We start from the raw sequence: 57,091 nt of genomic DNA on the forward strand, positions 1-57,091 counted from the left end.
GCGCAGGCGCTGCTGGCGACGTACGGGCGTGAGCGGGCCGGTGAGCCGCTGCGGCTGGGCTCGGTGAAGTCGAACATCGGTCACACCCAGGCGGCGGCGGGTGTGGCGGGTGTGATCAAGATGGTGATGGCGATGCGGCACGGGGTGCTGCCGAAGTCGTTGCACGTGGACGCGCCGTCGCCGCACGTGGACTGGTCGGCGGGCGCGGTCGAGCTGCTGACCGAGGCGGTGGAGTGGCCGGAGACGGGCCGGCCGCGCCGCGTCGGCGTGTCCTCGTTCGGGATCAGCGGCACCAACGCGCACGTGATCCTCGAACAGGCCCCGGAACCGGCGGAGCCGTTGCCGGAGCCGCCCTCCGGGGCCGGGGTGGGCGGACTCGTTCCGTGGGTGCTGTCGGCCCGGACCCCCGAGGCGCTGCGGGCCCAGGCGGCCCGGCTGCGCGACTGGGTCGGCGAGCACCCGGAGGCCCGGCCCGCCGATGTCGCCTGGTCCGCCGTCACCGGCCGGGCCCTGCTGGAGCAGCGCGCCGTGCTGCTCGGCCGCGACCTCACCGAGTTGACGGCCGGACTGACGGCGCTCGCCGACGGCGTGCCCCGGCCGGCCGGGACCCCGGCCGTGGTGACCGGGGTGGTGCCGCGCGGTGCGGGGGCGGTCGGCAAGCATGCCGTGGTCTTCACGGGTCAGGGTGTGCGGTGTGCGGGTGTGGGGCGGGAGTTGTACGACTCGTTCCCGGTGTTCGCGGCGGCGGTGGATGAGGTGTGTGGGGCGTTCGAGGGGGTGGTGCCGTTCTCGGTGCGGGGGGTGTTGCTGGGGGAGCCGGGGGAGGTGGTTGGGGACGGTACGGCTGTGGTGCAGCCGGTGCTGTTCGCGTTCGAGGTGGCGTTGTACCGGTTGTGGCGTTCGTGGGTTGCGGTGCCGGAGGTGGTGCTGGGGCATTCGCTGGGTGGGATCGTGGCGGCGTATGTGGCGGGGGTGTTCTCGTTGGAGGGTGCGGTTGCTCTGGTGGCGGCGCGGGCCCGGTTGATGGGTGAGCTGCCGTTGGGTGGGGCGATGTTGGCGGTGGGGGCGAGTGAGGCGCAGGTGGTGGCGCTGCTGGCTGAGGGTCGTGTGGGTGTGGTGGGGATCGCGGCGGTGAACGGTCCGGCGTCGGTGGTGGTCTCGGGTGAGGCCGGGGCGGTGGAGGCGGTTCGGGTGTTGTGCGGGGAGCGGGGGTGGCGGTCCTCGCGGCTGGCGGTGTCGCACGCGTTCCATTCGGTGCTGATGGAGCCGGTTCTGGGGCGGCTGCGGGAGGTGGTGGCGGGTATTGAGCTGAGGGAGCCGTTGATCCCGCTGGCGTCGGATGTGACGGGTCGTATCGCGACGGCGGCGGAGGTGTGTGACCCGGAGTACTGGGTGCGGCAGGTGTGTGAGCCGGTGCGTTTCGCGGACGCGGTGGCCTCGGCCCGGGGTGTGGGTGCCTCGGTGTTCGTCGAGCTGGGTCCGGAGGCGGCGCTGACGCCGATGGTGGCGGAGTGCACGGCCGGCACGGACACCGCCACCGTCCCCGCCCAGCGCCGGGGACGCGACCCGAGGGAGACCCTGGCGGCGGGACTCGCCACCGCCTTCGTCCGCGGCACCCCGGTCGACTGGGCCGCGGCCGTGACCGGCGCCCGCCGGGTGGACCTGCCGACCTACCCCTTCCAGGGCCGCCCCTACTGGCTCGCCCACGAGTCGCCCGCCGCGGAACCGGCCCCGCAGCCCGCCGCCGACCCCGCGGACGGCGGGTTCTGGGAGGCCGTCGAGCAGGCCGACCTCGACCGGCTCACCGCGCTGCTGGACGTCCCCGCGGACGCGCCGCTGGGCGATCTGCTGCCCGCGCTCTCCGCCTGGCGCACCGAGGACCGCGCCGCGCGGACCGCCCGGTCCTGGCGCCACGAGCTGCGCTGGGAGCCGTGGACGCCCGCCGCGTCCGACGCCGCGCCCACCGGGCGCTGGCTCCTCGTCCACTCCGCCGCCGAAGGCGACATCGCCGCCGCGGTGGGGGCGGCGCTCACCGCGGGCGGTGCCCGGGTCCTGTACCGCGAGCTCGACGCCAAGGCCGCCGACCGCGCCGAACTCGCCTCCTGGCTCCGCGAGTCGGCCGCGGAGCCGGACCTCGCCGGGGTCGTCTCGCTGCTCGGGGCGGTGGAGGAGGACGCGGGCGACGGCGCAGCGCGCCTGGTCCGCGCCGTGACGGCCACCGTCACCCTGGTCCAGGCGCTGGCGGACGCGGACATCGCCGCCCCGCTCTGGTGCCTGACGGCCGGCGCCGTCTCGGTACTGGGCGAGGACGTGGTCTGCGCGACGGGCGCCGGGATCTGGGGTCTGGGTGGCGTGGTCGGCCTCGAACGCCCGCTCAGCTGGGGCGGGTTGGCCGACCTGCCAGCCACTCCCGACGAGCGGTCCCTGGCCACCCTGCTCGCCGTCCTGGCCGACGCGGGGGGAGAGGACCAGTTCGCGATCCGCCCGCTCGGCACCTTCGGCCGCCGGCTGTCCCGCCCCGCCGGCGTGGACGGCCCCGCCCGCCCCGCCCGCCGCTGGCGGACCGGCGGCACCGCGCTGATCACCGGCGGCACCGGAGCCCTGGGCGGGCACGCGGCCCGCTGGCTCGCCGCCCGCGGGGCCGAGCGGGTGCTGGTGCTGGGCCGCCGGGGCCCCGACACCCCCGGCCTCGACGAGCTGCGGGCCGACCTCAAGGCCGGCGGCGCCGACCTGGTGCCGATCGCCTGCGACCTCACCGCCCCGGACGCCGCCGACCGGCTCCGCGAGGCCCTGGGCGAGGAACTCCCGCGCATCCGCACGGTGGTGCACGCCGCCGGTGTCGCCGGCCCGGCCCGGCTGCTCGACACCGACCCGGCCGGGATCGCCGACACCGTCACCGGCAAGGCCGCCGGGGCGCTGGCGCTGGACGAGCTGTTCGCCACGGCCGAGCTGGACGCCTTCGTGCTCTTCTCCTCCGGCGCCGGGGTCTGGGGCGGCGCCGCGCAGGGCGCCTACGCGGCCGCCAACGCCCACCTGGACGCCCTCGCCCTGCGCCGCCGGCAGCGCGGGGTCACCGCCACCGCCGTCGCCTGGGGCCCCTGGGCCGCCGGCGGCATGGCCGACGGCGAGGCCGGACGTCACCTCGGCCGGCTCGGGGTGCGGCCGATGGACCCGGCCACCGCCCTGACGGCCCTCGGCCAGGCGCTGGACGAGGACCTGACCTGCGTGACGGTCGCCGACGTGGACTGGACCCGGCTCGCGCACAGCTACGCCGCCGCCCGCCCCCGGCCGCTGATCGCCGACCTCGTGGCGGCCGGCCCGGAACGCCCGGCGAGCCCGGCGCCCGAAACCGAGCCGCACGAAACCGAGCCGCACCCGCTCCGGGACCGCTCCGCCGAGCGTTCCCCGGCCCGGCTCGCCGCCGAACTGCTCGACCTGGTCCGCACCGAGACGGCCGCCCAGCTCGGCCACGCCGACGCCGGCGCCGTCGATCCGGACCAGCCCTTCCGCGGGATGGGCTTCGACTCGCTGGCCACCGTCGGGCTCGCCCGGCGGCTCGGCGAGGCCACCGGCCTCGACCTCCCCAGCACCCTGGTCTACGACCACACCAGCCCGGCGGCGCTCGCCGCGCACCTGGCCCGCGCCCTGGAGGACGGGAGCGCCGCGCGCCACGTGCCGCGGCCGGGCGCGGAGGAGTCCAACGAACTGCTCGGCTCCGTCTACCGTCAGCTGGCCCTGCGCGGGCAGATGGACGACGCGGAGGCGCTGCTGGTCGGCGCGTCCGGCCTGCGCGAGGTCAGCGCGGACCTCGCGCAGCTGGCCGGCCTGGCCGGCCACGTGCGGATGTCGCAGGGCGGCGAGCACCCGAGGCTGATCTGCTTCCCGCCGTTCGCCCCGGTCGACGGCACCATCCAGTTCGGCCGGCTGGCCACCGCCTTCGACGGATTCTGCGGCACCGCCGTGCTGACCGTCCCCGGCTTCCGCCCCGGCGAGCCGCTCGCGGCCTCCCGCGACGTCCTGCTGGACCTGCTCACCGACGCGACCCTGCGCTGCGCCGAGGGCGAGCCGTTCGTGCTGCTCGGCTACTCCTCCAGCGGCTGGCTCGCCCACGGCGTCACCAGCCGGCTCCAGGCGGCCGGCACCGCGCCGGCCGGCCAGGTGCTGCTGGACACCTACCTGCCGGCCACCATGTCACGCCGCATGCGCAAGGCGATGAACTACGAGGTGATCGTGCGCCGGCAGGCGTTCACCGCGCTCGGCTACACCGGACTCACCGCGATCGGCAGCTACCGGCGGATGTTCCGCGGCTGGGAGCCCGAGCCGGCCACGGTGCCGACGCTGTTCGTCCGGCCGTCGCGCTGCGTCCCGGGCTCGCCCGAGGAGCCGATGACCGGTGAGGACTGGCGCTCCTCCTGGCCCCACGAGCACACCGCCGTGGAGGTCGAGGGCGACCACTGCACCATGATCGGCGAACACGCGGACCGGACCGGCGCCGCGGTGCGCACCTGGATCGAGGGGCTGGTCCGGCCCGCCCCGTGACCCCGCCCGGACCTCCGGCCCCGGGCCGGCCGACGACCGCACGACCGCACGACGACACGACGACACGACCGACGAAGGGACCATCACCCATGCCCCCGACCACCCCCGCGACGCCCGCCCCGCTGCTTCCGGCCCCCGGCTCGACCGGCCACCTCGACGCGGCGTTCCTCGCCGACCGGGCCGCCATCCAGGACGTCATCGCCGCCTACAGCCTGTACTACGACTCCGGCGACTTCGACGCGCTCGGCGACCTCTTCACCGAGGACGCGAGCTTCACCTTCACCCCGGCTCCCGAGGGCTTCCCGCCCTCGGTGACCACCCGCGAGCGGATCGTCTTCGCGATGGCCGCGCTGTACCGCCACCACACCGAGACGCGCGGCGCCCACCAGCGCCACCTCACCGGCAACACGGTCGTCGTCCGCCTGGACGGGAACACCGCCGAGGCACGCTCGCTGCTCTCCGTCACCTTCGCCCTCGACGACGGCAGCCACGAGATCGGCCGCAGCGGCTCGTACGTCGACCTGCTGGAGAAGGACGGGGACCGCTGGCGCATCGCGAGCCGCCACCTGTGGCTCCGGGACCTCCCCCGGATCACCGCCACCCCGGACGGACCGGAGGGACAGGCGTGATCCCCGTCCTGGACCTCGTCCAGATCTCCTCCCTGCCCGACGCGGAACGCGAGCTCGGGCAGCTGGCCCGCCGTCACCCGGTGATCCGCACCCGGCAGGCCGACGGCACCGAGGCGTGGACCGTCCTCGGCTCCGAACCCTCCCGGCGGCTGCTCGGCGACGCCCGGCTCTCCAGCGACCTCCACCGGCACGCGCCGCAGGCCGCGCAGATCCCGGACAGCCCGATCGTCCTCTTCGAGCAGGACAATCCGGAGCACGCGCGCTACCGCCGGCTGGTCAGCGCCGCCTTCGCCTCCCGCGCGGTGCGCTCGCTGGAACCCCGCCTCACCGAGATCGCCCGCGGCCTGCTGGACGGCCTTCCCGCCGAGGGGGAGGCCGACTTCGTGACCGCCTTCGCCAACCCCTTCCCGCTGGAGGTGATCTGCGAGCTGCTCGGCGTGCCGCGGGAGGACCGCGAGGTGTTCCACACCCGGGTCACGAACATGGACTCGCCCTCGGCACCGGTCCGCCAGGCCGCGACGGACGCCTTCGCCGCCTACTGCACCAATCTGGTCGAGGCGAAGCGCCGGCAGCCGACCGAGGACCTGCTGAGCGAGCTCGTCGGCGCCCGGCTGGACGACGGACAGGCCCTCACCCGGGAGGAACTCGTCGGTTTCTGCTCCGTCCTGCTGTTCGCCGGACACGTCACCACCGCCTACGTCATCGCCAGCGCGCTGCTCGAACTCCTCAACCACCCGGACCAGTTGGCCGCGCTCCGGGCCGACCCGGAGCTGGTGGCGAGCGCCGGCGAGGAGGCGCTGCGCTACCGGGGCTCCCTGCTGTCGACCACCAACCGGGTCGCGCTCGACGACATCGAGATCGAGGGCGTGGTCGTCCGCAAGGGCGAGCTGGTCCGCTTCCTGCCGTCGGCCGCCAACCGGGACCCGGCCGTCCGCGCCGACCCGCACGCCTTCGACCTGCTGCGCCCGACCACCGGGCACCTCGCCTTCGGCCACGGCCCGCACTTCTGCCTCGGCCACCAGCTGGCCAGGCAGGAGATCAGGGTCGCGCTGACCGAGACCCTGGCCCGCTTCCCCGTGCTGGAACTCGCCGTCCCGCCCGGTCGCTTGACCTGGCGTCCCTCGGATTTCCTGCGCGGGCTCGCCGAACTGCCGCTACGCTTCGCCCGCTGACCGGCCGTACCGGCCCACCACGAGAAACGGATTCCCCTGATGTCCGACCCCGTCCTCCAGGAGCTGAGCGGGCGCTGGCTCCGGCAGTACCGCCCGGCCCCCGACGCCGCCGTCACCCTGGTCGCCTTCCCGCACGCCGGCGGCTCCGCCAGCTACTTCCAGCCGCTGTCCGCCGCGCTCGGACCGCAGACGGAGGTGCTCTGCCTGCAGTACCCGGGCCGCCAGGACCGCCGCCACGAACCCTGCCTGGACACCGTCGAGGCGTTCGCCGACGCCATCTGCACGGTGCTGCGCCCCCGCACCGAACGCCCCCTGGTGTTCTTCGGGCACAGCATGGGCGCCGTCCTCGGTTACGAGACGGCCCGCCGGCTGGAGGCCGAGGGCTCCGTCGACCTGCTCGGCCTGATCGTCTCGGGCCGCCGCTCGCCGACCACCACGCGGCACGAGACCGTGCACCTGCGCGACGACGCCGGCGTCCTCGCCGAGGTCCAGCGGCTGAACGGCACCGACAGCGCCCTCCTGGAGGACGAGGACATCCGGCGGATGATCCTGCCGTGCCTGCGCGCCGACTACACGGCCGTCGAGACGTACGTCCACCGCGCCGGCCCGCCGCTGCGCTCCCCGATCACCGTACTGACCGGCGACGCCGATCCCCAGGTGACCCGGCAGGAGGCCGAGCGCTGGGCGGAGGTCACCTCCGGCGGCTTCCGCCTCCACGCCTTCCCCGGCGGCCACTTCTACCTCAACACCCAACAGGGCCCGGTGACCAGGGCCCTCACCGACTCCCTCGCCTCCTTCCGCACCGCCGCGACCTCCCCGCGGCCCTGACCCGCCCGCCGCCCGTGCCCCGACACCCCGCCGGGGCACGCGCGGTCGCGAGGCCCTCCGGCCGTTCCCCGCCGCCGGCGGCGGGAACCCGTTCGCCGCCACCCTCGACCACCGCGGCATGCCCGGCGCGTCCACCGCGCGCATCACCGGCGACACCGTCTCCATGACCTGGATCGGCCTCGCGGCCGCGCACCCGGTGCCCGGCCGCCGGGACCGGCTCCTCGGGCTGTACGCGGTGATGATCGTCCGGGAGGACTCGTGCACCGACGCGCTGCCGGCGTCGGCGCTCACCGTCGCCGTGTCCCTCACGGGGCTGCGGCTGCAACGGAAGCAGCCGCAGCCCCGGGCCCGGACGAGGGGTCAGCGGGCCGGGGTGGTCAGGAGGACCGCCGTGCTGTCGCGGATCGTGTGGCCGTCCAACTCGACGGCGATGCTGTAGACCGCACCGGTCGAGGTCGGCCCCTGCGGGACCGCGACCGCCGGTGCCCGGCCCGTGGTTCCGCAGGTGCCCGGTGCGTCGAACACGTCGCCGACCATGAACGTGCCCTGGTCGAGCCGGGGGAGCAGACCGGCGTCCAGGCCGTTCGCGGTCAGCTGGGCGCTCATCGCCTGCCGGGTGCTGCGGAACGCCACGATCAGCTTCGGCTCCCCGTCCGGCGGATGGGCGCGGGCGGTGTAGTGCACGTCCGTCGCGCCCGGGGGCAGGGTGATGCCCCGGGCCTGCAGGGCCCGCTCCAGCGGTACGTCGGTCCCCGCGCAGGCGCGCTCGTCGCCGAACGGGTGCCCGTAGCCGTCGGTGAGCCACCGGTACCCGGCCACCCCCACGACCGCCAGGGCGGCGGCCAGCGCGGTGGCCACCGCCGCCCCCGCCCACCGTCGGGATCTCCTCATGCGAATCATCCCCCTCGGCCGGGCACGCTAGCACGGCGCAACAGGGCGGCCCGGGGGCGGCCTCCCCCCGCCCTTGGCCCTCGGCCGGAGGTGACGGTGGTTCCGCCGGGTGCCGTGCCGGTCGCCTCGGCGGAGTCGGCGACGCCGGCCCCGGCTCGGAGCGCCGGTACGGCGACGGCGACGGCCGAACGAGGCTCCGGAGCGAGGACCCTCGCCGTGCCCCTGTGCACGGGGCGGATCCTCGTGCGGATGAGTCGGACGGAGGACCCGGCCACCGCCGCCCGGGGTTCGGGCCTGCGGTCGGTTCGCCGCGGACGCGGTCACCCGCCGGGGCCCACGGCCCGGCCTGCGGCCGCCTGCCCCACCTCGGCGGCGATCAGGCGGTGCGGGCGGCGGCGCGCGGGGACAGGGCCGCGTACTCCAGGGGGGCGGAGGGGTCGATCGAGAGGTCCATCGGGGAGGGCTCGGCGCCGGAGCGCACGAGCAGGTCGCCGATGGCGGCGATCATGGCGCCGTTGTCGGTGCACAGCCGCAGCGCGGGGACCCGCAGGGTGATGCCGGCGGCGGCGCAGCGCTGCTCGGTGAGGGCGCGGATGCGGGAGTTCGCGGCGACGCCGCCGACCACCACGAGGGTGTCGATGCCGTGGTCGGTGCAGGCGCGGACGGCCTTGCGGGTGAGGGTGTCGGCGATCGCCTCCTGGAGGGAGGCGGCGGCGTCGGGGACGTGCGGTTCGGTGCCGGCCGCCCGCTGGGCCTCGACCCAGCGGGCGGCGGCGGTCTTGAGGCCGGAGAAGGAGAAGGCGTACCGGGGGTCGCCGGGGCCGCTCAGCGGGCGGGGGAGGCGGACGGCGCGCGGGTCGCCGTCGCGGGCGGCGCGGTCGATGGCGGGCCCGCCGGGGTAGGGCAGGCGCAGGATGCGGGCGACCTTGTCGAAGCACTCGCCGGCCGCGTCGTCGAGGGTGTCGCCGAGGTGGACGATCGGGTCGCGGGCGAGGTCGCGGACCAGGAGCAGTGAGGTGTGCCCGCCGGAGACGATGAGGACGACGCAGGGGTTCGGCAGCGGTCCGCCGTCGAGCGTCGCGGCGGCCACGTGCCCGGCCAGGTGGTGCACGCCGTAGAGCGGGACCCCGAGCGAGAAGGCGTAGGACTTCGCCGCCGCCACGCCGACCTGCAGCGCGCCGGAGAGCCCGGGGCCGGCGGTCACCGCGACGGCGCCGACGTCGGCGAGGGTGAGCCCGGCGTGGCCGAGTGCCTCGCGCACCACCGGGGCCATCGCGTGCACGTGGGCCCGGGCGGCGATCTCCGGCACCACGCCGCCGTAGCGGGCGTGCTCGTCCATCGACGAGGCCACCGCGTGCCCGAGCAGCACGCCCTCGCGCACCAGGCCCGCGCCGGTCTCGTCGCAGGACGACTCGATGCCCAGCACCACCGGCGATCCCGCCATCGGTCACAGCTCCTTCTCGCTGGCTATATGCAGGTGCATTGTATGTGCAACAAGGAGCGGAGGTTGCGGCCGCTCAGCGGCGGCCGGTGAGGTGGCGGAGCTTCTCGGCGGTGTCGGTGCCGGGGAGCGGGTTGTAGAGGACGACGGTGAGGTCGGGGCGGGCGGGCAGTACGAGCTGGCTGCTCTCGAAGGCGAGGGTGCCGGCGACCGGGTGCTCGGCCTCCTTCACCAGCACGCCCGCGGTGGCGACGTCCCGCCGCGCCCAGAGCGCGCGGAACTCCTCGCTGCCACCGGAGAGCTCGTCGATCACCTCGCGGAAGCCCGGGTTCTCCGGGTACCGCCAGGCGGCGGCCCGGAAGCCCGCCACCACGGTGGGGGCGATCCGCTCCCAGGCGGCCTCGCGGCTGCGGTAGGCCGGGTCGCGGAAGAACGCCACCAGGCAGTTCCGCTCGGCCGTCCCCGCCCGCAGGGCGAGCCGGGCGGCCTCGTTGCCCGCGACGTAGTTCCAGCTCTCGTCCAGCAGGGTCGCGGGGTTGGGCCCCCAGGACTCGATCAGGCGCTGCAGTTCGTCGCAGTACGTCCGCGGCGCGGCGGCGGCCGGTCCGGGCGGCGGGTTGAGCCCGGCCAGGGTGTACAGGTGGCGCTGCTCGGCGCCGTCCAGCCGCAGGACGTCCGAGACGGCGTCGAGCACCTTCGCCGAGACCGTGATGTCCCGGCCCTGTTCGAGCCACTGGTACCAGGAGGGGCTGACCCCGGCGAGGACGGCCACCTCCTCCCGGCGCAGGCCGGGGGTGCGCCGCCGGTCGGTGCCCGCCGGCAGGCCGACCAGGGCGGGGCTTATCCGCTGCCGCCGACTGGTCAGGAACGCCTGGAGTTCCTTGCGGCGGGCCCGTCCGAGGGTGTCCACAGTGTCGAGTCCTTCCCGGTGGTCCCGTAGCTGGTGGTGCGGCCACCAGGATAGGCACTGGCTCCCCAACCCCGCGCCGGTGCAACCAGACTGACGCCATGACGACCACGCCCGACTTCCCGGCGACACCCGGCACCAAGGGCGCGGCGAGCCCTCCCGACGCGGCGGGGGCGGTCCTGACCGCCCGAGCCAAGCTGGTCCTGATCGTGCTCTGCGGCGCCCAGTTCATCATCGCCCTCGACTTCTCCATCCTGAACGTGGCCCTGCCGGTGCTCGGCCGCGACCTGGACATGGGGCAGAGCGACCTGCAGTGGGCCGTGACGGCCTTCGCCCTGCCCTCCGGCGGCTTCCTGCTGTTCTTCGGCCGCGCCGCCGACGTGTACGGCCGGCGCTGGCTGTTCCTGTCCGGGCTGGCCGTGTTCACGGCCTCCTCGCTGCTCGCGGCGTTCGGCTGGAACCAGCAGTCCTTCCTGGCCGCGCGGGCCCTGCAGGGGCTCGGGGCGGCGGTGGTCGTCCCGGTCGGCATGTCGCTGCTGACCACGATCTTCCCGGAGGGCCCGCAGCGGAACCGGGCGCTCGCGGTCAACGGGGCCCTGCTGTCCCTCGGTTACACCGTCGGCATGGTGCTCGGCGGTACGATGACCGACCTGCTCGGCTGGCGCTCCACGATGGGGATGCTCGCCGCGGCGGGCGCGCTGGCGGCGGTGGCCGCGATGGCCCTGCTGGGGGCGGACGTCCGCCCGGAGCGGCGCCCGCGGCTGGACGTGCCGGGCGCGGTGACGGTGACCGGCGGCCTGCTCGCGCTGATCTACGGCGCCTCGGTGTCCGCCGACCCGGCCACCCCGGCCGTCGAGGTGGCGGTGGCGCTGGTGCTGGCGGCCGTCCTGCTGACGGCGTTCGTGCTGATCGAGCGGCGGACCGCGGAGCCGCTGGTGTCGCTGACCATGCTGCGGCTGCGCACGGTGGCCTGCGGCAACCTCGGCGGGCTGACGACCTTCGCGATGATGAGCTCGCTGATCTTCCTGCTGACCCTCTACCTCCAGCAGGCGGTGGGCCTGTCGACCTTCGAGACCGGGCTGTTCTTCGGTGCCCAGGGCCTGGTGCTGGCGGCGACCGGCATGTCCGCGTCCCGGCTGATCGGCCGGCTGGGCGCCCGCACGACGCTGGTCGCGGGGCTGTCGGTGCAGGCGGCGGGCACCCTCGGGCTGATCGCGCTCGGGGTGCGGACGCCGGTCTGGCTGACGCTGGCGATCCTGCTGTTCGCCTCGGTCGGCCACATGTCCGCGGTGGTCTCGTACGGGGTCAACGCGAGCGCCGGCCTGCCGGACGAGCAGCAGGGCCTGGCGGGCGGTCTGATCACCAGCGCCCAGCAGATCGGCATCACGGTGGGCATCCCGATCCTCAGCGCGGTGGCGACCGGCGGGCTGGCCGACCGGGACGAGGCCGGCGACGGCTTCGCGGCGGCCCTGACGGACGGGGTGCGCTTCGGGATCGTCTGCGACGCCGTCGTGGTGGTCGCGGTGGCCGTGACGGTCGCCGTCGGGCTGACGAGCCGTCGGGGTGACAGTACGTCAGTAATGCTCTGAACAGCATGGATTGAACGCTTGATCGATTTCCGTCCCTCCTGGTGGACACCTGGGATGCGGTGGCGGACAAGTCTGTATGGTGAGGCGCTATGCGCGATTCCTCCACGCGGGTCCTCCTCCTTAGCCGCCGCGACGAGAGCCTCTGACGGCCGGTCTCCTCGTCGCGGCGTGCAGGCCCGAACCGGCCTCAGACGACCGAAACAAGTCCTGGAGGACACCCTTCGATGCACCCGATGACCCCTCAGAACCACGACGTCCCGGCGCGGCCCGACTTCCCGGTCCAGCTCCCCTCGGGGATGCCGTTCCAGCGGTACACGCCGTTCCGGCCGATCGACCTGCCGGACCGCAGCTGGCCCGCCAAGTCCGTCACCCGGGCCCCGCAGTGGTGCGCGGTGGACCTGCGGGACGGCAACCAGGCGCTGATCGACCCGATGGGCCCCGGCCGCAAGCTGCGGATGTTCGAGCTGCTGGTGGCCATGGGCTACAAGGAGATCGAGGTCGGCTTCCCGTCCGCCAGCCAGACCGACTTCGACTTCTGCCGGCAGATCATCGAGGAGGACCGGATCCCCGACGACGTGGCGATCCAGGTGCTCACCCCGGCCCGCGGCCCGCTGATCGAGCGGACCTTCGAGGCGGTGCGCGGGGCCGGCCGGGCGATCGTCCACCTGTACAACTCCACGTCCACCCTGCAGCGCCGGGTGGTGTTCGGGATGGACCGGTCCGAGATCACCGCGCTGGCCGTCAACGGCGCGCGGATCTGCGCGGACCTGGCCGAGCGGATGCCGGACACCGGCATCAGCCTGCAGTACTCCCCGGAGTCGTACAGCGGCACCGAGCTGGAGTTCGCCGCCGACATCTGCAACGCCGTCACCGCGGTCTGGCAGCCCACCCCGGACCGCCGCGCCATCGTGAACCTGCCGGCCACCGTCGAGATGGCCATGCCGAACGTCTACGCCGACTCCATCGAATGGATGAGCCGGCACCTGGACCGGCGCGACTCGGTGGTGCTGTCGGTGCACCCGCACAACGACCGGGGTACGGCGGTCGCGGCGGCCGAACTCGGCTACCTGGCGGGCGCCGACCGGATCGAGGGCTGTCTGTTCGGCAACGGCGAGCGCACCGGCAACGTCTGCCTGGTGACCCTGGGCCTGAACCTGTTCAGCCAGGGCATCGACCCGATGATCGACTTCTCGGACATCGACCGCATCCGCAGCTCGGTCGAGTACTGCAACCAGCTCCCGGTGCACCCCCGCCACCCCTACGGCGGCAGCCTGGTCTACACCGCGTTCTCCGGGTCGCACCAGGACGCGATCAAGAAGGGCTTCGACTGGCTGCAGCGCGACGCCCGGGCGGCCGGCGTCCCGGTCGACGCGTTCACCTGGGGCGTGCCCTACCTGCCGATCGACCCGAAGGACGTCGGGCGCACCTACGAGGCGGTCATCCGGGTCAACTCGCAGTCCGGCAAGGGCGGGGTGGCGCACCTGCTGCGCACCGAGCACCAGCTGGACCTGCCGCGCGGGCTGCAGATCGAGTTCTCCCGGGTGGTCCAGGCCCGCACCGACGCGGACGGCGGCGAGGTCACGCCGGCCGAGCTGTGGGCGATGTTCGCCGAGGAGTACCTGCCGGCCGGGGCGCCGGAGGCGGGGGAGGCCGGCCGCGACGTGCCCGCCTGGGGCCGGCTGAACCTGGTCTCGCACCGGACCTCCACCGTGGTGGACGAGAAGGACACGCTGGTCGTGGACGTCCGGCTGGACGGTTCCGAGCGGCGGCTGGAGGCGGTCGGCAGCGGTCCGATCGACGCCTTCGTGGCGGCGCTGGCCGGCCTGGGGATCGACGTCCAGGTCCGCGACTACGCCGAGCACGCGCTCGCCCAGGGCGGCGACGCGCGGGCGGCCGCGTACGTGGAGTGCGCGGTGAACGACCGGGTCTTCTGGGGCGTGGGCATCGACTCCAGCATCGTGTCGGCGTCGCTGAAGGCCGTGGTCTCGGCCGTCAACCGGGGCTTCCGGGACTGATCCCGGCGCACCCCGCCCGTTCCGCGGCCGGCTCCCCTCGTGGGGGCCGGCCGCTGCCGCGTCCGGCGCGTCCGGCGGGGGGCACCGCCGGCGAATACTTGTCCGGACTCTGAGACAAAAAGCCGAATGGGTAGCTGATGTCATCTGGGGTGTGCAAGATGACATGAAGGTGACAACCTGTGGTCCGCAGCTGCGCCGCCGCACCCCGAGGCGGGCGCCGGCGTGCGCCCGGCTCGTTCACCCACCCGTGTCTGCACCCGCGCAACTCCCCGGATCGATTGGCCCGTGACGGAGGCAAGCACCCGTGTCCGCCCGCGCATTGGTACACCCCGGAACGCCACCCCCGCAGCCGCCCGCCGGCGCATTGCCGGCAGCGGACCGGACGTGACGGAATGCCGACCGACATCGATTTCCACTTACCCTTTCCGGCCCCCCGCACCGATCCCGGCCGGTATGAACGGGCGGCCCGCCGAGGCGTGTCCTGGGCGCGGGAATTCGGCCTCCTGGAACCGTCCGAGAAAGCCCTCCGGTACTTTCTCGGCCTGAGGCTCGCGGACGTCGCCACCGGGTTCGCCCCGGACGCCCGCGGCGCCGACCTCGACGTCATGACGGACCTCATCACCTGGACCGCCGTCTGCGACGACTTCTTCGACGGCGCGGCCGGGGACGACCCGGACCTCGCCGGCCGCGCCGTCGCCGCCCTCGCCGAGGTCACCCGCGGCGGCCGGCCCGCCACCGCTCCGGCGGCCCTCCCCGCCGCCCTCCGGCCACTGCGGGCCGCCACCGCCGACCTGTGGAGCCGCTCGGCCGCCCCGATGTCGGAGCCCTGGCGGGCCCGGGCCGGCCACGGCTGGCGCCGCTTCCTGCGCTCCTTCCTCGCCGAGGCCGAGGCCCGCGGGCAGGGCCGGATCCCCGGCCTCGCCGACTACCTGGCGCTGCGCCGCGAGACGATGGCGATGTACGTCTACCTCGACGCCGTCGAACGGGCCGACCGCTTCGAACTGCCCGCACGCCTCCTCGCCGACCGCTACCTGCGCCGGATGGCCGAGCTCCAGATCGACATCCTGGCGCACTGCAACGACGTCCACTCGGTCGAGCACGAGGAGGCCCGCGGCGACACCCACAACCTCGTGCTGGTCCTGGAGCACCGCCGCGGCAGCCCCCGGGCCGAGGTGATCCGGGAGATCCAGCAGCGGGTCCGGCTGCTCTCCGAGGAGTTCCTGGCCGGCGCCGCCGGCCTCGACGCCCACGGCGCCCGGCTCGGCTGCACCGCGGCCGAACGCGCCGACCTGCGCCGCTACGTCGCCGCCATGGTCCGCCAACTGCGCGTCACCTACGACTGGTCCCTGGCGACCGTGCGCTACACCGCGGGCCGGGACCGGGACCTGCGGCCCGTCTACCTGAGCCCCGCCGACCCACTGCCGGCCCGGACCTGAGCAGGAGCCCGCCATGCCCCTCACCCCAGCGGTCCGCCCCTATCCCGGCGCGCTGCCGCTGCTCGGCCACGCCCTCCACCTGGCCCGCGACCCGCTCGGTTTCGTCGAACGGCTGCGCGACCACGGCCCCGTCACCGAGTTCCGGCTCGGCACCCGCCCCGCCTACATGGTGGGCACCGGCGAACTGCTGAAGGACCTGCTGATCACCCGGCAGACCGCCTTCGAGAAGGGCGGACCGCTCTTCGACCAGGCCGTCAAACTGCTCGGCAACGGCCTGGCCGCCGCCAACGGCGAGCTGCACCTGCGCCAGCGCCGACTGCTGCAGCCCGCCTTCCACCACGGCCGGATGGCCCGCTACGCCGAGGCCGCGTCCGCCTCCGCCGAGGCGCTGTCGGCCCGCTGGCGGCCCGGCGCCGTCGCCGACGTCGGGCACGACCTGCACGACATGACCATGGACGTCCTCACCCGCACCGTCTTCTCGGCCGTCACCCCCGAGACCGCCGCCGAGATCCGCCGCTGCATCCCCGCCCTGGTGGCCGGCGTCGCCCGGCGGGCCTTCGTCCCGGTCGACTTCGTCCACCGGCTGCCCCTGCCGGTCAACCGGCGCGAGGCCGAGCGCCTGGACCGCCTCTACCAGGTCGTCGACGGCCTGATCACCGACTACCGGGCGCGGCCGCCGGAGCAGGAGGACATGCTCGCGCTGCTGCTCGCCGCCCGTGACGAGACCACCGGCGAGCCGCTGGCCGACCGGCAGATCCACGACGAGATCCGCTCCATGATGGTGGCCGGCACGGAGACCTCGGCCACCGCCCTGCACTGGTCCTTCCAGGTCCTCGCCGCCCGGCCCGACGTCGAGCGCCGCCTGCACCGGGAACTCGACGAGGTGCTCGGCGGCCGGCCGGTGGCGTACCCGGACCTGCCGAAGCTGGAGTACCTCGGCCGGTTCGTCCAGGAGATCCTGCGGATGTTCCCGACCGGCTGGCTGCTCACCCGCCGCGCCGCCGCCGAGGTCGACCTCGGCGGCCACCTGATCCCCGCCGGCGCCGACGTCTTCTTCAGCCCCTACGCCCTGCACCGCGATCCGGCGGTCTTCGCCGACCCCCACCGCTTCGACCCGGACCGCTGGCTGCCCGAGCGGGCCGCCGCCGTGCCCCGCCACGCCTACCTGCCGTTCGGTGCCGGCGTGCGCAAGTGCATCGGCGAGTCGTTCGCCTGGACCGAGATCGGCATCGCCCTCGCCACCCTGGCCGCGCGCTGGCGGCTGCGGTCGACCGCCGCCCGACCGCCCCGGGCGGTGGCGGGATCGACGCTGAGGCCCGGCAGGTCCGTCCTGCGGACAGAGGCCCGCACCGGCTGAATCCATCCCCCCACAGGAGGACTGCATCATGGCCGCGCCACCTGCCCCCCTGCCGTCCGAGCTGGACGACGGATCCGACCTCCGCTCCCTGCTGGAGCGGGTCGAGGAGGGGCTCACCGCCTTCCTCGCCCGCGAACGGGGCCGCCAGGAGGCCGTCACCCCGCACGAGGCCGACCCGGCCCGCGCCGTCGCCGAACTCGTCCGCTCCGGCGGCAAGCGGATCAGACCCCGCTTCCTGCTCAGCGGCTACCTCGCCGCCGGCGGCACCCCGGGAGAACGCCCGGTCCGGGCCGCGATGGCCCTCGAACTGCTCCACACCGCCGCCCTGCTGCACGACGACGTCATGGACGACGCCGCGCTGCGCCGCTCGGTGCGCACCGCCCACACCTGGCACGCCGACCTGCACCGTGCCCGGGGCTGGCGCGGCGAGCCCCGCCGGTACGGCGAGTCGATGGCCGTCCTCGCGGGCGACCTGGCCTGGGCGTACGCCGACCACCTGATCGCGGACCTCTCGCCCGAGGTGAGCCGGGAGTGGTTCGAGCTGAAGACCGAGCTGATCGCCGGCCAGGCGATGGACGTCGCGGCCTCGGCCGCCGCCCTCGCCGACGCGGAACTCGCCCGGCGCATCGCCGTCCTGAAGTCCGGGCGCTACACCGTCCACCGGCCGCTGGTGCTCGGCGCCCTGCTGGCCGGCCGGGCCGACCTCGCCTCCGGCTTCGCCGGCTACGGCGACGCGCTCGGCGAGGCCTTCCAGCTGCGGGACGACCTCATCGACGCGTTCGGCGACCCCGAGGCCGCCGGGAAGCCCACCGGCGCGGACGCCCGGGCCGGCCGGACAACCCTGCTGACGGCCCTCGCGGTGCGCCGCGAGCCCCGGAGCCCGGGCTGGGTGAGCGCCGCGCGCACCGCGCCCCCGGACCGGGGCCGGGCCGGCGCGACCGCGCACGCCGCGGTCGAGGCCAGGATCGCCGCCCTGCTGGCGCGCGCCCGGCAGTGCCTGGCGGACGCCCCGCTGAGCCCCGAATGGCGGCGCAGGCTCGCCGTGACCGCCGCCGCGGCGGTGTACCGGGACCGCTGATTCCCTTTTCCGAAACACCGCGTGTCATTTCATTGTCCCGGCGCCACCGGCGCCATTCCGGTGCTCGGCGTGCCCGAATTCGGTCCGGATTCCCGGGGGAATGCACCCTTGATTTCCGGCCGACCGGCGTACATTCTGATTGCGGCTCACGACCCTGCCCCTGCAGAATCCACCGGAGTTCCTCATGCGGGAAATCGACATGTTCACCCCGGGGCCCGCACAGATACCCGTCGGCGTGCGGCTGGCCTCCGTGTCCGCGCTCGTGCACCACCGGTCCGCGGAATTCCGCGAGTTGTACGCCCGCATTCAGGGCGGCATGCAGCGGCTGTTCCGCACGGCCGGCGAGATCCTGCTCCTGCCGGCCTCCGGCAGCGGCGCGATGGAGGCCACCGTACTGAACACGGTCGTCCCGGGGGACGACGTCCTGGTCCTGGCCGCCGGCAAGTACGGCCGCCGCTGGGCCGAGCTGTGCCGCACCTACGGCGCGAAGGTGCACCTCCACGAGGCCCCGGACGGCCACACCTTCGACCCCGCGCTGGTCGAGCGCGACCTCGCCCGGTACCGCCCGCGGCACCTGTTCCTGACGCACTGCGAGACCTCGACCGGCGTCGGCCACGACGTCGAACGGCTGGCGGCCCTCGGCCGGGCGGCCGGCGCCACCGTCGTCGCCGACACCATGACGACCATCGGCGTGCAGCCCTTCGAGCAGGACGCCTGGGGGGTCGACCTCGCGGTCACCGCCTCCCACAAGGGCCTGATGAGCCCGCCCGGAGCGGCGTTCGTCGCCGTCCGCCCGGAGGCCTGGAGCCGGGTGCGCACCGACCTCGGCTACTCCTACTGGAACCTGCGCCACCTGCGGGAGAGCGGCCTGGACCGCACGGTGCCCAACACCCCGCCGGTGGCGGCGCTGCTGGGGGTCGCCGCCGGGCTCGACCTGATCGAGGCGGAGGGCCTGGAGCGGGTGTGGCAGCGGCACGCCCAGGCGTCCGCGGTCTGCCGCGCCGGGCTCGTCGCGATGGGCCTGCCGCTCTACCCGCGCGCCGACCCGGCCGCCGCGCTGTCGGTCGCCCGGCTGCCCGACGACCCGCGCGCCCGCGGCCTGCTGGAGGAACTGCCCGAGCGCTTCCGGCTGCGGATCGCCGCCGGGCAGGGCGACCTGAAGGGCCGCATCCTGCGGATCGGCCACATCGGCGCGGTCGGCCCGCTGGACCTGCTGCCGGTCCTGACCGCCCTGGAGATCCTCCTCCTGGAGCGCGGCCTGGTCGACGAACCGGGCCGGGCCGCCCAGGCGATGGCGCAGAGCCTCTGGCACCTGACGGCCCCGGAGGCCGGCGCCCGCCAGCCGGTCGGCAGCGCGCGCTGAGGCGCCGCCACCCCTCCGGACCGGCACAGCCCCCCACAACTCCGCCGCACCACGACCCCCTTGGGAGAGAGTGCCCATGCTGAGTACCGACACGCTCCGCTTCACCGGCGCGTACACCACCCTGCTGACGCCCTTCGGGCCGTCCGGCGAGCTCGACGAGGCCGCGCTGCGCCGCCTGGTCGACTTCCAGATCGACAACGGCGTCACCCGGCTGTGCCCCAACGGCGTGACCGGAGAGGCCGCCGCGCTCACCGACCGGGAGAAGGTGCGGATCACCGAGATCGTCGTCGAGCAGGCCGCCGGCCGCGCCCTGGTGCTGCCCGACATGGGCACCGAGAACCTCACCCGCACGCTCGAACTCGCCAAGGAGGCCGAGCGGCTGGGGGCCGACGCGGTGCTCGCCTTCACCCCCTACCTCGACCCGCCGACCGACCGGGGCCTGGTCGCCTACTACCGCACCCTGGCCGACGCGATCTCGGTGCCGCTGCTGATGCACAACCTCCCCGGCCGCACCACCGTCGACATCAGCCCCGCCCAGGTCGCCGAACTCGCCCAGCACCCCAACATCGCGGGCATCAAGGAGGGCAACCAGGACATCGTCCGGATGCGCCGGATGCTCCACCTCGTCCGGGACTCCGACTTCGTGGTGCTCTGCGGCAACGACTTCACCGCGCTGCCCACCCTGCTGCTCGGCGGCCACGGCCACATCTCGGTGGCCGCCAACGTGATGCCCCGCCAGAGCCGGTCCATCGTGGACGCCGCCCTCGCCGGCGACTTCACCACCGCCCGCGACCTCTACCTGAAGTTCGCCGAGTTCTACCGCGCGATCTACTTCGCGACCAACCCGATCGCCCTCAAGAAGGCGTTCTCGATCGCCCACTTCGACGTCGGCGACCCGCGCCTGCCGCTCACCCCGCTGGCCGAGGACAAGGTCGGCGAACTCGAACAGATCATGAAGACCTGCGAGCTGATCTGACGACCGGAACCGAGGAGAGTCCGATGGATCCCATGATCGACGTCGCGGCGGTCACCCAGCCGGTCTACGGCGGTGACGTCGTCAGGTCGCTGCTCTTCGCCGCGGCCGACCACCCCGACCAGCGCGTCGTCCGGGTCGCGATGGCCAGCGCCGAACCCGGCCGCGGCGGCCAGCTGCACCACCACCCGGAGACCGACGAGTACTACTTCATCATCGCCGGCCGGGCCCGCCTGCACCTCGACGGCCAGGAGTACGGGCTCGAACCCGAGCACTGCGTCCGCATCCCGCGCGGCTCGAAGCACCGCATCGAGTCGGTCGGCACCGAGCGGCTGCGCTACCTCGCGTTCCACGTCGGCGCCGCCGACAACGACCGCCCGGTCGAGCACGTGAAGGCCGGGTAGCGCCGATGGACATCGTCGTCGTCGGCGCCGGCAAGGCGGGCTCGCTGCACTACCGGGCCTACTCCCGGCTCGCCCGCGCCGGCCGGCTCGACCTGGCACGCATCCAGTTCGTCGACCGCACCGGCCTGCCCGGCGCCGAACTCGACCGGCTGCTGCGGGCGGACGGGCTGACCGCGCCGATCGCCCGCGAACGGGCCCTCGCCGTCCCGACCGCGCCCGCGGACACCATCGTCGACCTGTGCCTGCCGAGCCGCAGCCTGGCCCCCGAGCTGATCGAGTGGTGGCAGGCCGGCTACCGCCGGTTCGTCGTGGAGAAGCCCTTCCTGGTCGCCCCCGAGCTGCGCGAGGAGGTCGGCCGGGTGCTCGCCGGCTCCCGGGTCGTCCTGGTGCGCAACTACCTGCACTCCAAGGTGCACCGCACCGTGCGCCAACTCGTCGAGCAGTACGAGCTGGACCCCTCGCTGTGCGTCACCAACTTCTCCAAGGACCGCCGGGCGGACAGCCTGCGCGGCCGGGGCGCCTCCGGGACCACCTCGCCGACCGTGTTCGAGGTCGAGCTGCCGCACCAGCTGTACATCGGCGCCGACCTGCTCGGCGAGCCGGTCTCCGTCGAGCACGCCGAGGACCTCGACCCGATGGGGAGCGGCGAGCACCCGATGCGCCTCGGCGAGGGCGTGGTCGTGGGCCGGGCGGCGGGCGGCGCCGCCTTCGTCCACTACTCCGACCTCCAGCACCCGACGACGGTGCGCACCCTCGACCTGCTCTGCCGCGAGCGGCTCTCCGTGCACGCCACCTACGCCCCGATCTGCGAGGAACTCACCGACATCAAGGCCGGGGTGTTCCTCTGCCGGGGCGAGACCGTCCTCGCCAAGAGCCTGTTCACGGTGGACGACAACATGCTGGCGATGATCTCGGCGGCGCACGCCGCGCTCACCTCGGACACCCCGGGGCCGCAGTCGCGGGTCGACCTGGACGAGGTGCTCCGGCCCTCGGAGCTGATCCACGCGGCGATCGCCGGACGCGCCGGCACCGCCCCGCCGGCGGCCCGTCCCGGCACGGTGCGCAGCGACATCCTCCAGGAGTGGGTGGTCGACGCGTTCCGCCAGGGCCTCGCCACCGGCGCCGGCCGGGCCTTCCTGGCCTTCCTCGAACAGCGCCGGCGCGACCGGATGACCCGGCTGCTGCCCGCGCTCGACCCGGCCTTCGACGCGCTCGCCCGGGCCGGAGCCACCGGAGAGGCGGTGGCGGTCTGATGGCGATCCGCACCGAAGCCCTGCTGCACGTCGCCGTCGTCACCCGGGACGTCGAACGCCTGTCCGCCTTCTACCAGGAGGTCCTCGGCGCCCAGCTGCTCAAGCGGCTGGAACTGCGCTCGCCCCGGTTCGCGGCCGGCGTGGGCGTCCCGGGCGCCGAGGCCGTCACCGTCCACCTGCGCGTCCCCGGCGCGGACACGGTCGTCGAGCTGACCGAGTACCGCCGGGGCGAGGACGGCACGCCGAAGGCGCCGGCCAACGCCGAGGGATGGCGCCACATCGCCTTCCGGGTGCCCGACCTGGCCGCCGCCGCCGAGGAACTGCGCCGGCTGGGCCTGCCGATCGAGGGTGAGGGCCCGGTCGTGGTCGACCTGCCCGTCGAGGCCGCCGGCACCGGCTTCCTGTACTTCCGCGACCCGGACGGCAACATCATCGAGCTCATCGAGCCGCCGGGGCCGGGCACCTCCCGCACACCACCGCCACCGCACGCAGAAGGAGTTCACGCATGAGGCTCGGAAACGTCGAGCGCGTCACCACCGACGGCTCGGTGGAGCTGTCCGTCACCGTGACGAGCGAGGACGGCGCGTCGGCCGACCGCCTCTGGTACCGCTTCCCGCAGCGGTTCACCGACCGGGTGACCGACGTCCTCGACCCGTTCGTCATCGCCGCCCTGTTCGCCTCGATCCGCCGCGGCGAGGACCTGCACGCCGCCGGGCCGGTCTCCGCCACCCTGCTGGACAACCTGGAGGAGTTCCAGGCGGCCTGGGCCCAGTGGCGGCCGGGCCGCTACGCCCCGATCCGGGTCACCGCCGACGAGGAGGTGCCCGACCGCGAGGGCCCCGACGACCGCTCGGCGATCCAGACCTTCTCCGGCGGTGTCGACAGCGCCTTCACCACCGTGCGCCACGCCCGCCGCACGGCCGGCCGCTCCGCCCTGAACCTGACCGGCGCGGTCATGGTGCACGGCTTCGACATCCCGCTCGCCGACACCGAGGCGTACGACTCGCTGCAGCGCCGCAGCACCCCGCTGCTGGCCACGGTCGGCGTCGACCTGATCCCGGTGGCCACCAACTTCCGCGAGCTGTGGCACAGCGACCTCGCCGACTGGGAGGACGCCTTCGGCACCGGCATGGTCTCGGTGCTCACCCTGTTCAGCGGCTGGTACCGGCACGGCCTGATCGCCAGCTCGGAGCCGTACGGCTCGCTGCTGCTGCCCTGGGGCTCCAACCCGATGTCCGACTGGATGCTCTCCGGCGGGCGGCTGCGGGTGCACCACGACGCGGCCGGCGTGGACCGCAGCGACAAGGTCGCCGGGCTGTCCGTGGCCTGGCCGGAGGGCGCCGACAACCTGCGGGTCTGCTGGCAGGGCGAGCACAAGGACCGCAACTGCGGGCGCTGCGAGAAGTGCATCCGGACGATCCTCAACTTCCGGGTGGCCGGCCGGCCGCTGCCCAGGGCGTTCGGCCAGGACGTGACCGACGAGCAGATCCGCAGCCTGCGCGGCCTGTCCGAGGCGCACATCAACCCGCTGCGCCAGATCCTCGCCACCGCCCGGGAGAAGGGCGTCAAGGAGGACTGGACTCTCGCCCTGGAGGAGGCCGTCCGGGCGAACGAGGACGAGCTGGCCCGGGGCGTCTCCTACGCGGGCGGGTTCCCCCAGCTCGCGACCGGCCCCACCGCCGCGTAACCCGCCCCGCGACCGAGGAGGACGACCGTGTACGCAGTCGTGGCCCGCTTCGACCTGACGCCGGAGGGCGTGGAGGGGTTCGACGCCCTCGCCGCCTGGCGGATCTCGGAGGCCGCGCACGAGCCTGGCCTGGTCGGCTACGCGGTGCACCGCGTGGACGACGAGCCGCTGGCCCGGGTCTTCTACGAGATCTACCGCGACCGGGCGGCGTTCCTGGAGCACCGGGCGACCGCCCAGACCGCGGAGTTCGGCGCCCGCTACGGCCGGTACGCCCAGGGCCCGCCGCGCATCGAGTTCCTGGACGTCCTCCACTCCGCCGCCGGCCTCTCCGCCCCCGGGGCGGCCGGCGGCCCCGCCCAGCCCACCACCCTCCCGGGAGATGACCGATGACCATCAGGTTCGTTCCGCACCACACCGCGCTGACCGTCGGGGACCTCGACGCGTCGAAGTCCTTCTACGGCTGGTTCGGCTTCCGGCTGATCGCCGAGTGGACGAAGGCCGACAAGTCGCTGACCATCGCGCACCTGCAGCTCGACGAGGGCTGGGTGCTGGAGCTGTTCCACTACGCCGGCGACGGCAGCCAGGAGCCGCCGACCTTCACCCCCGGCAACAACCTGCCCGTCACGGGCGTCAAGCACATCGCCTTCACCGTGGACGACCTCGCGGCGGCCCGCGCCGAGATCGTCGCGGCCGGCATCGGCGAGGTGACCGAGATCGCCCGCGGGCGCACCCTGGTCGACTACTTCTTCGTCCGCGACCCCGACGGCATGTACGTCGAGTTCGTCAACGACGCCCGGGGCGCCGACGCGGACAACCCGCTGATCCTCAACGAAGCCGGCTAGGAAGGCCCGTACCGATGCCCGTCTCCTCCCACATGGTGCCGATCGGCACCCCCGCCCCCGAGTTCGCGCTGCCGTCGGTGGACGGCAAGACCGTGCGCACCGGCGACTTCGCCGCCGCGCCCGCGCTGCTGGTGGCCTTCCTGTCCAACCACTGCCCGTTCGTCCGGCACATCGAGGCCGGCATCGGGGAGCTCGCCCGGGACCTCCCGCGGCTGGCCGTGGTCGCCGTCTGCAGCAACGACACCGGCGTCGCCCCGGACGACGGCCTCGACGGCCTGCGCGGCCAGCTCGACCGCACCGGCTGGACGTTCCCGTACCTGGTGGACGCCGACCAGTCGGTGGCCCGGGCCTACCGGGCGGCCTGCACCCCGGACTTCTTCCTCTACGACGCGCAGCGCCGGCTCGCCTACCGGGGGGCCCTGGACGCCTCCCGGCCGGGCAACGAGGAGCCGGTGGACGGCGCGCTGCTGCGCGCCGCGGTGGCCGAGGTGCTGGCCGGCCGGCCCGTCCCCGAGCCGCACCGCGCCAGCATCGGCTGCTCGATCAAGTGGGCGCCCGGTACCGAGTAGGGCTTGTCCCGGACAAGCCCCGGCCCGCGCCGCGGACCGGATCCCCGAGGAGTCAACCCGTGACCCTGACCGGCTCGATCCAGGACGCGCAGAGCGAGATCGCCGAGCGCATGAACCGCCTCCCGCTGACCCGCACGCACCGCCGCGTGGTCCTGGTCGTGGGTGTCGCGCTGTTCTTCGACATGTTCGAGATCTTCATGTCGGGGGTGCTCGGCACCGTCATGCGGGAGGAGTACCACCTCAGCCGCACCGAGGTGTCGGCGGTCATCGCCTCGGTGTTCGTCGGCATGTTCATCGGCGTGCTGGCGATGGGCCGGCTCGCCGACCGGCTGGGCCGCCGCCGGGCCCTGATGGTGTCCGTCGCCGTGTACACGGTGTTCTCCGCGCTGGGCGGGCTGAGCCAGGGGATGGCCATGCTGGTGGCGACCCGGCTGCTGGCGGGGCTGGGCATCGGCCCGGTGCTGCCGCTGGCCGACGCCTACCTCAGCGACCTGCTGCCCGCCCGGCTGCGGGGCCGCTGGACGGCGGTGGCGTACACCATCGCCTTCCTCGGGGTGCCCGCGGTCGGTCTGACGGCGCGCTGGCTGGTGCCGCTCAGTCCGCTCGGGGTGGACGGCTGGCGCTGGCTGTTCCTGACCGGCGCGGTGGGCGGCTGCGGGGTCCTGATGGCCCGCCGCCTGTTCATCGAGTCGCCGCGCTGGCTGGAGTCGGCGGGGCGGACGGCCGAGGCGGACGCGATCCTCGCCCGGCTGGAGCGGGAGGCCGGCCAGGCCGCCCCGACGGCCGCCCCGGCGGCCTCCGCACGGATCCCGGAGCCCGCCGGGGCGCCGGAGCCGGGCGGCGGCGGGCACGTCGAGGCCGGTCACGGCGGCACCGGTCACGGCGACCCGGAGGCCGGCCGCGCCAGACCGTCCCTGGGGGCGGTGCACCGAAGACGCGTCACGATGATGACGATCTTCCACCTGCTGCAGGCCTTCGGCGGCTACGGCTTCGGCACGATGGCACCGCTGGTGCTCTCGGCCAAGGGCTACTCGGTGGTCAACTCGCTGCTCTTCAGCGCGGTCTCGTTCGCCGGCTATCCGCTCGGCTCGCTGTTCTCCGTGCCGCTCATCGAACGAGTGGAACGCAAGTACCTGATCGTCGGCTCCTCGCTGGCGATGGCCTCCTTCGGGCTGCTCTTCGGCTACGCCTCCGACAACACCGCGATCGTGCTGGCCGGCGTCGCCTACACGGCCGTCAGCAACGTCTTCTCCAACGCCTACCACGTGTACCAGGTCGAGATCTTCCCGACCACGCACCGGGTGGCGGCGGTGAGCTGGACGTACTCGCTGTCCCGGATCGCCACCGCCGCCATGCCCTTCGTCCTGGTCCCGCTGCTCTCCCGGTACGGCCCCAACGCGCTGTTCGCCGTGGTGGCGGCGACGCTGGTGGCCATCGCCGTGGACATCGGGGTGCTCGGCCCGCGTTCCAACGGCTCGACGCTGGAGGACCTCAACGAGCGGCTCGCGCCGGTCAGGAGGCCAGGTTGAGCCAGCGCAGCAGGGCCGCGACCGCCGCCGCGCCGAGCACCACGACCAGGAACGGCGCCCGCACCCGCAGCAGGACGGCCGCCGCCAGCAGTCCGGCCAACCGGGCGTCGACGACCACCCGGTGGTCGCTGACGAAGGTCTGGGTGGCGATCAGCGCCGCCAGCAGCGCCACCGGGATGGCGTCCGACACCCGGGCGACCGCCGGGGCGGCCAGCACCCGGGCGGGAATGAGCAGACCGGCCAGCTTCAGCACGAAGCAGGCCGCGGCCGCGAGGAAGATCCAGGTCCAGCTCACTGGTGCTCTCCTTGCTTCTCGCTACGGACGGACCGCTGCCCGGTCCGCTCGGGTCGGCCCCCGGCCGTGTCGTCCTGGTGGTCCGGACCGGGTGGGGCGGCCCGGCCGCGCCCGGTGGGCAGGAACAGCACCCCGAGCGCGGTCAGCCCGGCCAGGACGACCGGCAGTCCGGAGCCGGCCACCACCGAGCAGCCCACGGCGACCAGACCGGCCGCCAGGAACACCGCCTGGTTGCCGCGCTCGCGCAGCCGCGGGGCGACCAGGGCGAGGAACGCCGCGGACGAGGCCGCGTCCAGGCCGAGCGCGGCCGGATCGTCCAGCACGGAGCCGACCAGGGCCCCGATCAGGGTCGCGGCGTTCCAGCAGAGGAACACCGCCACCCCGGTCGCCCAGTAGGCGTAGCGGGCCGTCTCCGGTGTGCGGCGGCCGGTCGCCATGGCCGCGCTCTCGTCGCTCATCAGGTGGGCCATCGGCAGCAGCGCCCGGCGCCGGGGGCGCAGCATCCTGGCCATGCTGACGCCGTAGAAGAGATTGCGGACGCCGAGCAGCGCGGCGGTGGTCCCGGCGGCCGCGCCGGTACCGCCGGAGGCGAGCACCCCGACCAGCGCGAGCTGGGAGGACCCGCCGTACATCAGCAGGGACAGCGCCTGGGCCTGCCAGACGGAGAGCCCCGCCGCGGTGGCGAGGGCGCCGTAGGACAGGCCGTAGGCGCCGACGGCCAGCGCTATGCCGCCGGCGGCCCGGAGCACGGCCGGCCTGTCCTCCTCTGCGGTTGCTCGTGGTGACGGACTGTCAGTGGCCATGGCTGGATTCCACCCTTCCCGGAGCAGGTGCGGGGACCACATGGCGAGATGCCCTTGCCATGTCAATTGGAACGCCTAAGATGCTAGTCGTAAGTCAACTAAGGGAGTCAAGATGACAAGCTCAGAGACCTACAAGGACCTCCAGTACGGCTGGGAGAAGGCCTACCAGGAGCAGAGCGAGGGCCCGCTCTGGCAGGAGGACCCGATCCCCGTCATCCCCGCCGCCGTCGAGGCGCTGCGCAAGCGGGAGATCGGCACCGTGGTCGACCTCGGCTGCGGCGACGGACGCAACCTCGCGGCGCTCGCCGCGGCCGGCTTCAACGCCCTCGGCGTGGACATCGCGCCGACCGGTCTCGCCCACGCCCGCCGGATCATCGAGCGCCGCTCGTTCCTGCTGCGCGCCGACGCCACCACCCTCCCGCTGATCGACTCCTCGGTCGACGCGGTCACCTGCTTCGACGTCTTCGGGCAGATCCAGGACCCGACCGACCTCGTCGCCGAGGCCCGGCGGATCGTCACTCCGGGCGGGCTCTTCGTCACCAACGCCTTCACCACCACCGACGGCACTTACGGCGAGGGCGAGGAGATCGGCAAGCACACCTTCGCCTACAAGGACACCCTCTTCCGCTACTACGAGGAGGACGACATCCGGGCCCTGTTCACGGACTGGACGATCCTCGAACTGGACCGCGTCTCCTGGGACGACCCGCCGCACGGCGACTTCCGTCCCTACCCGCACACCCACGACAACTGGGTCGTGTACGCCACCGTCGACAAGTCTGCGTGACGGCGTCCCCGTGAGACCGTGATGGAACGCACCGGGAGTACCCCTGCGATGCTCTTCCGACAACACCTCGACCGCTTCCAGACGTTACTCGGACTCACCCCGGTCAAGACGGTGACCATCGAGGTCGACGGCCGGCCCCGGAGGATCCACCTCAAGCTGGAGGGCCACAACCTCACCGGCTCCGTCAAGGCCCGTACCGCGTACGGCCTGGTGCGCGGGCTGGCCGAGGAGGGCCGGCTCCGGCCCGGGGTGGAACTCCTGGAGTCGACGTCCGGGAACCTCGGGGTGGCACTCGCGAGCATGGCGCGCTACCTGGGCGTCGGCTTCTCGGCCGTGGTCGATCCCATGATCACGGCCGAGTGCCGGGACCGGCTCGCCGAACTCGGGGCCACCGTCATCGAGGTCGACCGGCCGGACCCGGTCGGCGGCTACCTGCTCTCCCGGCTCGCCCGGGTCGAGGAGCTCCTGGCCGGCGACGACCGCTACGTCTGGGCCAACCAGTACGAGAACCGGCGCAACCCGGAGATCCACCGGACCATGACGGGCCCGGAGATCCTCGGCCAGTTCGGCGCCAACCCGCCCGACGCGCTGTTCGCCGCCGTCTCCACCGGCGGCACCTTCGCCGGCCTCGCCGAGTGCTTCCGCGAGCACAGTCCGAGGACCAGCCTGGTGGCCGTCGACATCAAGGGATCGGTCGCCCTCGGCGGCACACCCGGCACCCGGCACCTGTCGGGCATCGGTGCCAGCCGCCACACGTCCTTCGTGGAACCGCACATGATCGACCACGTGACGTACGCCGACATCGGCGAGGCGGCCTACTACTGCCGGCTCGTGCTGCGCGAGGCGGGCATCCACCTCGGCGGCTCCTCCGGCGCGGTGGTCGCCGCCTGCGTGCGGCACCTCGCCGAACACCCCGAAATCACCGACCCGTTGTGCATCTGCGCCGACGGCGGGGAGAAGTACCAGAGCACCATCTACAACGACGCATGGCTCGACTCCATCGGCGAATCGGTCACGCCGCTGAGCGTGTGCCGGCCGTACTGCACGGCCGGTATGGGATAGACAGTGGTCGGCCTCCCCGCAGGAGGACCGGAACCAGCCGATGAGGAAGACCAGATGCACGTACTGCCCGAGATCTACCGAGCGCTCGAAGCCTACGCCGACGGCAACGGTCCCCGCCCCGCCCTGGACGAGCTCGGCCGCCTGTCCGGCCCGGGGCTCGTCCAGTCGGACGAGCACGCGGTGGCCCGCACCCTGCTGCTGGCGGCCCTGTGCGGCCGGCTCGACGGCAACGGCTCGGTCGCCGACGGGTTGCTCAACGTGGCCCGGACCTACGAGGAGAACTCCTTCCTCCACACCGGCCGGATCATGCCGCGGTTCAAGGAGCTGATCGGGCTCCTCGACCGCGCCGTGGACGACCGCGATCCGCGGACGCTCGTGGAGGTCGCGGACCACCTCAGCCAGGGGTGGTCCGCCTACCCCGCTTCGGTGTTCCCCGCGGCCCTCGCCCGGCTGGCGGCCGAACTCGGCTTCGCCGGCGGCGAGGAGCCGTTCACCACGAGCTCCTTCAGCGTCTGGTGCGAGGCCCTCGACACGGCCGCCGACGACCGGGCCGAGCAGGCCGAGCCGCTGTTCCGGGACTCCCTCGCCCGCTACCGCGCCTACCGCTACCACGCCGACGCCGCCTGGCTGTTCACCGACATCGTGATAGTCCAGCTGACCCTGGGTCGGGACGACGAGGCAGCCGCGACCGTCGAGGAGCAGCGCCAGTACATCACCGAGGTGCTCGCGCGGTACCCGGTGGCCGAGGACGGCGAACCGGTGTTCCAGCTCGGCGACGTCCAGAGCGGCGTCTACAGCACCTTCGTCGAGTCGGTCACGCTCTGGCCGAAGGCCCTCGCCGAGCAGGACCGCACGATACTCCAGCGCTACCTGCGCACCAGCGAACTGCTGCTCTCCGCCTGCAAGTACCGCGCCCGGCGGGACTTCGTCGCCGCGCTGGACCTCTTCTCCTTTGGCTGGATGTCCTTCCCCGCCTCGCCCTACCCGTACATCTTCCAGCTGCTCGCCCGCCGCCTCGGCAGCCTGTCCCGCGACTGGAACGCCCAGCTCACCGCGTACGCCGGCTGGCACCGGATGCTGCGCGCCAGCCCGGTCGGCCCCACCTCGCAGCACCTCATCGGCGCCGCGCTGGACCTGCACGACCGGCTCGGGCACTCCGGCCTCGGCCGGCAGGGCGACATCGCGCTGCTGGACGCCGCGATCATCCACGCCCGGCTGCACGGCAGGGCCGCGACGGTGGAGTGGATCGGCCGCTACACCAAGCAGTTGCGCAGCAAGGTCCCCGACCTCCTGAGGGCCGCGGTGGACTGCCTGCAGAGCGGCGGCGACGAACCGGCGCCGGCCGACGAGGCGGCGCGCCGCGCGCTCGCCCACTACATGGGTCTGCGTTCGCGCTACGCGGTGCCCGCGCCGATCCTGGAGCGCCCGCTCGCGAAGCTGCCGGACCAGCCCGTCCATGTCGAAGTGGCGCTCTACGGAAGGCTGCTGTCGATCGAGGGGATCACCGTCTACGAGCAGACGCCCGATCCGCTGACCGACATCCTGGACGTCCTGGGCGAGGAGTTCACCCGCTGCCGGACCGAGGGCCGCGACGTGCCGCTGCTGTCCGCGGCCGAGCTGTCCGCGCGCACCGGGCGGACCTCGGCCGCCCTGGCGCAGAGCGTGCGGCGCTTCCGGGGCGTCGCCCAGGAGCGCTTCCGGCAGGCCACCACGTTCACCTTCGACCCCAGCACGGTCATCCAGGGCCGGCCCGGCTACCGGATCAACCCGGCGGCCGTGGAGTCCTTCCTGCGCTACCCGGCGGCCCGTTGACCGACCGTCCCCGTCCTTCCTGTCCCACCCGTACCACCGATAGAGAAAGCGCACCGTCATGCACCAGCTCGACTCCCTCCTCGTGGACCCCTCCGCGGTCGACACCCGCTACAAGTTCGTGGTCGCGCTCAAGGCCAAGCTGCCCCCGGGCGTCGCCGCCAACGCCGCCTCGCACATGTGCCTGGCGCTCGCCGCCCGGGCCGCCGCCGAACGGCCGGAGCTGCTCGCCGACATGTCGTTCCTCGCCTACACCGACGGCGACGGCGGCCGGCACGCGCCGGTCTCCGGACTGTCCCTGGTGGTCCTGGAGGGGCGGCCCGCCTGGCTGCGGAAGCTGCGCGAGGAGTCCGCCGCGGCCGGGCTGCTGCACACCGACTTCACCGGCGAGATGACCGGTGGCGACTTCGCCGACCAGCTGGAGCGCATGAAGGCCACCCCCGAGGAGTCGCTCGACTACTACGGGGTCGCGCTGTTCGGGCCGCGCGAGCTGATCGACCCGCTGACCAAGAAGTTCTCGCTGCTGCGCTGATCCGCCCCCGGGCCGGCCGGTGACCACCGGCCGGCCCGTCCCCGCACGTCACCGCCCCCGTCCGTCCGCCGTCACCGAGGAGCACCGTTGAACGCCATACCGCCGAACGCCGAGCCGGACCCCGCCCACGAGCTGAGCGTGCTGCCGCGTGCCGTGGTGGACGCCGCGCTCGCCGGCCTCGCCCGGGAGTCCCGGGCCGTGGTCGAGCAGGTGTACGTCCACGCCGCCGAGGGGCGGCTGGTCAACCCGGACAGCCTCTTCCTGCGCCCCGACCCGGACCCGGCGCGCCGCGAGCGGATCATCGCGCTGCCCGCGTACGTCCCGGGGGAGAACCCGGCGATGGGCATCAAGTGGATCTCCAGCTTCCCCGGCAACCACGACCTCGGCCTGCCCCGGGCCTCCGCGCTGATCGTGCTCAACGACCTGCGCACCGGCTTCCCGACCGCCGTCATCGAGGGTGCCCGGATCAGCGGCTACCGCACGGCGCTGTCCGCGGTGGTCGGTGCGCACGCGCTGACCGGTGGTGAGCGCACGGCCGGGCGGCTCGCGGTGGTCGGCACCGGCTACATCGCCGAGACCACGGTGCGGGAACTGCTCGCCGACGGCTGGAAGTTCGACTCGATCGCGGTCCACGACCTGCTCCCCGAGCGGGCCGCCTCGTTCGCCGCCGCCTTCGCCGACCGGGCCGGCGAGGTGCTCGCCGTCGACAGCACCCGCGAGGCGCTGGCCGGCGCCGACCTCGTCCTGCTCGCCACCACGGCCGTGCAGCCGCACCTCGCCGATCCGGCCTGGTTCACCCCCGGCGCGGTGGTGCTCCACATGTCGCTGCGCGACCTGACCGCCGAGGCGATGGCGGGCGCCGTGCACGTCGTCGACGAGGTGTCGCACGCGCTGCGCGAGCGGACCTCGCTGGGCCTGGCCGTCGACGCGGGCCTGGTGGAACGCGCGGAGATCCGCCCGGTCGGCGACTACCTGCTCGGCCGGGCCCGGCCGGACCGCGGCCGGATCGCCGTCTACTCGCCCTTCGGCCTCGGCTCGCTGGACATCGCCGTCGCCCGCCTGGTCCTGGACCGCACCCGGGGCGGGGAGGGCGTCACCGTCGTCCCCGGCTTCACCGGCTGACGGCGGGCAGGCGGCGCGCTCCAGGGTGACCCGGACGCCTCCGTGGTGCGACCCGTGTCGCAGACAGGCCTCCTGACCTGCGACGATTGCTCCACCCAACCGCACCGCCACGTGTGAACGTGGAACGGAAGGAAGTCCCATGATCTTCATCACGGTCAAGTTCGCCGTCCGCCCCGAGCGCGCCGACGACTGGCTCGCCCTCGTCGACGACTTCACCCAGGCCACCCGCAACGAGCCCGGCAACCTCTTCTTCGAGTGGTCCCGCAGCGTCGAGGATCCCCACGAGTTCGTCCTGGTCGAGGCGTTCCGGGACGGCGACGCGGGCAAGGAGCACGTGGAGTCCGCGCACTTCGTGAAGGCCATGGACGACCTGTCCTACGCGGTGGCCGCCAAGCCGCGGATCGTCTCGATCGAGATCCCCGGCATGGACGGCTGGGGCGAGATGGGCGAGATCACCCCCCGCTGACCTCGGCGTCACCGGAGCACGGCCGGCAGGTCCACGGGACCCGCCGGCCGTTCCCGTTCCCGGGGCGCCCGGCGCCCGCTCCCGGCAGCAGCGGCTCAAACCGGTCACATCGTGAGCAAGTAGGATGACTCGACCGGAGCGCTACGCGCGAAGAGTTCCCTATAGATCCTTTTTGTCCGATCTATCGCCCGCTTGACCTGCACGGAGCCACCCTCATGGACAACCCGTCCACCGCCGACACCGACAGCGCGATAGAGACCCGCGGGATCGAGCCCGTCCCGGACCACGAGCGCCGGGGCAGAGTCCGTGAGCTCTTCCCGACCTGGGTCGCGGCGAACATCAGCGTCCTGCTGCTCACCATGGGTGCGGCCCTGGTGGTGTTCAACCGGCTGAGCTTCTGGCAGGTCCTGATCGTCGCCGCGTGCGCCGCGCTCGTCTCCTTCGGCATGGTCGGCCTGGTGTCGGTCTCCGGGAAGTGGGGCGGGGCCCCGGGGGCCACGCTCTCCCGGGCCACCTTCGGCGTGCGCGGCAACCTCTTCCCCGGCGCGGTGCTCTGGGTGGCCCGGTTCGGCTGGGAGACGATCAACGCCGTCACCGGCGCCTACGCCGTGCTGACCGTGCTCGACCTGGTCTTCGGCGTCAAGAGCAACACCGCGCTGATCGTGATCACGCTCTTCCTCTTCGTCGGCTGCACCTTCCTGGTCTCCGGGATGGGCCGCAAGGCGCTGAACGTCTGCAACACCTGGTCGACGTACCTCTTCGGTGTCTTCAGCGTCCTGGTGCTGGGCTACCTGATCGCGACCATCCACTGGAGCGAGGTCTTCGCGAAGCCCGCCGGCACCACCGCGATGATGATCGCCGGCATCGGGACCATCGCGGCCGGCGGCATCAGCTGGGTCCCCACCGGTCCGGACTTCGCCCGCTACCTGCCGCACGCCGCCTCCGGCCGGAGGATCGTCGGCGTGACGGTCTCCGGCGCCGGCCTGGTGGTGGTGCCCATGGTGCTGATGGGCGCCGTGATGGCGGTGGCCTCGCCCGGCCTGGCCGATGCCGCCGACCCGGTCTCCTTCCTCGGCGACCTGCTGCCGACCTGGCTGGCCGTGCCCTACCTGCTGACCGCCGTCGTGGGCATGCTGCTGATCAACAGCCTCTCCATGTACTCGGCCGGCTTCACCGCCCAGACCATGGGCGTGAAGCTGCCGCGCGCCCTCGCCGTCAGCATCAACGCCGTGATCTCGCTGGTCGGCGGCCTGCTGCTGATGCTGGTCGCCAAGAGCTTCCTGGGCTCCTTCATCACCTTCCTGACCCTGCTCGCGGTCTCCTTCTCGGCCTGGATCGGCGTCTACGCGGTGGACATGTTCCGGCGCCGGTCGCGTGCGGTGCGGTACGACGCGGCCGCGCTGATGGACACCGGCCGGAGCAGCCGCTACTGGTACGCGGGCGGCTTCTGCTGGCAGGCCATGGTGTCCTGGGTGCTCGCGCTGCTGACCGGGCTCGCCTTCACCAGGTGCGACTGGTTCGCCGGCCCGCTCTCCGACACCCCCGTCGGCCGCTACGGGCTCGCCTGGGCGGCGACGATCGTGATCTCCGCCGTGATCATGGCCGTGCTTCCCGCGCCCCGGGAGAACACCTCCGCCACCGCCGAGCAGAACGCCGAGCAGAACGCCGAGCAGCCCGCCGGGCAGTCCGGCCTCCCGGCGGAGCACACCGAGCGGGTCACCGTCTGACGGAGCCGGACGCCGCTGGAGGCGGCCACCGGGCCGCCGTCGGCCGACCCGATCCGCACGAGGTGGCCGGGCCGGTCGGCTGCGGCGACCCGGGGCGCGACGGAGAGCACCTCGGTCGGCCACGCCTCCGGTTCAGTGAGGGATGCGGACGCGAGAATGGCGACCTACGGTGATGGCGGGACGCCGGACGGTGATCGAGCCGCCGGATCCGGTCATTCGGAAACCATGACACCCGTCGTCACGGCGGGTGGGAGGTGCCATGAGAAGGCTCCCGGTCGCGCTGGCCCTGATCCCCGCCGCCGTGCTGGTCACGTCGGGCTCCGGCGGCGGGGGAGAGGCGTTCGGCGGCGGGACCGTCGCGCAGCGGAGTCCGCAGACCCGGGTGAGGGTGGTGACGGAGGGGTTGGGCGACCCGTTCGAGCTCGCCTACGCCCCCGACGGACAGCTGTGGGTCAGCGAGAAGTCCGGGCTCAAGGTCACCCGGGTCGACCCGCGGAGCGGTGCCAGGGCCACCGCCCTCGACCTCACGGGGAAGGCCTTCCACAGTCAGGGCGGGCAGGACGGCGTACTGGGATTCACGCTGCACCCCGACTTCGGCAAGGGCAAGCACAGCGACTACCTCTACCTCGCCTACACCTACAAGAACGGCGGCGCCTCGGCGACGAAGATCGTCCGCTATACGGCGAAGGACGGTGTGCTCTCCGACGAGCGGCCCGTCCTGACGGGGCTGCCGGGGCACAACGATCACCAGTCGGCCCGGCTCCGGTACGGGCCGGACGGCAAGCTCTACTACTCGATCGGCGACCAGGGCCACAACTACCTGGCCAACTACTGCCGGCCGAACCACGCGCAGGAGCTGCCGACCGCCGAGCAGATCGCCGCGTCGGACTGGTCGCTCTACCAGGGCAAGGTCCTGCGCATCGACCCGGACGGCTCCGTCCCCGAGGACAACCCCGAGCTGAACGGTGTCCGCAGCCACATCTACGCCTACGGCATGCGCAACCCGGACGGCATGGACTTCGGCGGCACCACGCTCTACACGGCCGAGAACGGACCGCTCACCGACGACGAGTTCAACCGCATCGAGGAGGGCGGCAACTACGGCTGGCCGAACGTCGCGGGGTGGAAGGACGACCGGGCGTACGTCTACTCCAACTGGTCGCAGGCCGTCGGCGGCTGCCAGAACATCCCCTTCGACGCCGACCCGGGCTCGCCGCCGGCCCAGGTGCCGACGACGAAGGAGAGCGACTTCACCAGGGAGACGGTCTCCCCGCTCAGCACGTTCGGGACGACCGTCGACAGCGGGCACGACTTCGGTCCGACACCGGTCTGCCCCGATGCGGCGTCCGCCTACATGTGCTGGCCGACCATCGCCCCCGGCGGGCTCAAGGTGTACGGGGACGACGTGCTCGTCGCCTCGATGAAGAACGGCACCGTCTTCAAGCTCTCCAGGGACGGCAAGCACTACCGGGAGCTCTACCGGACGGTCAACCGCTACCGCGACATCACCCTCAGCCCGGACGGCAAGACGCTGTACATCGCCACCGACAGCGAGGGCCGGCACATGGTCCGCGGCGAGGGCGGCACCCCGACCACCCACCTGACGAATCCGGGTGCGATCCTCGCCGTCCCCTACGGCCAGGACCAGGGCCAGACCGGGAGCCCGACCCAGGATCAGACGCAGAACCAGACCCGGAACCAGTGACGTTCCGGCACGGAGGCAGGACCGGCGCCCGGTCTCGCCGCCCGGCAGGACGCGGACGCCGTCCTGCCGGGCTTCCGCGCGAGGTCCGGGGGATTCACCGGCGGTAGGCGGTGGCCGCGACGGCGGGCAGCAGGGCGAGGGCGAGGGCGCCGCCGGTGAGGGCGAGGGCGGGGTAACTGGTCGCGGCGACCACGAGGCCGGAGGCCATGCCGCCGGTGGCGCCGGCGATCGCGATCGAGACGTCGACCAGCCCCTGGGTCCTGGCGCGGGTGGCGAGCGGCACGGTGTCGGTGATGATCGCGGTGCCGGAGACGAGGCCGAAGTTCCAGCCCAGCCCCAGCAGGGCCAGGGCGAGCGCGAGCAGCGCGACGGAGCCGCCGGGCGCGGCGGCCGCGAGGAGGCCGGCCGCCAGCAGGGTGATCCCGGAGGCGGCGGCGACCGTCATCCGGCCGTAGCGGTCGACCAGCCAGCCGGTCAGTGGGGAGGGCAGGTACATGGCGCCGATGTGGACGGCGATGACGGCTCCGGAGGCGGCGGTGCCGTGGCCGTGGTCGTGCATGTGGACCGGCGTCATGGTCATGATCGCCACCATGACGAGCTGGGTGAGGACCATGACCAGCGCGCCGAGGAGCACGCCGCCGCGGCCCTCGCCGGTGCCGGCGGCACCGGAGCCGGCCGGGTGGGTCGCGGCGCCGGCCTGCTCGGCCCGGGCGACGGTGCGGGCCAGCAGCAGTGGGTCGGGGCGCAGCCGGAGGGTGAGCACGAGCGCGGCCAGCGCGTAGGCGGCGCCGGCGAGGATGAAGGGGCCGGCGAGGTTCGGGATGCCGAGTCGCTCGGCGAGGTGGCCGGTGGGCGCGGCGAGGTTCGGTCCGGCCACGCCGCCGAGGGTGGTCGCGACCAGGACGGTGGAGACGGCGCGGGCGCGGTGGCCGGGCGCGGCGAGGTCGGCTCCGGCGTAGCGGGCCTGGAGGTTGGTGGCCGTCCCCGCGCCGTAGACGAACAGGGCGAGGAACAGCAGGACGGGGTTGTCCAGAACGGCGGCGACGATGACGCCGGCCGAGCCGACGGCGCCGGTGAGGTAGCCGGCGGCGAGCCCGGGGCGGCGGCCGCGGGCCTGCGAGATGCGGCCGACCGCGACGGCGGCGAGCGCGGATCCGCCGGTGAACACGGCGCTGGGCAGTCCGGCGAGACCGGTGGAGCCGAGCATGTCCTGGGCCAGGAGGGCGCCGACGGTGACGCCCGCCGCGAGCCCCGCGCCGCTGAGGACCTGGGAGGCGACCAGGACGCGCAGGATCCGGGGCTGGGCGTCGGCGGGGTCGGGTACGGAGGCCCTCGTGCGGGTGGGCGCGGTGCTGGTCATGGTCTCTCTCGGAGCGGTGGTGAGCGGTGGGGGAGCGGTGGGGAGGGCTCTTACGCCTGGTCGGAGGCGTCGACGGGCAGCTCCGAGAGCCGCCACTCGAGCATGCCGTCGTCGAGCCGGATCGCGCGGCGGCCGAGGTCGGTCAGCAGCCGTACGGCGTCGTAGGCCAGGACGCAGTACTCGCCGCGGCAGTAGACGACGATCTCCGGGCCCTCGGGCAGCTCGCCGATCCGGTCGGCGAGCTCCTCGACCGGGATGGAGAGCGCGCCGGGGATGTGCCCGGCCCGGTACTCCTCGGCCGGCCGCACGTCGAGCAGGACGACGTCCCCGGCGGCGATGCGCAGCCGCAGTTCCTCACGGCTGACCTCGGCGGCGGCGTCCTCGCCGAGGTAGGCGTCCCGCGCGGCGGGCACGGCGGCCTGGTGGGCCTCGGCGACCTTGCGCAGCAGTGCGAACAGCTGGGCGACGTCGTCCCCGGCCAGCCGGTAGTGGATGCGCACGCCCTCGCGGCGGGTCGCGACGAAGCCGGCCTGCTTGAGCGTCTGCAGATGCGCGGACGCGGTGGTCAGGTTCAGCCCGGCCGCCTTCGCCAGCGCGTCGACGGTGCGCTCGCCCTGGGCCAGCAGATCCAGCAGCTCCAGACGCTTTCCGCTGGCCAGCGCCTTTCCGCTGGCCGCGAACGCGTCGTACAGCCGCGCCTTCGTCGCGCTCTTCGCGTTTCCCGTGTTCTCCGGCAAGGCATCCTCCATAAATCCATGGATTATCGTAGGGGAGTCTGGTGGAGGTGACCAGCACCCCGCTCCCGGATCCTGGAGGACGCCGTGGGCCTCGCGCCCGTGACCACCCCGCCCGCCGCCACCCCGCCCGCCATCACCGCGAGCGACGCCGCCGCGAGTGACGCCGCCGGGCGGACCGTGCGGCTCGGCCTGCGGGAGAACCGGCTGCAGTTCACCCTGCTGGTCATCGTCAACGTCTGCGTCGGCGGGCTGGTCGGCCTGGAACGCACCACCGTCCCGCTGATCGGCTCCGAGACGTTCGGCCTGACCAGCGCTCCGGCCGTCTTCTCCTTCATCATCGCCTTCGGCCTGACCAAGGCGTTGACCAACCTCGCGGCCGGGGCGCTCACCGCCCGCTTCCACCGCAAGCGGCTGCTGGTAACCGGCTGGCTGATCGGCGTCCCCGTCCCCTTCGCGCTCGCCTGGGCGCCGTCCTGGGGCTGGATCGTCGCGGCCAACGTCCTGCTCGGCCTCAACCAGGGCCTGACCTGGTCGATGACGGTCACCATGAAGATCGACCTCGTCGGCCCCGCCCGCCGGGGGCTCGCCACCGGCCTGAACGAGGCCGCCGGCTACACCGCCGTCGGCACCACCGCGCTGATCACCGGCTACCTCGCCACCGGCTACGGCCTGCGCCCCGTCCCCGAGCTCATCGGCGTCGTCTTCGTCGTCGCCGGCCTCGCCCTGGCCCTGGTCGTCCGCGACACCGCCGCCCATGTCGCGCTGGAACTGGCCCACCACACCGAGCCCCTGCCGTCCGGTGAGGACACCGGTCTGAAGGCCACCTTCACCCGCACCTCCTGGCGGAACCGCTCGCTGCGCGGTGCGAGCCAGGCCGGCCTGGTCAACAACCTCAACGACGGCCTGACCTGGGGAGTCTTCCCGCTGCTCTTCACCGACCACGGACTCGGCCTGGCCGCCGTCGGCCTCATCAAGGGCCTCTACCCCATCCTGTGGGGCCTCGGGCAGATCCCCACCGGCCACCTCGCCGACCGCGTCGGCCGCAAACCGCTCATCGTCCACGGCATGCTCGTCCAGGCCGCCGGCCTCCTCCTCGCCCTCGCCCTGCTCGACCGCCCGCTGCTCGCGGGCATCCTCTCCGCCGTCCTCCTCGGCCTGGGGACGGCCATGGTCTACCCGGCGCTGATCGCCTCCGTCTCCGACCACGCGCACCCGGCCTGGCGGGCCAATGCCCTGGGGACGTACCGGTTCTGGCGCGACATCGGCTACGCCGCCGGAGCCCTGGTCGCGGGTGTCCTCGCCGACGCCCTCGGCCTGAACGCCACCGTCATCGCCGCGGCCGGCCTCACCGCCGTCTCCGGCCTCCTCGCCGCCCGCTGGATCACCGAGCACCGGCCCGAGGGGCAGGGCCGCCGGTTGCCCCGCGCGGGCTGAAGCGTTGCGCCGTCCCGGTGCACCGGCCGTCACCCGTGCTTGTCACCGGTGGCCCGGCGGGAATTGCCCTGCCGTAGCCCCCGACCGGCTACTCGATATCACCGATGGGAGACGACGACCAGTGCGGCGCGGAGCGCGAGGTGGTCACGGCCGGCTACTGGCGGGTCACCCTCACCTGTGCGAGCTGACCGACTCCCGGTGCCCCGGCCCGGCGGCGCGGCCCACCGCCGCCGGGCTCACAGCTCGCGGATCTCGCGCCTGGTCAGCGCGTAGCCGAAGGCGCCCAGCAGGCAGAGGCCGGTGGCCGCGAACACGCCCTGGCTGCCGAACGCGTCCACGGCCGCGCCGGCCACGATCACCGAGACCGGGAAGACCCCCAGCCCGCAGAAGGTGACGGCCGCCATGACCCGGGCCAGCAGCGCGGGCGGGGTGCTCTTCTGCACGCCGGTGACGACGAGCACGTTGGTCACCGTGCTGGCGCCGCCGGCCAGGCACAGCAGCAGGACGGCGCCGACGAGACCGGTGAACGGCACCAGGCCGATCGCCGCGCCCATCACCAGGCCGGAGCGCATCGCCGTGCGGCCCCGCGAGCGGACCCCGGTGAGGCCGGCCGCGAAGAGGCCGCCGACCAGCGCGCCGCCGGTGAACGCGGCCAGCAGCAGGCCCAGCCCGACGGCGCCGGCGGCGAAGCCGTCGGTGGCCAGGGCCGGCAGGGCGACCCGGGTGGCGCCGCCCACCGTCAGGTTCGCGATCACCGTCACCGTCAGCACCGCGCGCAGCAGCGGCGAATCCCGCAGGAGGACACGGAAGTTCCGGGGCACGGAGGCGCGTTCGGAGATCGGGCGCGGCGGTGCGACGAGGCTGCGGCGGCCGATCAGCAGCAGGGTCGCCGCCGACACGGCGAAGGTCGCCGCGTCCAGGCCCAGGGCGGCGGCCGGGTCGAGCCAGGCGACCAGCGGGCCGGCCACCGCCGGGCCGAGCAGACCGGCGGCGAAGGTGACCGTGCTGTTCAGCGCGTTGCCCGCGTGCAGCTCCTCGGCGGGCAGCAGGGTCGGCGTGATCGCCCAGGCGGCTGGCAGGAACACCCCCGCCCCGAGGCCGACCAGCAGCGCGAGCCCGCCGATCAGCCAGTACGCCGCCGCCCCGCCGGCCGCGACCGCGCACAGCCCGGCAGTGGCGAGCAGCCGGCCGAGGTCGGCGGCCATCATCACCCGCCAGGCGCCGAACCGGTCGGCGAGCACCCCGCCGAGCGGCGTCGCGGCCAGCCGTCCCGCGCCGTAGGCGGCGACCACCAGGCTCAACTGGCGGGCGCCTCCGCCGAGCGAGTAGACCAGCAGCGGCAGGGCGACCACCTGGAAGGCGTTGCCGAACTCCGAGGTGCCCTGCCCGATCACCAGCAGCCGGTAGCCGCGCGAGCGCAGCGGCGCCAGGCCGATCCGGGGGCGGAACCGCGACAGCCCCGCCGCACGGCCCGTCCCCGCCGGGCCCGCCTCCGCCCCGCCTGCCTCCGCCTTGCCCGTCCCCGCGTCGCGGGCCCCCGTGCTGCTAGCCATCGAGCGAGACCGGCAGCGATTCGAGGCCGCGCAGCATGACCGTGTTGCGCCAGGGCAGGGTCTCCTCCTCGGCGGCCAGCTCGATCCGGGTGAAGCGCTCCAGCAGGCCGGTCAGCGCGACCTCGCTCTCCAGCTTGCCGAGGAAGGAGCCGAGGCACCGGTGCAGGCCCTGCCCGAAGGCCAGGTGGCCCGGATCGCCCCGGTCCAGGACCAGCCGGTCGGGATCGGTGAAGCGGGCCGGGTCCCGGTTGGCGGCGCCGAGCGAGAGCAGCACCAGCTCGTCCGCCGGGATCTCCACGTCGTCGACCATCACGTCGGCGTTGGTGAAGCGCAGCGTGGCCATGCTCACCGGGGACTCGTAGCGCAGGAACTCGTCGATCGCGACCGGCATCGCCGCCGGGTTGGCGCGCAGCCAGGCGAGTTGGTCGGGGTGGTGGAGCAGCGCCAGGGTGGCGGTGCCGAGCAGGTTGACGGTGGTCTCGTGGCCGCCGATGAGCAGCAGGAAGACCATCGAGAAGACCTCCTGCTCGGTGAGTTCACCGGCGTCGCTGGCCCGCACCAGGTCGGTGAGGATGTCCGCGCGCGGCGAAGACCTCCGTTCGGCCATCAACTCCCGCAGGTAGTCGTTGAGTTCGGCGGTGGCCTGGTGGAACGACAGCTCGCCGCCCTGGGTGAGGATCGCCGTCGACCAGGTGCGGAAGGCCCGCATGTCCTCCGGGGGGAAGCCCAGCAGCTCGCAGATGACCATGATCGGCAGCGGGAAGGCGAAGTCGGTCACCAGGTCGGCGCTCTCCCGTCCGACCAGCCCCTCCAGCAGGCCGCCGGTGATGCGCTCGACCATCGGCCGCATCAGGTCGACCCGCCGGCGGGTGAAGACGCCCTGGATCAGCCGGCGCAGCCGGGTGTGGTCCGGCGGGTCGCTGTTGAGCATGTGGACGACTTCCGAGCCGAGCGTCAGACCGGAGCCCCGCCCGCTCGCGATGGCCTGGCTGCGGCGGACGTCCTGGCCGAACCGCGGGTCCATCAGCGCGGCCCGGACGTCCTCGTAGCGCGTCACCAGGTAGACCGGCAGGCCCTCGCCGAACTCCATGACGGAGACCGCGCCGGCCTCGCGGATCCGGGCCAGCGTGGGGTAGGGGTCGCGGATGAACGCGGACATCCGCGCGGCGGCGTCGTCGACCGCGGTGCTCATGGATCTCTCCTCGGATTCGGAACTCTCTCGACCACGCGGCCGCACGGCTACACCGTCAGCGACGGGAACGGCCAGCGGCGCACCCGCATCGGCAGGAACCACGCGCGGCCGGCCTGTTCGGCGATCAGACCGGCCGCCGCGAAGTCCCGGTGGACGGCGTCCGGCAGCAGGCCGGCCTCGACGCCCTCGGCCAGCGCGTCCAGCTGGGCCAGATGGCCCGGCTCGTCGACGGTGAACAGCTCCAGCGTCCCGAACCGGCGGTCGCGCACCTCGACGAAGCCGGGGCCGCGCCGGTAGACGCACTTGCTCGGGAAGTACGTGGCGCGCCAGTCGGCGAGGACCTCCGGCGCGGCGCCCGTCAAGTCCTCGGGCGGGTAGAGGTGGTGGAAGCGGCGCCGCGCCGCGCAGCCGTCCGCGCAGACGGCCTGCCAGAGCACGGCCAGCCCCTGTCCGGTGGCCTCGCGCAGCAGCATCAGCGCCCGGGCCGAGGCCGCCGGCGCGTCCGCGCAGAGCCGCACCGGCTCGGTCAGCCGCAGGCAGCGGACCCCGGCCCGGTGCAGCTCGGTCACCTCCGTCCGGGCCGGGCCGGGCAGGGCACGGCGGCCGAGCGCGAAGCCCGGCAGCTCCCGGGCGGCGGGGTCGTAGTCGAGCCAGAGCTCGGCCTCGGGGGCGGCCGCGTGCCAGGCGGCGTCGGTCCGTTCAGCCGACCGTGACGGCATCGGGCACCTCCTCGGTGCGGGGACGGGCGGCGGCGGGGCCGTGCCGGTGCTGCATCCGCATCAGCACCTGGTTGTCGGACTCGACGGCGACCTGCAGGAAACTGTCCCCGTCGTGGAACAGCAGACCGAGCGCGGTGAAGCGCTCCAGCACCGGCTCGACGGCCGCCGCGCCGCCGGGGAGTCTGGCGGCCAGCGCGGCGGTCGAGCGGGGCTGGGCCAGCAGCCGGAAGGCGGCGAGCTCCACCGGATCGGTCAGCTCCACCACCCGCCAGTCGTACCCGGGCCGGGTGTTGACGAGCACGATCCGCCCGTCCGCGTCCCGGTAGCTGAGCCGGCTGTCGGGGAACCGCTCCAGCCAGGTCTCCACCGCGGCGCTCAGCCGCTCCGCGAGCCCGCCGCCGATCCCGCGCGGCGGCGCGGTGAACACATAGGCCAGCTCGGCCAGTTCGCTCTCCGGGAGGCGGTAGGTCGCGCGGTACTGGTAGGCCGGGCGGGTGATCGCGAAGCCCAGATCGGGCCGGTCGAAGTACGGGCTGAACCGCTCGATGGCGATCCGGCCCGCCCCGGTCGGCGGGTCCAGGTGGTGCAGCACCGGCAGCTGGCGGATCACCGACTCGTAGTCCTCCGGCTGCTCGCCGGGGAAGCCGTAGAGGTAGTTCCAGGTCACCGAGACCCCGGCGCTCTGCGCGTCCCGCAGCGCGCGTACGTTCTGGCAGCCCGTGACCCCCTTGTCCATGATCCGCAGGACCCGGGTGCTGAGGTTCTCGATGCCGGGCTGCACCTGGGCCGCGCCCGAGTCGCCGAGCAGCTGGAACTGGTGGCGGCGCAGGTTGGCCTTGATCTCGAAGTGCAGCCGCAGATCGACCGGGAGTTCGGCCAGCGACTTCAGGACGGTGTCGAAGTACCCCATGTCCAGGATGTTGTCGACCACGTAGACGTCCAGCAGCTGGTGGCGTTCGGCGAGCGCGAGCACCTCGGCGAGGAAGTCCGCCGGCGGCTTGGAACGGAACTCCATCGAGGAGCCGTTGAGCCCGCAGAAGGTGCAGTGGTGCTTCTCGCCCCACCAGCAGCCCCGGGAGCCCTCCACCACCAGCTTGGGATCGACCCAGCCGGCCGCGACGGAGGCGTCGAGCCGCTCGAAGAAACCGTCGAAGCGGGGCGCCAGGATCGCCGCGGGCGGCAGCGGACGTCGCGACATCTCGTTGGCCGTCGACTTCCCGGAGGCGTCGCGCCAGCACAGCCCGGGGACGGCGGAGAGGTCGCCGCCCTCCAGCAGCGCCGGGAAGGCGGCCTCGCCCTCGCCCCGCACCACGTAGTCCAGGAAGGGGAAGTTGCGGTGCAGCGCGGCGCCCTGCGGGCCGTCGCAGTTCGCGCCGCCGAACACCGTGCGCACCTGCGGGCAGCGCCGCTTGAGCAGCCTCGCGGCGGCCAGGCTCGCGGTGTTCTGCTGGAAGGTGGTGGTGAAGCCGACCAGGTCCGGCGGGTCGGCGGCGAGTTCGTCGACCAGCCGGGCGATGAACGCGGGGGCGATCGCGCGGGTGGCCCGGGTCAGCGCGATCTCCTGCTCGCTCGCGCCGTTGGCGGCCAGGTACTCGACGTAGTCCGCGAACCCGGCGCCGTCGTCACCGCTGCCGTCGTCACCGCTGTCGCCGTCGCCGTACAGCGCGCCGGCGAACGCCCAGTCGCCCGCGCCCTGGAAGTAGGACTTCTCGGAGAAGTACTGGTAGTCGTCCACGCCGAAGCCCGCGGTCTCGGCCGCCCAGTCCGCGAAGTCCAGGTTGGCGTACCGCACGTCGACCTGGTGGCCGGCCCGCGCGGCCGCGGTGTGCAGGATCCCGAGCGCCAGCGACGGCACGTCGATCGCGCCCCAGGGCATGTGCAGCAGGACGATACGCATGATGGCCGTTTCTGTCGTTCGCGGGCGGTCGGCGAGGTGTCGCTCCGGGGCGCCTGCGGTGCCCCGGAGCGACGGTGCATCACTTCTTGGACTCCGGCTTCGGCTTCGGCTGCCCCTTCAGGGCAGGCGCGACCGGCGCGGCCTTGGTGATGTCGAGCGCGAAGTTCTGGACGATGACAGCGCCCCGGTCACGCTCCGGGGTGCTGATCGGGTCGTTCTGAATGCTGCGTCGCTTCATGGCTGTTCACCTCCTTCCATCGGTTCGGCGGGAACCCCGGGACGGTCGCCCTGGGGTGGTCGGGGGAGCGGTGCCGGCCAGGCCCGCTCGGCGAAGCGGACCATCGCGGCCAGCACCGACCGGTGGTCGGCGGTCCGGCGGCTGTAGTGGCCGCCGTCCACCCAGAGCAGCTCGTGCGGCACCGCCAGCCGGCGCAGGTCCGCGGCGTATCCCGCCACCTGGTCGGGCGGGCACCGCTCGTCGGTCCGCGAGGCGACCAGCAGGACGGGCGAGCGGACCCGGTGCACGTACGACCTCGGGTCCGCCGCGCGGTAGCGCTCGGGCACCTCCTCCGGCGTCCCGCCGAAGAGCTGCCGGTCGAGCGCGCGCAGCGCGGGGGTGGTGGCGCGGTAGGCGGCGGGGTAGTCCGCGATCGGCTGGGCGGCCATGCCGAGCGACCACAGCTCCGGCTGCGCGCCCATCGCCAGCAGGGTCAGGTAGCCGCCCCAGGAGAAGCCGCACAGGCCGGTGCGCCGCGCGAGCGCCGTACCGTCGGCGACCAGCTCCGCGCGGACGGCGGCCAGGTCCTCGATCTGGGCCAGCCCGACCCGGTGGCCGTAGTCGTGCTGCCAGCGGGCGCCGTAGCCGGTCGAGCCTCGGTAGTTGGTGCGCACCACGGCGAAGCCGCGGCCGACCAGGGCGTTCACCCGCGGGTCGTAGGAGTCCCGGTCGTGGGTGGCGGGGCCGCCGTGCACCAGGAAGAGGGTCGGCCAGGGGCCGGGGCCGGCCGGGGTGCTGACGAAGCTGTGGATCCGCCCGTACGGGCGGGGCGTCCAGCGCCGGCTGCGGGAGGTGTCGTCCCGGTCCGGGCCGGGGTGGTCCGCCGGCTGCGTACCGGGGCGCAGGACCAGCGGGCGGGGCGGTGTGGACTCCCGGCTCCAGACGCAGTGCAGGGCGCCGTCCGGGGCGCAGGACAGGTCGTGGATGGTGCCGCCGGGGGTGCTGATCTCCCGGACGGGCGGGGCGTGTTCCGCCTGTCGCCGTGCTGTGGGGCCCGGTTCGGTCGGTCCCGGCTCCGTCGGCCCCGGTGCGGTCGGGCCCGGTGCGGTCGGGCCCGGTGCGGCCGGCAGGCCGAGGTCGGCGAGGAGCAGCCGGCTCCGCCCGGCCCGCTCGTGCTGGATCAGCACCCCGCGCGGCCCCCGGTACCAGCCGGCCGTGATCTGAGAGTCGAAGGACAGGCCCGGGTACCCGCGCAGCCCCGTGCCCGCCCGCCAGGTGGCGACGGTGTACCGCTCGTCCTCCTCGACCACCAGCAGCAGTTCCGGCTCGGATATCGCGAGCGGGTTGAACTCGATCGGCCAGAGCCGCCGGCGGCGGTCCCCGGCGAGCCGCAGCCGGCCGTCGGCCCGCGCGTCCGTCGGCCACAGGACCACCGCGTCGTCCCCGTCGGGCCGGCCACCGAGGGCGAGCAGCCGGCCGTCCGGCGACAGATCGGCCAGGCCCAGGTAGCCGGGCGCGGAACCGATCAGCCGCCCCTCGCCCGCGGGCGGTCCGACGTAGCAGTGCGAGGTGTCGTCGACGCCGACGGCCACCGCCGCGAGCGCGCCGGTCCGGTCGAAGGCGACGCCGTACGGCCGCCCCGGCGGTACGCCGAGCAGTGCCGAGCCGTCCGTGCCGTCGGAGCCGTTCGCCGCGCCGGTGAACGGCTCGCGCCGCCAGCGTCCCTCCCCGGCGCTGTCGGTGTCGAACCACCAGATGGCCTCGCCGTCCGGCTCGATCTCGCTCAGGTGGACGCCGCCCGGCCGGTCGGTGACCACCCGGCGCCGGCCCGTCCCCAGGTCCCAGGCGACGGCCTGCCAGCGCTCCTCGACGAGCCGCGTCTCGACCGCGCGGTCGGCCGCGAGCGCGGCGAAGCCGGGGGACTGGAACGCCTGCGTCACGGGCCCGGCCTTTCCGCCTCGATGGTGGGAACAGGCTGCGCTGAACGTTCCGGGGCCAGCGAACTGGCGTGGGGGAAAGACCGTTTGTGGAGGATCGCGGACACTCTAGGGGGGTGCCGTGGCGGTGTACAGACACCTCGCACGGTTGGCCGAAAGGCGGCCGGGGTGAAGACCGTCCGGCGGAGGTGTGAAAGCACCGGGAACGTGCGGTGGGGGAACGTGAAGGCCGGCGGGTGGCGGACCGGAACCACCGTCCCCACCACCCGCCCCGTGACGGGGTTCAGCGGATGCACATCACCGTCGAGGTGGCCGTCCACCACCCCATGGACTGCCGCACGTCGGAGCCCCAGCGGTAGCACTGGCTCCGCTGCCAGCCGGCGATCTGGGCGTGCGTGAGGGCCACGTTGGTGGCGCTCGTGATGGCCGAGTCCATCGAGCCGCCGGTCCCGCTGCCGGTGAAGGACGCCGACTCGGTCGCGGTGATCGCCTCGCTCGGGCCGCCCGCGCGGGCACCGGCCGACGCGGCCTGGGCGGAGCCCACCCCGGCGAGGAGACAGGCCGAGGCGGCGAGGGCCCCGGCGGTGACGCGCAGACGGAGGGTGGAGGTACGGCCCATGGGAACTCCTCGATGCTGGGGCAGCCGGCGGTCGGCACCTGGAGACAGGTTCGCCGCGGGCGCCGTGCCGGGCCAAGGCCCTTCGACCACCGTCGAATTCGGACCGCCGTGCCCGGGGCTCAGCTCTCGGAGTAGACGGTGTCCTCGGGTTGCGCGGTCATCCGCACGGCCGAGCCGTTGATGATCTGGACCAGGGGCACGAGGCTCAGCTGCTTGGTCCTCGTCGACAGGACCTCGACGTTGTCCTCCTTGCCCGCGAGGTAGGCGGGGAAGCAGGTCAGCGACTGCTCGACCAGGTTGAAGTGGTCGACCAGCCGCCGGAACAGCTTCGGGAGGATGACCACCTCGGTGAGGGAGGCCATGCCGTTGACGAACGCGCCGGCGGGGGCGGTGGTCGCGTCGAGCGGCCACAGGCCGAGGCCGGCCTCGCGGGCCTGGCGGGTGACGGTGGCGAGTTCGTTCCGGAGGTCGCGGGGCAGCTTGTCGTAGAAGCCGGGGTAGACCAGGCCGGTCTTGAGCAGGTGGTGGTTGGCGGTGGTCTGCAGCAGCGGCACGTCCACCTGCAGGTCGGTGCCGTCGGCGCCGGGCGGGGTGCCGGTGCCCAGCAGGGCGACGCAGCGCTTGAACGGGTCCCCGCCCTGGGTGAGGATCCACCCCGGGGTCTGCGGCGGGGTGGCGGAGACGACCTTCTGCCCGACGCGCTGGACGTTGCTGAACCCGAGGAAGGTCAGCAGCTCCTGCGCGGCCTTGTCGCCGAACTCGGCGGGCTGGCGGATCCGCGGCCCGGTCCGGTCGTAGTGGGTCTCCAGGGCGTCGACGCCTTCGAGCCTGACCCTGGCGACGCCGTTCTTGACCTCGACCGGGGCGTCCTTGAGCTTGTCGAAGGCGAGCGGATCGGTGGGGACGAAGTGAATGGTGTCGCCGTCCGGTTCGGTACCGATGATCCGGTACTCGCCGACGACCAGCAGCATGGCCATGGCAGCCCCTTGGTGGTGGGAGGGCGGCGCCAGGGATGCGATCGGCGTCCGCCGGTTCGTACCCGGTGGGAGTTCACCGTGAGTCGTCACTTCCCCGCGAGGCGGGAAGGCGTCGCCACTGTACGTTCACGTTCGATCGGCTTCAATCACTGCCGCCCCGGCGCGCCGCCCGCCGGCACGCCCGGCGGTCCCTGCGCCGGCCCTGCGCCGGCGACGGCGACGAGGGCGACGCGGGGGAGTTCGGCGACGAAGCCGGTGGTGGCGGGGCGGACGAGGGGGCGGGTGGGGGCCGTGAGAGGGGTGGGGAGGGCGGCGAGGTGGGCGGTGTGGTCGAAGACGGTGGTGATCAGGTGCCAGGCCGCCTCGGTGCCGAGGCCGGTGAAGTGGTCGGTCAGCCCGTAGGTGTCGGCGAGGTAGGTCACCAGGGCGGCCCGGGCCTGCTCCGGGGTGGCGGCGTGGACGGTGACCGGGTCGTAGACGTCGAGCAGTCGCGGCGTGAGCGGGTGGGGCGCGAACAGGTCGAGCAGTTCGGCGCGGGTGAGGTGCGGGTAGTCGTGGCCGGTGGCACCGTGGCGGTCGACGACGGTGCGGAAGAAGTCGGCCATCGGGCTGTGCGGCTCGAAGTCGTGCACGACCACCCGGCCGCCGGGCCGCAAAACCCGTACCGCCTCCGCCACGGCCGTGGGCCGGACCGCCGCCGGGATGTGGTGGGTGCCGTAGGCCAGGAGGACGGCGTCCACCGTGCGGTCGGCCAGCATCAGCCGGTCGGCGGACTGCCGCACCGCCGGCAGGCCGTGGGCCAGGGCGGCGCCGACCATCGGGCCGCAGATGTCGCCGGTGAGCACCCGCAGGCCGTCCGGGGACTCCCGCGGGCGGGCGGCCACGGCGCGGGCCAGCAGCCCGTCGCCGCCCAGCACGTCCAGCAGCCGCACCTCGCCGCCGCCGGCGGCGGGACGCGGGGCGGCCAGGTGCAGGAGGCGGCGGGCACCGGTCCAGCGGACCAGCGGATCCCGGTGGGCCTGCCGGTAGGAGTCCCCGCGCCCGGTGCGGTCGGAGTCGAACTCGTTGGACAGCGCGCAGAGCCGCTCCACCTCGCCGGCCCTGGCGAGCCGACCCTCGTCGAGGAGGGGGCGCCAGTGGGGATGCGCGGAGGCGATGTGCCCGAGGTACTCCTCCAGGGTCATCGCGGGCAGATAGGACGGCGCGAGCATGGGGGCTTCCCCTTGTCGGGTGCGGACGGTGGTGCTTTGTGTACATACGGTGCCACCGTTCGCGCTCCGGCACCATCGGGGGCGGCGGACCGCGCGCCGGGCAGGCGGATGGGCCCCGACCTATCCTGACGCAAGGGACCGGGGAGTCCCCGCCGTCCGGCTCCGCGGCGGCACCGGCGCACCGGGCCCGACCTCCGCACCCCCGCCGGGCACGGCACGGCCGGCCGGGTGCGGCCACCGCTGCCCGAGCACGAAGGCTGAGGACTCCCCGATGACGGCCACCCCCACCCCCACCCCCGCCGGCGGCGCCGGGCGCGCCGTTCGGCTCGCCGCCCCGGGCGCGGCGCCCGAACTGGCCGAGGTCCCGCTGCGCGAGCCCGGGCCCGGGGAGGTCCGCGTCCGCGTCCAGGCGTGCGGCGTCTGCCACTCCGACCTCCTGATCGCCGGCGGTCACCTGCCCGGCACGACCTTCCCGGTCACCCCCGGGCACGAGATCGCTGGGCGGATCGACGCGCTCGGCGACGGCGTGCGGGGCCGGCGGGTCGGCGACCGGGTCGCCGTCGGCTGGTACGGCGGCAGCTGCGGGCACTGCGACGCCTGCCGCGAGGGCGACGGCATCCACTGCCGCGAGCTGCGGATCCCCGGCGTCGCATACCCGGGCGGCTTCGCCGACAGCGTCGTCGTCCCGGCCATGGCACTGGCGGCGATCCCCGACGGGCTGACGGCCGTCGAGGCCGCGCCGCTCGCCTGCGCGGGCGTGACCGTCTTCAACGCCCTGCGGCGCAGCGCCGCCCGCCCCGGTGACACCGTCGCCGTCCTGGGCGTCGGAGGCCTCGGCCACCTGGGTGTCCGGTTCGCCCACGCGATGGGTTTCCGGACCGTCGCCGTCGCCCGCGGTACCGAGAAGGAGCCGCTGGCCCACGAACTCGGCGCGGACCACTACGTCGACAGCACCGCCGGTGACGTGGCCGAGGCCCTGCGCTCGCTCGGCGGCGCGAAGGTGGTGCTGGCCACCGTCACCCACGCCGGCGCCATGTCCGCCACCGTCGACGGCCTCGCCCGCCGGGGCGAACTCGTCATCGTCGGCGTCACGGCCGAGCCGCTCTCGATCAGCCCCCTGCAGCTGATGACCGGCGACCGCCGGGTCTACGCCCACTCCTCCGGCACGGCCACCGACACCCAGGACACCCTGCGCTTCGCCGCGCAGAGCGGCGTCCGCGCGTGGACCGAGGAGGTGCCGCTGGAGGACGCCGGCGCCGCCGTCTCGAGGATGGCCGGCGGCCGGGCCCGCTTCCGCATGGTCCTCACCACTGGCCACTGAGCCCTTCCGCCCCGCGCCCGCGTGGGCCGCCGTGGGACCGGTGGCGGACGCCGGTCCCACGGGCGGCTCCACGGGTGGTTACGCCCGGCCGGCCGCGGGGGCGACCGTGACGGTGTGGCCGGGATCGGCGGCGGAGGTCGCCAGCCGCAGGGTGAAGGCGCCGGGCTCGGTGGTCCAGGCGTGGGCGTCGGTGTCCCAGTGCTGGAAGGCCCGCGGGGCGATCTCGATGCGGGCGAGCACCCGCTCGCCGGCCCGGGCGCGGACGGCGGTGAAGCCGGCGAGCCAGGCGACCGGCCGCTCGACGGTCGACTCCGGGCGGGACAGGTAGGCCTGGAGGACCTGCTTGCCCGGCCGGGCGCCGGTGTTGGTGACGTCCGCCAGCACGACGACGCGGTCCCCGTCGAGGCTGACGGTGGGCTCCTCGATCCGCCAGGTGGTGTAGCCGAGGCCGGAGCCGAACGGCAGCGCCGGCCCGCGGCCACCGGCCCGCCCGAGCTTGAGCCAGGCGCGGTAGCCGAGATGGAGGCCCTCGGCGTAGGTGAGCCGGCCCTCCTGCGGCTCGACCCGCCAGACCGGCACGTCCTCCTCGCGGGCGGGCCAGGTGGTGGGCAGCCGCCCGCCGGGCTCGCGGGCGCCGGTGAGGACGTCGGCGAGCGCGGCGCCGAACTCCTGGCCGGGGAACCAGGACAGGACGACGGCGGCCACCTCGTCGAGCCAGGGCATCAGCACCGGGGCGCCGGAGTTGACGACCACGACCGTGCGGGGGTTGACCTCGGCGACGCGGCGCACCAGTTCGTCCTGGCCCTCGGGCAGGCCGAGGCCCGGACGGTCGAAGCCCTCCGACTCCAGGGTCTCGGTGGTGCCGACGACCACGACGGCGACGTCGCTGGCGGCGGCCACCTCGACCGCCCGCCGGAACTCCTCGGCCGGGTCGCCGAAGAGGTCCCTGTAGCCGAGCTGGACCATCGCGACGGGGAAGCCGCCCGGGAGATCCGGGCGGTAGGTCAGGCGCAGCTCGACGCTCCGGCCCTGGCGCAGGTCGCGGGAGAGCGTCCGGGCCGGGGGGTTCAGGATCGCGGTGACGGGGTCGCCGCCGGGGACGGCGAGCGCGTCGGTGCTGACGGTCTCGCCGTCGATCTCGAAGGTGAAGCCGCCGACCCCGGCGAAACCGAGGTCGTGCCGGCCGTCGCGCTCGGCGGTGAGGCGGGTGGTCAGCTCGACGCGGTCGGCCGTGGCCAGGCGCGGGTCGCCGAGCCAGGCGAGGCGGCCGGAGGGGATGATCTCCTCGGCGAACGCGGTACCGTCCTGGTCGAGGTAGCGGACGCGGACCCCGTCGGCGCCCGAGACCGGGTCGGTGACCGTGCCCCGGGCGAAGGCGTGCAGTTCGTCGGCCGGCGGCAGGCCGGGCGCGAAGGTGACGGCGTGCTCGCCGTAGGCGTTCCGCAGTCCTTCGAGCGGCGTGACGACGTGGTACGGGAACACCGACGCCGATCCGCCGCCCTGGGCCCGGGCGCGCAGGGCGTGCTGCCCGATCACGCCGACCGTCAGCCCGTCCCGGGGCTCGACCGGCAGGGTGCCGTCGTTGCGGGCGAGCACCATGCCGTCGGCGGCGGTCTCGCGCAGCAGGTCCGCGACGGCGGTTCGGTCCCAGGGCTCGACCGGGGCGGCCGCGGGGCCGCTCTCCAGGGCGCCGACCCGCGAGGCGAGCAGCAGCAGCCGGGCGACCTTCTCGTCGATCGCGCTCTCCGGGACCCGTCCGGCCTTCACGGCCCCGACCAGCGCCGCGCCCCAGGGCCCGTCCGGGCCGGGCATGACGAGGTCCTGTCCCGAGGCGGCCGACGGCTCGGTGTCGCGCACCGCCCCCCAGTCGGAGACGACGACGCCGTCGAAGCCCCACTCGTCCTTCAGCGGGTCCCGCAGCAGTGGGTTGGCGGACATCGTCACGCCGTTGACGGTGTTGTAGGCGGACATCACCAGCCAGGCGCCCTCGTCGACCATCCGCTCGAAGGGGGCCAGGTAGACCTCGCGCAGGGTCCGCTCGTCCGCGTGGACGTCGACGGTGAAGCGGTCGGTCTCGGAGTCGTTGGCGACGTAGTGCTTCGCCGTGGTCGCGACACCGTGCGCCTGCACGGCGGCGACGTAGGCCGCGCCGAACTCGCCGGTGAGGTAGGGGTCCTCGCTGAACGCCTCGAAGTGGCGCCCGCCGCGGGGCGAACGGTGCAGGTTGACCGTCGGGCCGAGCACGACGTCGACGTTCTTGGCCCGGGCCTCGGCGGCGATCAGGGCGCCGAGCCGGCGGACCTGCTCCAGGTCCCAGGTGGCGGAGACGCAACTCGCCGAGGGAAGGCTGGCCGAGGGATCGCGGTCGTCCATCGCGGTGCCGCGCACGCCGGTCGGACCGTCGGAGACGACGATGGAGCGCAGGCCCACGGCGGGTTCGTCGTGCAGCGACCACATGGACGCGCCGGTCAGCAGGCGGACCTTCTGCTCAAGGGTGAGGCGCTCGACCAGCGCAGTGATGGGCGGGGTGGTGAACATCGCCGCGTCCTTTCACAACAGGGGGAGGGTGGGTGGTTCGGGTGGTCCGGGTGGTTCGGGGGTCCCGGCGGGGCGATCCGGTCAGCGGACGCTGCGGATCGGGAGGACGGAGAGCGCGCCGAGCAGCGCGATCACCCCGACCACCGGGTAGAGCGCGGCGTAGCTGCCGAAGGCGTGGACCACGCCCGCGGCCACGACCGGTGCGACGGTGTTGGGCAGGGTGGCGGCGAGGTTGAGCACGCCGAGGTCCTTGCCGAAGTCGTCCGGGTTCGGCAGCACGCTGCTCATCAGCGCCTGGTCGACCGCGATGAACGCCCCGAAGCCGGAGGCGACCACGAGAGCGGACAGCGCGAGTCCGGGCACCGACGGCAGCAGGAGCGGGATCAGGGCACCGGACGTGATGAGCAGCCCGGCGGCGAGCACCACGGGCTTACGCCGGCCGATGCGGTCGGAGAGGGGACCGGCGACCGCCGTGGCGACGATGACGCCGGGCAGTGCGGCGAGCCCGAGCAGCGGGACGGTCCGGGTCGCCTCGTCCAGGCTCAGGCCGAGGTAGTCCTGGGCCAGGTACAGCTGGTAGGTGTTCAGCATCGCGTAGCCGCCGAACAGCAGGAGGCGTCCGGCGAAGCCCCAGAAGAAGTCGGGATGGCGGACCGGGTTGACCCAGAAGGCGGCGAGGAAGGCCCGCGGCGAGAACGGCTTGCGTGGTTCACCGCGGTTGTCCCGCTCGGGCACGAGGACGACGAACAGCACGATGCCGAGCAGGACGGCACCGGCCATGAGCGCGTAGCCGAGCGGGAGGTCGTCGGCGAACGCCGAACCGACGGCGGGGCCGGCGACGGAGCCGAGGAGCACGCCGAGGCCCACGCCGGTCGAGTACCGACCGCGCAGCCGTTCCGGAATCCGGTCGGGCAGCAGCGCGGAGAACGGTCCCTGGGAGGCGTTGAACCCGAACTGCACCAGCATGACGCAGACGGTCAGCGCGGCCACGTTCGGCGCGAGCCCGGCGGTGAGCAGCGCCACGGAGCCGATGAGGGCGCCGCCGAGCATCCACGGTCTTCGCGCGCCGTACCGGCCGCGGGTCCGGTCGGACAGCACGCCGACGATCGGCTGGGCCAGCATCGCGGCCACGGCGCCGAGGGCGTTGATCAGCGCGAGGTTGGAGGTCTTGGCGTCCGGGGTCAGGTGCTCGACCTGGATGGCGGCGTAGTACGTCGAGACGGCGTAGGCGACCGGGGCCGCGGCGGCGACGAACGGGGCGGCCCGGAACAGCCGCCGCAGCTCCGGCGGCACCTTGCCCTTCGGTTCCCCAGCCCGGACGTCTACCGGCGCGGGGCCGGTGACCGGCGGGGGGTCGTACGCGGGCCCGGGGTCGGTGTGCACGGACATCCTGGTCTCCGATTCGTCTGCCGGGTCACTGCGGACCGTTGCGGTGGGCGCGGGCGCGGGCACCGAGCCAGGCCAGGCTCGGCTTGGGGGTGCGGACGAAGGTCTCCCGGTCCACGGCGATCAGGCCGAAGGTGGGCGCGTAGCGGCCCCACTCGTAGTTGTCGAGCGCCGACCAGTGCAGGTAGCCGCGCACGTCGAGGCCGTCCGCGACGGCGGCCTCCAGGTGACCGAGCGCCTCGGTGGTGTAGGCGATCCGCCGGGTGTCGTCGTCGGTGGCGATGCCGTTCTCGGTGACCAGCAGGGGCACGCCGCCGGCCTCCTCCCAGGCGCGGCGCAGCGAGGTGCCGAGGGCGTCGGGGCGGTACGCCCAGCCGGTGAGGGTGTTCTCGGGGTGCTCCGGGTGCGGCACCGGGCCGTTCGCGTCGACCGGCTGGCTGGTGTACGCCTGCACGCCGACGAAGTCGTCCTCGCGGGCGACGTCGAGGTAGAAGCCCTCCCAGCCGTGGTGGACGCGCCCGAAGACCTCTTCGTTGCCGGGGGTGGGGGTGAAGGACTGCTGCGCGACCGTCCAGCCGGCCTTGGCGTTCGTCGTCCCGCGCACCACCTCGACGGCGCGGCGGTGCACCTGGGCGAGCGTGTCGCCGAGTGCCTGGTCGGGGCGGACTCCGGCCAGCGCCGTCGCCAGCTCGGTGGCGGCCTGCCCGTCGGCCTGCCCGCCCTCCTGGCCGCCGTCCGCCGTGCCGGCCTGCCGGCTGCCCGTGGCGTTCAGGAGGACGTCCTGGATGCTCGCGAACACGGCGAGCATGTTCGGCTCGTTGATCGTGCAGACCCACTCCACGTCCCGCAGCGCGGTGGAGACGAACTCGATGTAGCGGGCGAACCGGTCGGCCGCGTCGGGGCGCCGCCAGCCGCCGGACTCGGCGAACCACCGCGGCAGGGTGAAGTGCTGGAGCGTCACGACCGGCGCCAGGCCCAGCTCGTGGGCGGTGTCGACCATGCGGCGGTAGTGGTCCCGCTCGGCCCGGGAGAACTGCCCGTCCGCCGGTTCGATCCGCGCCCACTCGAAGCCGAAGCGGTAGGCGTTCAGGCCGGCGTCCGCCAGCAGCTTCATGTCCTCGGCGTAGCGGTGGTAGCTGTCGACCGCGTCGCCGCTGCGGTCGGGGAACGGGGAGCCGGGGGC

General features: G+C 74.0%; 49 protein-coding genes (1 of these 49 cut by a window edge). 30 read left to right on the forward strand and 19 right to left on the reverse strand.

Annotation, left to right across the window (positions count from 1 at the left end; translation table 11 throughout):
• The 5 genes from ABT238_RS31495 to ABT238_RS31515 form a co-directional block, all read left to right on the forward strand.
• Window positions 1-4,539 (forward strand): SDR family NAD(P)-dependent oxidoreductase (locus ABT238_RS31495; RefSeq protein WP_350802209.1); only part of this gene is annotated, 4,539 nt, incomplete at its 5' end.
• An 89-nt stretch (window positions 4,540-4,628) separates the two neighbouring features.
• Window positions 4,629-5,168 (forward strand): nuclear transport factor 2 family protein, encoded by a 540-nt coding sequence (locus ABT238_RS31500; RefSeq protein WP_350802210.1) that lies wholly within the window; start codon window positions 4,629-4,631, stop codon window positions 5,166-5,168.
• On the forward strand, window positions 5,165-6,340 hold the full coding sequence (locus ABT238_RS31505) for a cytochrome P450 family protein (protein WP_350802211.1): 1,176 nt from the start codon (window positions 5,165-5,167) through the stop codon (window positions 6,338-6,340). The genes ABT238_RS31500 and ABT238_RS31505 overlap by 4 nt, the downstream gene beginning before the upstream one ends.
• A gap of 39 nt (window positions 6,341-6,379) precedes the next feature.
• Window positions 6,380-7,168, forward strand: coding sequence for a thioesterase II family protein (locus ABT238_RS31510; RefSeq protein WP_350568353.1), 789 nt, complete (start codon window positions 6,380-6,382; stop codon window positions 7,166-7,168).
• 118 nt (window positions 7,169-7,286) lie between these two features.
• Window positions 7,287-7,607 (forward strand): hypothetical protein, encoded by a 321-nt coding sequence (locus ABT238_RS31515; RefSeq protein WP_350802212.1) that lies wholly within the window; start codon window positions 7,287-7,289, stop codon window positions 7,605-7,607.
• Here the strand turns inward: ABT238_RS31515 and ABT238_RS31520 are convergent.
• The 3 genes from ABT238_RS31520 to ABT238_RS31530 form a co-directional block, all read right to left on the reverse strand.
• Entirely contained in the window at window positions 7,529-8,059 is a 531-nt protein-coding gene (locus tag ABT238_RS31520) for a hypothetical protein (RefSeq protein WP_350568348.1), read from the reverse strand. The two genes, ABT238_RS31515 and ABT238_RS31520, sit on opposite strands and share 79 nt — an antisense overlap.
• 376 nt (window positions 8,060-8,435) lie before the next feature.
• Complete coding sequence (gene tsaD / locus ABT238_RS31525) at window positions 8,436-9,503, reverse strand: tRNA (adenosine(37)-N6)-threonylcarbamoyltransferase complex transferase subunit TsaD (protein ID WP_350568346.1); 1,068 nt, start codon at window positions 9,501-9,503, stop codon at window positions 8,436-8,438.
• Between the two features lie 73 nt (window positions 9,504-9,576).
• Window positions 9,577-10,410: a helix-turn-helix transcriptional regulator gene (locus tag ABT238_RS31530; protein ID WP_350568343.1), complete on the reverse strand. Its 834-nt coding sequence runs from the start codon at window positions 10,408-10,410 to the stop codon at window positions 9,577-9,579.
• Between the two features lie 98 nt (window positions 10,411-10,508).
• On the opposite strand from ABT238_RS31530, the gene ABT238_RS31535 reads away from it, so the two are divergent.
• From ABT238_RS31535 to ABT238_RS31605, 15 genes are all read left to right on the forward strand, one after another.
• Window positions 10,509-11,996 (forward strand): MFS transporter, encoded by a 1,488-nt coding sequence (locus tag ABT238_RS31535; protein ID WP_350568341.1) that lies wholly within the window; start codon window positions 10,509-10,511, stop codon window positions 11,994-11,996.
• Between the two features lie 224 nt (window positions 11,997-12,220).
• Window positions 12,221-14,011 (forward strand): 2-isopropylmalate synthase, encoded by a 1,791-nt coding sequence (gene leuA / locus ABT238_RS31540; protein ID WP_502884313.1) that lies wholly within the window; start codon window positions 12,221-12,223, stop codon window positions 14,009-14,011.
• 476 nt (window positions 14,012-14,487) lie between these two features.
• Window positions 14,488-15,447, forward strand: coding sequence for a terpene synthase family protein (locus ABT238_RS31545; protein ID WP_350802213.1), 960 nt, complete (start codon window positions 14,488-14,490; stop codon window positions 15,445-15,447).
• A gap of 13 nt (window positions 15,448-15,460) precedes the next feature.
• Window positions 15,461-16,804 carry a cytochrome P450 gene (locus ABT238_RS31550; RefSeq protein ID WP_350568334.1) on the forward strand — a complete coding sequence of 448 codons (1,344 nt, stop codon included), beginning with the start codon at window positions 15,461-15,463 and terminating at the stop codon, window positions 16,802-16,804.
• 28 nt (window positions 16,805-16,832) lie between these two features.
• Window positions 16,833-17,882, forward strand: coding sequence for a polyprenyl synthetase family protein (locus tag ABT238_RS31555; RefSeq protein WP_350802214.1), 1,050 nt, complete (start codon window positions 16,833-16,835; stop codon window positions 17,880-17,882).
• Window positions 17,883-18,066: 184 nt separating this feature from the next.
• Window positions 18,067-19,245 (forward strand): pyridoxal-phosphate-dependent aminotransferase family protein, encoded by a 1,179-nt coding sequence (locus tag ABT238_RS31560; protein ID WP_350568330.1) that lies wholly within the window; start codon window positions 18,067-18,069, stop codon window positions 19,243-19,245.
• A 76-nt stretch (window positions 19,246-19,321) separates the two neighbouring features.
• Entirely contained in the window at window positions 19,322-20,221 is a 900-nt protein-coding gene (gene dapA, locus ABT238_RS31565) for a 4-hydroxy-tetrahydrodipicolinate synthase (RefSeq protein ID WP_350568328.1), read from the forward strand.
• 23 nt (window positions 20,222-20,244) lie between these two features.
• A complete protein-coding gene (locus ABT238_RS31570; protein ID WP_350568325.1) occupies window positions 20,245-20,622 on the forward strand; it encodes a cupin domain-containing protein in 378 nt (125 codons plus the stop codon).
• 5 nt (window positions 20,623-20,627) lie between these two features.
• Complete coding sequence (locus ABT238_RS31575; RefSeq protein WP_350568323.1) at window positions 20,628-21,875, forward strand: hypothetical protein; 1,248 nt, start codon at window positions 20,628-20,630, stop codon at window positions 21,873-21,875.
• Entirely contained in the window at window positions 21,875-22,384 is a 510-nt protein-coding gene (locus tag ABT238_RS31580) for a VOC family protein (protein WP_350568321.1), read from the forward strand. Before ABT238_RS31575 ends, ABT238_RS31580 begins: the two co-directional genes overlap by 1 nt.
• Window positions 22,381-23,562 (forward strand): hypothetical protein, encoded by a 1,182-nt coding sequence (locus ABT238_RS31585; RefSeq protein ID WP_350568319.1) that lies wholly within the window; start codon window positions 22,381-22,383, stop codon window positions 23,560-23,562. Before ABT238_RS31580 ends, ABT238_RS31585 begins: the two co-directional genes overlap by 4 nt.
• Window positions 23,563-23,589: 27 nt before the next feature.
• The gene (locus tag ABT238_RS31590) at window positions 23,590-23,952 is read left to right on the forward strand and encodes a putative quinol monooxygenase (RefSeq protein WP_350568316.1); all 363 of its coding nucleotides are present in this window, start codon (window positions 23,590-23,592) and stop codon (window positions 23,950-23,952) included.
• Entirely contained in the window at window positions 23,949-24,404 is a 456-nt protein-coding gene (locus ABT238_RS31595) for a VOC family protein (protein ID WP_350802215.1), read from the forward strand. Before ABT238_RS31590 ends, ABT238_RS31595 begins: the two co-directional genes overlap by 4 nt.
• Before the next feature lie 14 nt (window positions 24,405-24,418).
• Window positions 24,419-24,973, forward strand: a complete 555-nt coding sequence (locus ABT238_RS31600; protein ID WP_350802216.1) for a thioredoxin family protein — start codon at window positions 24,419-24,421, stop codon at window positions 24,971-24,973.
• 59 nt (window positions 24,974-25,032) lie between these two features.
• Window positions 25,033-26,502 (forward strand): MFS transporter, encoded by a 1,470-nt coding sequence (locus tag ABT238_RS31605; RefSeq protein WP_350802217.1) that lies wholly within the window; start codon window positions 25,033-25,035, stop codon window positions 26,500-26,502.
• Here ABT238_RS31605 and ABT238_RS31610 read toward each other — a convergent pair.
• A complete protein-coding gene (locus ABT238_RS31610) occupies window positions 26,486-26,797 on the reverse strand; it encodes an AzlD domain-containing protein (protein ID WP_350568306.1) in 312 nt (103 codons plus the stop codon). The two genes, ABT238_RS31605 and ABT238_RS31610, sit on opposite strands and share 17 nt — an antisense overlap.
• Window positions 26,794-27,600 carry an AzlC family ABC transporter permease gene (locus ABT238_RS31615; RefSeq protein WP_350568304.1) on the reverse strand — a complete coding sequence of 269 codons (807 nt, stop codon included), beginning with the start codon at window positions 27,598-27,600 and terminating at the stop codon, window positions 26,794-26,796. The genes ABT238_RS31610 and ABT238_RS31615 overlap by 4 nt, the downstream gene beginning before the upstream one ends.
• A 112-nt stretch (window positions 27,601-27,712) precedes the next feature.
• Here ABT238_RS31615 and ABT238_RS31620 point away from each other — a divergent pair, with 112 nt between their 5' ends.
• The 8 genes from ABT238_RS31620 to ABT238_RS31655 all read left to right on the forward strand — a co-directional run bounded on the left by ABT238_RS31620 (window position 27,713) and on the right by ABT238_RS31655 (window position 36,810).
• Window positions 27,713-28,387 carry a class I SAM-dependent methyltransferase gene (locus ABT238_RS31620; protein ID WP_350568302.1) on the forward strand — a complete coding sequence of 225 codons (675 nt, stop codon included), beginning with the start codon at window positions 27,713-27,715 and terminating at the stop codon, window positions 28,385-28,387.
• Window positions 28,388-28,435: 48 nt separating this feature from the next.
• Entirely contained in the window at window positions 28,436-29,449 is a 1,014-nt protein-coding gene (locus ABT238_RS31625) for a pyridoxal-phosphate dependent enzyme (protein ID WP_350568300.1), read from the forward strand.
• Between the two features lie 54 nt (window positions 29,450-29,503).
• Complete coding sequence (locus ABT238_RS31630; RefSeq protein WP_350568298.1) at window positions 29,504-31,261, forward strand: hypothetical protein; 1,758 nt, start codon at window positions 29,504-29,506, stop codon at window positions 31,259-31,261.
• 58 nt (window positions 31,262-31,319) lie between these two features.
• Window positions 31,320-31,790 (forward strand): DUF2000 domain-containing protein, encoded by a 471-nt coding sequence (locus tag ABT238_RS31635; RefSeq protein WP_350568296.1) that lies wholly within the window; start codon window positions 31,320-31,322, stop codon window positions 31,788-31,790.
• A gap of 87 nt (window positions 31,791-31,877) precedes the next feature.
• The gene (locus ABT238_RS31640; protein WP_350568294.1) at window positions 31,878-32,912 is read left to right on the forward strand and encodes a 2,3-diaminopropionate biosynthesis protein SbnB; all 1,035 of its coding nucleotides are present in this window, start codon (window positions 31,878-31,880) and stop codon (window positions 32,910-32,912) included.
• 139 nt (window positions 32,913-33,051) lie between these two features.
• Complete coding sequence (locus ABT238_RS31645) at window positions 33,052-33,378, forward strand: putative quinol monooxygenase (RefSeq protein WP_350568292.1); 327 nt, start codon at window positions 33,052-33,054, stop codon at window positions 33,376-33,378.
• 215 nt (window positions 33,379-33,593) lie between these two features.
• On the forward strand, window positions 33,594-35,105 hold the full coding sequence (locus tag ABT238_RS31650; RefSeq protein WP_350802218.1) for a purine-cytosine permease family protein: 1,512 nt from the start codon (window positions 33,594-33,596) through the stop codon (window positions 35,103-35,105).
• Between the two features lie 259 nt (window positions 35,106-35,364).
• Complete coding sequence (locus tag ABT238_RS31655) at window positions 35,365-36,810, forward strand: glucose/sorbosone family PQQ-dependent dehydrogenase (RefSeq protein ID WP_350802219.1); 1,446 nt, start codon at window positions 35,365-35,367, stop codon at window positions 36,808-36,810.
• A gap of 94 nt (window positions 36,811-36,904) precedes the next feature.
• On the opposite strand, the gene ABT238_RS31660 is transcribed toward ABT238_RS31655, so the two are convergent.
• Both ABT238_RS31660 and ABT238_RS31665 read right to left on the reverse strand, forming a co-directional pair.
• The gene (locus tag ABT238_RS31660) at window positions 36,905-38,170 is read right to left on the reverse strand and encodes an MFS transporter (protein ID WP_350802220.1); all 1,266 of its coding nucleotides are present in this window, start codon (window positions 38,168-38,170) and stop codon (window positions 36,905-36,907) included.
• A gap of 50 nt (window positions 38,171-38,220) precedes the next feature.
• Window positions 38,221-38,907, reverse strand: coding sequence for an ArsR/SmtB family transcription factor (locus ABT238_RS31665; RefSeq protein ID WP_350568281.1), 687 nt, complete (start codon window positions 38,905-38,907; stop codon window positions 38,221-38,223).
• Between the two features lie 84 nt (window positions 38,908-38,991).
• Between ABT238_RS31665 and ABT238_RS31670 the strand changes: the two genes are divergently transcribed.
• Window positions 38,992-40,341 carry an MFS transporter gene (locus ABT238_RS31670; RefSeq protein WP_350802221.1) on the forward strand — a complete coding sequence of 450 codons (1,350 nt, stop codon included), beginning with the start codon at window positions 38,992-38,994 and terminating at the stop codon, window positions 40,339-40,341.
• A 236-nt stretch (window positions 40,342-40,577) separates the two neighbouring features.
• Here the strand turns inward: ABT238_RS31670 and ABT238_RS31675 are convergent, their stop codons facing one another.
• From ABT238_RS31675 to ABT238_RS31715, 9 genes are all read right to left on the reverse strand, one after another.
• A complete protein-coding gene (locus ABT238_RS31675; protein ID WP_350802222.1) occupies window positions 40,578-41,894 on the reverse strand; it encodes an MFS transporter in 1,317 nt (438 codons plus the stop codon).
• On the reverse strand, window positions 41,887-43,086 hold the full coding sequence (locus ABT238_RS31680) for a cytochrome P450 family protein (RefSeq protein WP_350802223.1): 1,200 nt from the start codon (window positions 43,084-43,086) through the stop codon (window positions 41,887-41,889). The genes ABT238_RS31675 and ABT238_RS31680 overlap by 8 nt, the downstream gene beginning before the upstream one ends.
• Before the next feature lie 47 nt (window positions 43,087-43,133).
• Entirely contained in the window at window positions 43,134-43,805 is a 672-nt protein-coding gene (locus ABT238_RS31685; protein ID WP_350802224.1) for a DUF5825 family protein, read from the reverse strand.
• Complete coding sequence (locus ABT238_RS31690; RefSeq protein WP_350568270.1) at window positions 43,786-45,702, reverse strand: RiPP maturation radical SAM C-methyltransferase; 1,917 nt, start codon at window positions 45,700-45,702, stop codon at window positions 43,786-43,788. Before ABT238_RS31690 ends, ABT238_RS31685 begins: the two co-directional genes overlap by 20 nt.
• Window positions 45,703-45,781: 79 nt before the next feature.
• On the reverse strand, window positions 45,782-45,940 hold the full coding sequence (locus ABT238_RS31695) for a hypothetical protein (protein ID WP_350568267.1): 159 nt from the start codon (window positions 45,938-45,940) through the stop codon (window positions 45,782-45,784).
• Window positions 45,937-47,859: a prolyl oligopeptidase family serine peptidase gene (locus ABT238_RS31700; protein WP_350802225.1), complete on the reverse strand. Its 1,923-nt coding sequence runs from the start codon at window positions 47,857-47,859 to the stop codon at window positions 45,937-45,939. The genes ABT238_RS31695 and ABT238_RS31700 overlap by 4 nt, the downstream gene beginning before the upstream one ends.
• A gap of 280 nt (window positions 47,860-48,139) precedes the next feature.
• Complete coding sequence (locus ABT238_RS31705; RefSeq protein WP_350568263.1) at window positions 48,140-48,475, reverse strand: hypothetical protein; 336 nt, start codon at window positions 48,473-48,475, stop codon at window positions 48,140-48,142.
• A gap of 119 nt (window positions 48,476-48,594) precedes the next feature.
• Window positions 48,595-49,452, reverse strand: a complete 858-nt coding sequence (locus ABT238_RS31710) for a thermonuclease family protein (protein ID WP_350802226.1) — start codon at window positions 49,450-49,452, stop codon at window positions 48,595-48,597.
• Window positions 49,453-49,598: 146 nt separating this feature from the next.
• Window positions 49,599-50,663 (reverse strand): class I SAM-dependent methyltransferase, encoded by a 1,065-nt coding sequence (locus ABT238_RS31715; RefSeq protein WP_350802227.1) that lies wholly within the window; start codon window positions 50,661-50,663, stop codon window positions 49,599-49,601.
• 271 nt (window positions 50,664-50,934) lie between these two features.
• On the opposite strand from ABT238_RS31715, the gene ABT238_RS31720 reads away from it, so the two are divergent.
• Entirely contained in the window at window positions 50,935-51,984 is a 1,050-nt protein-coding gene (locus tag ABT238_RS31720) for an alcohol dehydrogenase catalytic domain-containing protein (RefSeq protein WP_350568257.1), read from the forward strand.
• 78 nt (window positions 51,985-52,062) lie between these two features.
• Here ABT238_RS31720 and ABT238_RS31725 read toward each other — a convergent pair whose 3' ends face one another.
• From ABT238_RS31725 to ABT238_RS31735, 3 genes are all read right to left on the reverse strand, one after another.
• A complete protein-coding gene (locus tag ABT238_RS31725) occupies window positions 52,063-54,522 on the reverse strand; it encodes a glycoside hydrolase family 3 C-terminal domain-containing protein (protein ID WP_350802228.1) in 2,460 nt (819 codons plus the stop codon).
• Window positions 54,523-54,603: 81 nt separating this feature from the next.
• Window positions 54,604-55,911, reverse strand: coding sequence for an MFS transporter (locus ABT238_RS31730; protein ID WP_350802229.1), 1,308 nt, complete (start codon window positions 55,909-55,911; stop codon window positions 54,604-54,606).
• A gap of 25 nt (window positions 55,912-55,936) precedes the next feature.
• Window positions 55,937-57,091 carry the 3' portion of a glycoside hydrolase family 1 protein gene (locus ABT238_RS31735; RefSeq protein WP_350568248.1) on the reverse strand. The gene runs 99 nt beyond the window's last position, so only the last 1,155 of its 1,254 coding nucleotides appear in the window; its start codon lies off the right edge, out of view — the gene reads right to left on this strand; it ends in the stop codon at window positions 55,937-55,939.

Source organism: Kitasatospora sp. NPDC001527 (genome assembly GCF_040298605.1).
In the GTDB taxonomy this organism is placed as follows: Bacteria; Actinomycetota; Actinomycetes; order Streptomycetales; family Streptomycetaceae; genus Kitasatospora.

What these genes read in the sequence shown, in the direction of transcription:
- ABT238_RS31510 (WP_350568353.1), top strand. Translation starts at nt 6,380, where the DNA reads ATGTCCGACCCCGTCCTCCAGGAGCTGAGCGGGCGCTGGCTCCGGCAG.
- ABT238_RS31725 (WP_350802228.1), bottom strand. Translation starts at nt 54,522, where the DNA reads ATGTTCACCACCCCGCCCATCACTGCGCTGGTCGAGCGCCTCACCCTT.
- leuA (WP_502884313.1), top strand. Translation starts at nt 12,221, where the DNA reads ATGCACCCGATGACCCCTCAGAACCACGACGTCCCGGCGCGGCCCGAC.
- ABT238_RS31695 (WP_350568267.1), bottom strand. Translation starts at nt 45,940, where the DNA reads ATGAAGCGACGCAGCATTCAGAACGACCCGATCAGCACCCCGGAGCGT.
- dapA (WP_350568328.1), top strand. Translation starts at nt 19,322, where the DNA reads ATGCTGAGTACCGACACGCTCCGCTTCACCGGCGCGTACACCACCCTG.
- ABT238_RS31500 (WP_350802210.1), top strand. Translation starts at nt 4,629, where the DNA reads ATGCCCCCGACCACCCCCGCGACGCCCGCCCCGCTGCTTCCGGCCCCC.
- ABT238_RS31615 (WP_350568304.1), bottom strand. Translation starts at nt 27,600, where the DNA reads ATGGCCACTGACAGTCCGTCACCACGAGCAACCGCAGAGGAGGACAGG.
- ABT238_RS31520 (WP_350568348.1), bottom strand. Translation starts at nt 8,059, where the DNA reads ATGAGGAGATCCCGACGGTGGGCGGGGGCGGCGGTGGCCACCGCGCTG.
- ABT238_RS31625 (WP_350568300.1), top strand. Translation starts at nt 28,436, where the DNA reads ATGCTCTTCCGACAACACCTCGACCGCTTCCAGACGTTACTCGGACTC.
- ABT238_RS31630 (WP_350568298.1), top strand. Translation starts at nt 29,504, where the DNA reads ATGCACGTACTGCCCGAGATCTACCGAGCGCTCGAAGCCTACGCCGAC.
- ABT238_RS31550 (WP_350568334.1), top strand. Translation starts at nt 15,461, where the DNA reads ATGCCCCTCACCCCAGCGGTCCGCCCCTATCCCGGCGCGCTGCCGCTG.
- ABT238_RS31675 (WP_350802222.1), bottom strand. Translation starts at nt 41,894, where the DNA reads ATGGCTAGCAGCACGGGGGCCCGCGACGCGGGGACGGGCAAGGCGGAG.
- ABT238_RS31655 (WP_350802219.1), top strand. Translation starts at nt 35,365, where the DNA reads ATGAGAAGGCTCCCGGTCGCGCTGGCCCTGATCCCCGCCGCCGTGCTG.
- ABT238_RS31705 (WP_350568263.1), bottom strand. Translation starts at nt 48,475, where the DNA reads ATGGGCCGTACCTCCACCCTCCGTCTGCGCGTCACCGCCGGGGCCCTC.
- ABT238_RS31715 (WP_350802227.1), bottom strand. Translation starts at nt 50,663, where the DNA reads ATGCTCGCGCCGTCCTATCTGCCCGCGATGACCCTGGAGGAGTACCTC.
- ABT238_RS31600 (WP_350802216.1), top strand. Translation starts at nt 24,419, where the DNA reads ATGCCCGTCTCCTCCCACATGGTGCCGATCGGCACCCCCGCCCCCGAG.
- ABT238_RS31515 (WP_350802212.1), top strand. Translation starts at nt 7,287, where the DNA reads ATGCCCGGCGCGTCCACCGCGCGCATCACCGGCGACACCGTCTCCATG.
- ABT238_RS31595 (WP_350802215.1), top strand. Translation starts at nt 23,949, where the DNA reads ATGACCATCAGGTTCGTTCCGCACCACACCGCGCTGACCGTCGGGGAC.
- ABT238_RS31570 (WP_350568325.1), top strand. Translation starts at nt 20,245, where the DNA reads ATGGATCCCATGATCGACGTCGCGGCGGTCACCCAGCCGGTCTACGGC.
- ABT238_RS31660 (WP_350802220.1), bottom strand. Translation starts at nt 38,170, where the DNA reads ATGACCAGCACCGCGCCCACCCGCACGAGGGCCTCCGTACCCGACCCC.
- ABT238_RS31650 (WP_350802218.1), top strand. Translation starts at nt 33,594, where the DNA reads ATGGACAACCCGTCCACCGCCGACACCGACAGCGCGATAGAGACCCGC.
- ABT238_RS31580 (WP_350568321.1), top strand. Translation starts at nt 21,875, where the DNA reads ATGGCGATCCGCACCGAAGCCCTGCTGCACGTCGCCGTCGTCACCCGG.
- ABT238_RS31710 (WP_350802226.1), bottom strand. Translation starts at nt 49,452, where the DNA reads ATGGCCATGCTGCTGGTCGTCGGCGAGTACCGGATCATCGGTACCGAA.
- tsaD (WP_350568346.1), bottom strand. Translation starts at nt 9,503, where the DNA reads ATGGCGGGATCGCCGGTGGTGCTGGGCATCGAGTCGTCCTGCGACGAG.
- ABT238_RS31645 (WP_350568292.1), top strand. Translation starts at nt 33,052, where the DNA reads ATGATCTTCATCACGGTCAAGTTCGCCGTCCGCCCCGAGCGCGCCGAC.
- ABT238_RS31560 (WP_350568330.1), top strand. Translation starts at nt 18,067, where the DNA reads ATGCGGGAAATCGACATGTTCACCCCGGGGCCCGCACAGATACCCGTC.
- ABT238_RS31585 (WP_350568319.1), top strand. Translation starts at nt 22,381, where the DNA reads ATGAGGCTCGGAAACGTCGAGCGCGTCACCACCGACGGCTCGGTGGAG.
- ABT238_RS31685 (WP_350802224.1), bottom strand. Translation starts at nt 43,805, where the DNA reads ATGCCGTCACGGTCGGCTGAACGGACCGACGCCGCCTGGCACGCGGCC.
- ABT238_RS31575 (WP_350568323.1), top strand. Translation starts at nt 20,628, where the DNA reads ATGGACATCGTCGTCGTCGGCGCCGGCAAGGCGGGCTCGCTGCACTAC.
- ABT238_RS31635 (WP_350568296.1), top strand. Translation starts at nt 31,320, where the DNA reads ATGCACCAGCTCGACTCCCTCCTCGTGGACCCCTCCGCGGTCGACACC.
- ABT238_RS31680 (WP_350802223.1), bottom strand. Translation starts at nt 43,086, where the DNA reads ATGAGCACCGCGGTCGACGACGCCGCCGCGCGGATGTCCGCGTTCATC.
- ABT238_RS31555 (WP_350802214.1), top strand. Translation starts at nt 16,833, where the DNA reads ATGGCCGCGCCACCTGCCCCCCTGCCGTCCGAGCTGGACGACGGATCC.
- ABT238_RS31620 (WP_350568302.1), top strand. Translation starts at nt 27,713, where the DNA reads ATGACAAGCTCAGAGACCTACAAGGACCTCCAGTACGGCTGGGAGAAG.
- ABT238_RS31535 (WP_350568341.1), top strand. Translation starts at nt 10,509, where the DNA reads ATGACGACCACGCCCGACTTCCCGGCGACACCCGGCACCAAGGGCGCG.
- ABT238_RS31690 (WP_350568270.1), bottom strand. Translation starts at nt 45,702, where the DNA reads ATGCGTATCGTCCTGCTGCACATGCCCTGGGGCGCGATCGACGTGCCG.
- ABT238_RS31720 (WP_350568257.1), top strand. Translation starts at nt 50,935, where the DNA reads ATGACGGCCACCCCCACCCCCACCCCCGCCGGCGGCGCCGGGCGCGCC.
- ABT238_RS31730 (WP_350802229.1), bottom strand. Translation starts at nt 55,911, where the DNA reads ATGTCCGTGCACACCGACCCCGGGCCCGCGTACGACCCCCCGCCGGTC.